This is a genomic window from Azonexus hydrophilus (genome assembly GCF_001956855.1).
Taxonomy (GTDB): Bacteria; Pseudomonadota; Gammaproteobacteria; order Burkholderiales; family Rhodocyclaceae; genus Azonexus; species Azonexus hydrophilus_A.
Genome location: NZ_MTHD01000006.1, coordinates 1 through 56,049, shown reverse-complemented (window position 1 = coordinate 56,049; position 56,049 = coordinate 1). Strand labels below are relative to the sequence as shown.

The following is a 56,049-nucleotide window of genomic DNA, read 5'->3' as shown; positions in this document are numbered from 1 at the left end:
TGGTTTCATTGCCATCATCATCGGCAAGCAGGTCTTCGGTGGCCTTGGTCAGAATGTCTTCAACCCGGCGATGGTCGCCCGCGTTGCGCTGCTGGTCTCGTTCCCGCTGCCGCTGACGCTGTGGGTCATGCCCTTGCCGATGAGTTCGCTGCCGACGCCGGATTTCGTTGCCAGCCTACGTATTTTCCTGACCAGCCTGCCGGTGCCCGATGCGATGACCAGCGCGACGCTGCTTGGTCATGCCAAGACCGAACTGGCGCGCGGCATCGATCTGGCGCAAGCCCTCGGCACGGCGCCGGCGCTGTCGTGGCTGGGCATGCGTGCCGGCAGCTTCGGCGAATCGGCGGCGTTGCTGATCCTCTGTGGCGGCCTCTACCTGCTGATCACCCGCGTCATCACCTGGCACGCGCCGCTGGCCGTGCTGGCCGGCGTGGTGATTCCGGCGGCGATCGCCCATGGCGTCGATCCCGGCCGTTTCCTGTCGGCCGAATCGCACCTGTTGTCGGGGGCGCTGATGCTCGGCGCCTTCTTCATTGCCACCGATTACGTCACGTCACCGAACACCGCCACCGGGCAGATCGTCTTCGGCCTGGGCATCGGCTTCCTCACCTGGGTCATCCGCAGTTTCGGCGGCTACCCGGAGGGCATGGCCTTTGCCGTGCTGCTGATGAACGCCATGACGCCGGTCATCGACCGTTTCGTCAAACCGCGCATCCTCGGGCGCGACCGTAAAGGCAAACCGCTCGATATTCCGGAGAACGCCTGATGAATCTCGATACCATTCGCGAAAAAATCGGCTACCAGCCGCTGCTGCTCGGGGTCGTCGCACTATTGGCCAGCGGGGCGCTGGCCGTGGTTTCCAGCGCCACCGGTCCGGCCATCGCTGCCGCCGAAGCCAAGGACCTGCGCGACTCTTTGTCGGAAGTGCTGCCCGCCGGCATGGCCGACAACGATTTCCTGAAAGATACGGTCGACCTGCAAAAAGACGGCAAAACCGTGACGATCTATCGCGCCCGCCACGGCAGCGAGATGAAGGCGGTGCTGTTCAAGGTCGCCGAACGCGGCTACGCCGGCGACATCCAGGTGCTGATGGCGGTGGATATGGATGGCCGCACGCTCGGCGTGCGCGTGCTCAAGCATTCGGAAACGCCGGGCCTGGGTGACAAGATCGAAGTGAAGAAGGACGACTGGGTGCTCGATTTCAACGGCAAGTCGCTGGCCGAGCCGGCGCCGGAGAAGTGGGGCGTCAAGAAGGATAACGGGGTCTTCGACCAGTTCGCCGGCGCCACCATCACGCCGCGCGCCGTGGTCAAGGCGGTCAAGGGCGGGCTGGAGTTCTTTGCCGCCCGCAAGCAGGAAATCACCGGTTAGGAGATGGCCATGAGCGAGAATTCAAAGATCTTCAAGGATGGCCTCTGGGAGCAGAACGTCGTTTTCGCCCAGATGCTGGCGCTGTGCCCGACCATGGCGGTGACCACGAGCGGCACCAATGGCCTCGGCATGGGCCTGGCGTCCACGGCGGTGCTGGTGGTGGCCAACATCCTGGTTTCGCTGATCCGCAAGACAGTCAGTTCGCAGGTGCGGATTCCGGTTTTCGTCGTGCTCATCGCGACGCTGGTGACCATCGTCGACATGGCGATCAACGCCTGGCTGCATGAACTGTACAAGGTGCTCGGCCTGTTCATCGCGCTGATCGTCGTCAATTGCGCCATTCTCGGCCGGGCTGAAGCCTTCGCCGTGAAGAACGGCGTCGTCGCCAGTGCCCTCGATGGCATTGCCATGGGCCTGGGTTTCACCGGTGCGCTGACCGTGATCGGCCTGATCCGCGAATTCCTCGGTGCCGGCACGCTGTTCGCCCAGGCTTCGCAACTGCTTGGTCCATCCTTCGCCTTCCTGGAAGTAAAAGTGGCCGGCTACGGCGGTGCTCTGCTGATGATCCTGCCGCCCGGCGCGTTCGCCGTGCTCGGCTTCCTGCTTGCCGGCAAGCGCATCATCGATCAGAAGCTGGCCGAGCGCAGTGTGCCGGCCGCCCAACCGGCCACCGCCTGAGGAGCATCCGCATGCAGATCGGTATCGCCTATTCCGAACCCGGCCAGCAGATCTGGCTGAACATCGAAGTGCCCGACACGGCGACGGTGCAGGAAGCCATCGACCGCTCCGGCATCCTCAAGCAGTTTCCGCACATCGACCTGAGCGCCCAGAAGGTAGGCGTCTTCGGCAAGCTGGCCAAACTCGACGCCGCACTGCGACCGGGCGACCGCGTCGAAATCTACCGCGGCATCATCTGCGATCCGGCCACCGTGCCGCGCAAGGACATGGACGAGGACGATTGATATTGTCGAATTCATGACATCAAAATCAGGATTTCATGCACCGTATTTGTGCGGAAAATATGTTGCAAGTAGCTGAATAAAAACAATAATTCACGGTCTATAATGCGCGGCCAATTACCCCCGGAGCTGCCTGTGCATATGACGAATTATTCCGCCTCGATCGAGACTACCGGTCTGGGTCTCAACCACGGTTACTGTCTCGATGGCGACTTCGTCCATCTCAACGCCGACGTCAGCCTGGCCGAAGCCGATCTGGCCGATGGCTGCCAGTGGGCCCTGCAGCTGTGGGCCAGTGCTACCGGTTTCGACGGCTGCGCACTGAACGGCGTCAAGGTTGCCGAACTGGCGCTGCAGCCGACGCCCGGTTCGTTCAACGTCGCCGCCTGCGTCACCGCCTTGCCGCCGGCTGGTTGTGCACCGCAGGTGATGGCCATGGCGCTGGTCGCGCAGGGGGCCGACGGTCAGGTCCGCGTCCGTGATCTGTCGGTCTACCCGACCGCACAAACCTTCTTCCACCCGTTGATGCACGGTGCCGTCGCCTGCCAGCTGAAGGACGGCGTGGCCGATATCGCCATCGAGAGCATCGCCAGCCCGCGCAGCCCGGAAAACCTCAGCGGTACGCTGGCGCTGGAAGTCTGGGCGCTGGCTGCACCTTACGCCGGTGGCAGTTGGGTCGGCACGCCGGTCGCCAGCCTGGTGCTCGGCAATCTGGCCGGCGGTTCGACCTGGAACGACTGCCATTACAGCGTGCCGGCGGTAACCGCCAACCCGGATGCGGCGCTGACCGTGATGCTGCGCGAGTGGACGCCGGCCGGTTATCTGACGCGCGATTACCGCAATCTGCCGGCTACGGTCCCTGTCGAGCCGGTCGTCCCGGTGGCCAAACCGGCCAAGGAAGCCAAGAAGGCCGCGCCGAAGGTGGAAAAAAAGGCGGCAAAGAAGGCGAGTGCCAAACCGGTTGCGGCAAAGTCCGAAGCGGTTTCGGTAAACAGCGCCAGCGCTGCCGAACTGGCTGCGGTCAAGGGGCTCTCCAAGGCCGTCGCCGAAGCTATCGTCGCCGCCCGGCCGTACGCCAAGCTCGACGAAGTGGTGCGGGCCAAGGGCATGGGCGCCAAGTTGCTGGAAAAAGTCGGCAAGCTGCTGAAAATCTGAGTTTTCCGGCAGGCTTGTTGCAAAGCCGACAAGCCTGCCGTCAGGAATTCTCAAGTAAAACAATGAGCTGGCGGATGGCACCCATTTTGCTGAGTAGTCTGCAGACTTCTGGAGAACGCGCATGAAAGCCAGCGAAATCCAGGCCCTGCTCGACGAGCCGGCCTGCAGCCACAACACCAAGGAAAAATCCGGGTGCGCCAAGCCGAAACCGGGCGCCACGGCCGGCGGTTGTTCGTTCGACGGTGCGCAGATCGCGCTGCTGCCGATTGCCGACGTCGCCCACATTGTCCACGGCCCGATTGCCTGCGCCGGTTCGTCGTGGGACAACCGCGGCACGCGCTCGAGCGGCGTCACGCTGTACAAGATCGGCATGACCACCGACCTGTCGGAAACCGACGTGGTCATGGGCCGCGGCGAAAAGCGCCTGTTCCATGCGATCAAGCAGGCCGTCGACAGCTATGCGCCGAAAGCCGTGTTCGTCTATAACACCTGCGTTACCGCACTCATCGGTGACGATGTCGATGCCGTCTGCAAGGCCGCCAGCGAGCGCGCCGGCATCCCGGTCGTCCCGGTCGATGCGGCCGGTTTCTACGGCACCAAGAATCTCGGCAACCGGCTGGCTGGCGAAGCCATGTTCAAGCATGTCATCGGCACCGCCGAACCGGAGCCCGCCAAGCCGCGCGCCGACGGCCTGCCGACCTACGACGTCAACCTGATCGGCGAATACAACATCGCCGGCGAGTTCTGGCATGTCGCGCCGCTGTTCGACGAACTTGGCCTGCGCATCCTGTGCACGCTGTCCGGCGACGCCCGTTTCCACGAGGTGCAGACGATGCACCGCGCCCGGGTGAACATGGTCGTCTGCGCCAAGGCGCTGCTCAACGTGGCGCGCAAGATGCAGGATTCTTACGGTCAACCCTTCTTTGAAGGCAGTTTCTACGGCGTTCAGGACGTTTCCAACGCGCTGCGCGATTTCGCCCGGCTGATCGGCGACCCCGACCTGAGCGCCCGCACCGAAGCCGTCATCGCCCGCGAGGAAGCCAAGGCCCACGCCGCGCTCGAACCCTGGCGCGCCCGCCTGAAGGACAAGCGCGTGTTGTTGTACACCGGCGGCGTCAAGTCGTGGTCCATCGTCTCGGCGCTGCAGGATCTGGGCATGAAGGTAGTTGCCACCGGCACCAAGAAGTCGACCGAGGAAGACAAGGCGCGCATCCGCGAACTGATGGGTGAAGACACCAAGATGATCGACGACGGCAGCCCGAAGGCATTGTTGTCGACCTACCACGAGTACAAGGCCGACATCCTGATTGCCGGCGGTCGCAATCTCTACACGGCACTGAAGGCACGCATTCCCTTCCTCGACATCAATCAGGAACGCGAATTCGGTTACGCCGGTTATGCCGGCATGAGCGAACTCGCCCGGCAACTGGCGCTGTCGATGGAAAGCCCGGTCTGGGCCGCGGTCAGGAAGCCGGCGCCGTGGGCCAAGGGCGCGCTGTCGGGGGCGGTGCTGGCGGCCTGACGACAGCTTACTGCGTCGGGTCTGGCGTGTCGTCCGTTGCTTGCCTGCTCTCGCCGCTTGTCTCTTCCAGTCCCCAGTCGCCCCACTGGTACCAGTCCTCGCCGAGCAGTTCGGCTGGATGCTGGGTGCGACCGGAACCGTTGCCGCAGCCCAGGTCGTCGGCGGGGCAGTAGCGGTCGCAGCCCCAGCAGATGCGCTCGGGGTGTTTCGGCTGCAGTGGAAATTTTTTGGCCATGCTCAGCCCACCGCCATCCGGGTCATTTCCGTGCCATCCCTTGCTGACCAGACTGCAGGATGCGTTCCATGCCCGCCATCACCGTCAGGTTGGCATCTTCCATGCGGGTCAGAGCGGCCAGGGCGCCGGCGATGTCACCGCTCCGGTAGCGCTCGACGGCCTGGCGGGCTTCGTCGTGCACCGCCTTGTGCGGCGCTTCCATCTCGCGGTAACCGGGCAGGCGCGAGAAGGCGGCACGGCCTTCGCCTTCGTAGTACCAGCGGCCGAGACGGCACTGGGTCTCGTCGGGCAGCTCGCCGGGCTTGAGGTCGGAAAGGCCGAGCAGCACCTTGTATACCTCCAGTTTCAGCGTCAGTTCTTCAATGTTGGCCAGTTCGGCATTGGCCAGCATCGACGAACTGGCGATGCCATCCTGCATCAGTTGCGACAGACCGAGCAGGCGCTCCATGCTGCGCATCGCTGCCTCGCTCTCGGCGCTCTGGCGGGCGGCGCTGCCGGCACCGAGATCCATCACCGCCTTGGCCTGGCCGGTCTCCTGCTGGATGCCGGTGACCAGCCCGCCGATTTCCTTGGTCGCCTTGGCGGTCCGCTCGGCCAGCTTGCGCACCTCGTCGGCGACCACGGCGAAACCGCGCCCGGCCTCACCGGCCCGCGCTGCCTCGATCGCCGCATTGAGCGCCAGCAGGTTGGTCTGCTCGGCAATCTCGCGGATCAACTGGACGATGCCGCCAATCTCTCCGGCCCGCCGCGACAGGTCCTCGACACTTTCGCCGGCGGCGCTGATGCGCTCGAACATGCCGCGCAGGTTGTCGGCGATCTGGGCGAAGGCCGCACGGTTGGCGTCCGACTCGCTGGCTGCCGCCCGCGCCGTCGTCGAATCGGTGCTCAACTGTCCGGACAAGCCGGAAAAGGACTGGCGGATGCCGGCCAGCGATTCGCCGAAACGGGGAATGTTGCCGATCACGCCATCAAGCAGCGCCTGGCGCTGCAGCAACTGCTGCTGCCGACTTTCCACCTCGGCCAGCTGCTGCCGGGTTTGCGCCAGTTCCGCCTGCAGCGCCGCAGCGCTCGCCTTCAACAAGGCATTCTCGGCCAGGGTGGCAGCCAGTTCCTGGCGAGTCTTCAATCCAAACATCACACATCCTTCACGGCAAACCATAATAGTTGAGTAATTTACTACGGTATTGCGCTGCGCTTCATGATGCGGATCAAAACCAATGGCGGGGTGTTGTCGAAACCGAACGGATGCTGAGGGGCCGTTCAGTCAAGTTTCTTCTGTTGTCCGTCAGGTATCAGACAAAGCACGGATGACTCTGTTTCGCCCTTCCTGTTTGGCGCGGTAGAGCGCACGGTCGGTGCGGGTGTAGAAGCTCTCCAGCGTATCGCCGGGCTGTGACAGGGCGACGCCGATCGAGGCCGTGAGGTGGCCTTGCGGTGTTCCGGGGTGTGGCCAGTTGGTGGTGTCAATGCGCAGGCGCAACTGTTCGGCCCAGCGCTCCACGTTTTCCTCGTCCGCCTCTGGCGACAATAGGGCAAACTCTTCGCCGCCGACGCGAAATGCTTGGTCCACGCTGCGGCGGGCAAAGCTGCTCAGCAACTGGCCGATGTGGGCCAGCGCTTCGTCGCCGGCCAGATGGCCTGACAGGTCGTTGAGTTTCTTGAAATGATCCAGGTCGAGCAGCAGCAGGGCTGCCGGTTTGCCGTGCCGGCGCGATCGAGCCAGTTCCTGCTGGACCACTTCGTTGAAGTGACGGCGGTTGTACAGCCCGGTCAGCGCATCGCGTACCGCCAGTTCGTGCAGGCTGCGGTTGGCTTGCTCAAGTTCGCTGGTGCGTTCGAAAACCTTCTCCTCGAGCGCTTCGGCGGAATGCTTCAGCGTGGCGTGGGCCAACAGTTCTGCTTCCAGTTTTTCGGTCTTCAGGCTGTTGATGCGGTGTGCCAGCGCCAGTGCCAGCAGCAGGAATTCCAGGGCCGAGCCGATGTTGATCGCGTGGATGGTCAGCATGTTTGCTGGCAGGAGGCCGAAGGCAGTGAAGTAATAAGGCAGGGTGCCGACGAACGTGCAGCCGATTGCTGCTACGTAGATGCGGGCAGTGGTGTTGCCGCGCTGCGCGATGCAAATGCCTGCGATGAGCAGTGTGGTGATCAGCACCAGACCTAACGGGTTGAGGCTGGCAAACAGGCCGGTTTCGGGCGCCAGCAGGGCCATTGGTATATGTATCAGTGCCGCCAGTGTCAGGATGAGGGCGATGCGGAAAAGCCAGGGAGTTTGTCGGCGGAGGTCAAGCAGGCTCCAGCTGAAAGCCGTCAGACCGGCCAGTGCCAGCGGGACCAGGATAGCCACGGCGCCAGCGTTCCAATCCGGTGATTCCGGCCACAGATACTGGAAGGCAAAGCCACGATAGACGAAGTTCCAGGCTAGAAAGCTGGTCAGGTACACGGCATACCAGAGGAATACCTGTTCGCGGGTGCTTGCGAAGACCAACAGGTTGTACAGCAGCAGGATCACAATGGCACCGTAATAGGCGCCGTAGATTAGCAGGTCGAGTTGCATGCCGGCCTGGAATCCTTCGCTGGTCCATAGTCGCAGCGGCAGGGGGTCGTGTTCCCCATCACGGGCATGAGCACGGATGAGCAGGTCCACGGTGGTTCGCGGCGGGATATCCAGACTCATGCTCGGGTGACGATAGGTGATTGCCCTGCTGGCAAAGGCGATGCGGTCGCCCATGCGTGCTTCCGCAAATACCTTGTTGTCGCGCAGTACCCAGAAATGCAGATCGTCATACAATGGTTCGGCGACTTCGATGATACGCGTCGCCACCGTTGCTTCCGGGTTGTGCAGTGACAGGTGGATCCAGTAGCGTGGGGGGCCGAAGCCGACATTCAACACCGCATCTGAGACCTTTTGCCAGCGTAGTGCCGCGCTGGACAAGACTTGCTGCGGATGTTCATGGGGTGTGGCTTCTTCGGCGAAACGCGCCTGTGGGGCCAGCCACTGCCAGCCATCGGTACTGCGCTCCAGCATACTGACATTCAGCGCCGGATGCCCGGCATGAAGTTCGCCATTGCCTGCCAGCAAGCAGAAAATGAGGAACAGCCATGGCAATGGATAGCGCTGATGCATCATCATCCGTCTGGCACGCTGAATCATGGCGGGTGTCATCGGTAAGCGGAGCGTGTATTCGTCATATGGGTTGGGGATTGTAGCGGTTCATGCCGATGGAGAGTCGGAGAACTGCCGTTGTCGGGTTTGTGACAGCATGATTTTTTGTTAAGCAATTGTTTTTAAATGAAACTATTCATTGGCGCGTTCCTTGCTGAGATGAAGGCAATCTCATACGGACGATGTCCAAATGGCCGAAATCATCCAATCCAAGAAGGCGCTGGCGGTTAATCCGCTGAAGGTGAGCCAGCCGATCGGCGCGTCGCTCGCCTTTCTCGGGCTCAACCGCAGCCTGCCGCTGATGCATGGCTCGCAGGGCTGCACGGCGTTCGGCAAGGTGTTCTTCGTGCGCCATTTCCGCGAGCCGATTCCGCTGCAGACGACGGCGATGGATCAGGTGTCGACGATCATGGGCGCCGACGAGAACATCATCGAGGCGTTGCGCACGCTGTCGGACAAGAGCAAACCGGACATCATCGGGCTGGTCACTACCGGGCTGTCGGAGACGCAAGGCACCGACATCCTGCGGGCGGTGAAGGATTTCCGCGCGGCGCATCCGGAATTTGCCCATGTCGCCGTGGTCCCGGTGAATACGCCGGATTACGTCGGTTGCCTGGAAAGCGGTTACGCGCTGGCGATCGAGTCGCTGATCCAGACGCTGGTGCCGGAAAGCCAGTGCGCCGGCAAGCGGCCGAAGCAGGTCAATGTGCTGGCGTCGGGGATGCTGACGCCGGGCGATATCGAGGCGATCAAGGACTGGGTCGAGGCTTTTGGCCTGCGCCCGGTGGTGGTGCCGGACATTGGCGATTCGCTGGATGGGCACCTGGTCGAGGCCGAAACCTCATCGCTGACCATCGGCGGTACGCCGCGTTCGGAAATCGAGATCATGGGCGAGTCGACCGCAACATTGGTTGTCGGCCCGTCGCTGGACAAGGCGGCCAATATCCTGAAAGCGCGCACCGGCGTACCCGATTACCGTTTCGAAGGGCTGATGGGCCTCGACGATTGCGATGCCTTCACCCAGGCGCTGGCGGAGATTTCCGGCAAGCCGGTGCCGGAGAAGATCGAGCGCCATCGCGCCCAGTTGCAGGATGCGATGGTCGATAGCCACTTCATGATCGGTTTCGCCCGCATTGCGCTGGCTGCCGATCCCGATCTGCTCGGCATGCAGGTGCGTTTCCTGACCGGCATGGGCGCCGAGGTGGTGGCCGCGGTCAGCCCGCACAAACACGAAAGTCTGGCCGGCTTGCCGATCGACAAGGTGATCGTCGGCGACCTGGAAGACATGGAAAAGGCGGCGCGCGCCGCCGGTGCACAACTTGTCATGTCCAATTCGCACGCCGCCGATACGGCGCATCGCCTCGGCTTGCCGCTGTTGCGCGCAGGTTTTCCGCAGTACGACCACGTGGGCGGTTATGCCCGCACCTGGGTGGGCTACCGCGGCACGCGGCAGGCCCTGTTCGATCTTGCCAACCTGATGCTGGGACAACACCATGAACTCGCACCCTATCGATCAATCTACTGGGCCGACGACCGAGACGGCACCGGTTTCCAACATGTCGTCGCGTCGTCTGCAGCTGGTCTGGTCCATTAAGCAGGAGCCGGACATGGTGCTGCGAGTTGCCTTCGCCTCGACCGACCGGACCCGCGTCAACCAGCACTTCGGTGCGGCCGAGGGCTTTGCCGTCTATGAAGTCACGCCGGACAAGGCAACGCTGGTCGGTGTCGCCGAGTTCGACGAAGAGGCGATGGATGGTAACGAGGACAAGCTGGCTGCCAAGGTCGATTTCCTCGCCGGCTGTGCTGCGGTCTATGTCATGGCGATCGGCGCGTCGGCAATCAAGAAGCTGATGGCTGTCGGCATTCAGCCGATCCGGGTGAATGAGGTCGATGCCATCGACGAATTGCTGGTGGAAATCTCGACGGCGATGCGCGAAGGCGGCGTCACCTGGATCGACCGCGCCATCGCCGTGCAGGAAAAAGCCAAGTCTGAGGACCGCTTTTCCACCATGGAAGAAGAGGGGTGGGAAGGATGAGCACGAACCTGATCGAACATCGCGGTGTCGTCCAGCGCGTCGATGACGGCCTGGCCATCGTCGCCATGGAGACCGCCGGTTGCGCATCCTGTGGCCAGGGCGGCAGTTGCGGCATCGGCAAGATGGCGGCCGGGCGACCGGCAACGCTGCTGACGCTGCCGGTCGGCAGCGATATCCATGCCGGCGACCTGGTCAGCATCGCGCTGCCGGAAAGCAAGCTGACGCTGTCGGCCGTGCTCGGCTATCTGTTTCCCGCCTTCGCCATGATCTTCGGCGCCTGGCTCGGAGCCGCGCTGGAAGGCAGCGACGGTGCCACCGCATTCGGCGCGATGGTCGGCTTCCTGCTGGCACTGGCCATCGCCCGCATCGTCATCGCCCTGGTGCCCGGCCTGCTGCCGGCCCCCAAACTGATTCCCATCGCCAGTCAAACCCAAGTTTCCCAACAGGAGTTCCACCATGAGCACTGATCCCATCTTCGAAACCGACTTCGTCAAGGAAATGGCCCGCCAGATGCGCGCGCTGGATACCTATGGCACCTACGCCGGCTGGACCGTCGAGAAGATCCTCGACCCCTACATCCTGACCAAGGAACGCAAGGCCAACATTCCGCTGATCGGCGATCCGGACGACGAGACGATTTCCCGCGTCAAGGCGTTCTACAACGCCATCGCCGTGTTGATCGAGAAAGAATGCAAGCTGCTCGCCGTGCCGCTGGTGCACCTGACGCACGAAGGTTTCGGCCGCGCCATCATCACCGTCGGCAAGCTGGTTGCCGTCGAGAAGACCCTGCGCGACGTGCATCGCTTCGGTTTTCCCAGCCTGTCCAAGATGAAGGATGACGCCGACAAGCTGCTCGGCATCGCCCTCGAACGCATCGGTCAATATCCGGCTGTCGCCGGACTGTAAGGGTGGAGGGCAGCATGACTGATGAAGAACTGGCCGCCCTCGACAAAGAGGTCAAGAAACTGAAGCGTATTGCCTCGGAATGGGCATCACAGATGCACGACCTCGTGGAAGACCGCCTGCCGGCGGGCTACCACGAAATTCCGGCGCTTTCCCAATCCACCTACGATGCCTGCCAGGCCTGGGCCGATGCCAGTGCCCGCCTGGCGGCTGCACAGAAAGGACAACCCGCATGATCACCGGTCTCACTCGTGGCGGCGCCGAATGGACGCCGCAATTCGCCACCAGCATCGACCAGGCCAAGTGCATTGGCTGTGGCCGCTGCTACAAGGTCTGCCCGCGCAGCGTACTCGATCTGGTCGAGCGTGAACTGGACGACGATGACGAAGATGAAGACAACATGATGGTCATGTCGCTGGCCAATCCGATGGACTGCATCGGTTGCGGCTCCTGCGGCCGGGTCTGTCCGAAGAACTGTTATACCTACGCGCCGGCCTGAACGATGCGCTCGCTGAGCGAAGTTTCCGCGCTGACGGCGCAGGGTGAGGCGGTCTGCGCCGCCTTGCGCCGTCAGGTGGAAAAGCTCGGCCTGTCGATCGGCGACGAACCGCTCTGGGCCGGACTGGGCTTCGTCGAGACGGTCGATCCGTTCTCGCAGGAGACCAGTCTGGTCGGTACCTGGCGTGGCGGTCAGCGCTACGGCACGGTCACCTTCTTTCCCGACGGGCGCATCTTCGCCGAGTATCAGGTCTTGCTGCCGCATCCGGCCAAACCCGAGTGCTACGTCGAAGCCGTGCAGGTCTGGGGCCCGCCGGAGCAACTACGCGGCGATGCGGTAATCGCCGAGTACGCCAGATAACTCGATGGTCCTGCCCAGACTGATCCTGCTGCACAAGCAGGCGACCAGCGGTCGGGTACGCTTTCTCTGCCTGAGTTCCGGTGTCGTCGCCTTCAAGCCGCTGCCGGTGCTGGCCGCCTTGCGCGACGAGGATTACTCGCCGACTGTCCAGTTTCATCCGACGGCTGTAGTGCGTGAGGCCGAAATCCAGCTGGGCCTGCCGGAAGGTGCAATCGTGCCCGAGGCCGATTTTCAGGCCTGGGTCGATACGCCCGAGGGCGACGTGCCGGTGTTGCTGGCAGCCTTCGCTGGCATCGATCCGCCGTTTTCAGCAGCCGAACGGACCGGTAGCCGTTTCATCGCAATCACCGAGGCGCGCGCCCTGAGCGAGGTCGAGCGCAACCTGCTGCGTCGGGCCTACGAACACGTCTTGGGCTGATTGTCGCAAAAACGACAAGGCGCCGCAGCGCAACAATCCATTGAATTCAGTTGGTTAGCGATTTATCCGGGCATGGCACAGGGCTTGCAATGAGTAGCCCATCTACTCTGGGAGAATCGCCATGATCAATCTGACCCCCGCTGCCATCAAAGCAGTTCAACGTTTTATCCGCGGTTCCGAAACGCCGGTTGCCGGCTTGCGCCTGGTCATTTCCGGCGGTGGCTGTTCCGGCCTGCAGTACGGCATGAAGCTCGAAGCCGAGAAGGCCGAGGACGACTGGGAACTGGAAATCGAAGGCGTCAAGCTGCTGGTCGACCCGATGACCATGCCGATGATCGACAACGTCACCGTCGATTTCGTCGACACGCTGACCCACACCGGTTTCAAATTCGACAACCCCAACGCCAGCGCCCAGTGTTCCTGCGGCTCTTCGTTCTCGGTCTGAGGGCATAAATCATGTGGGAATACTCTGACAAGGTTCGCGAACACTTCTTCAACCCGCGCAACTCCGGCCCGCTCGAAGAAGCCAACGGCATCGGCGACGTCGGTTCCATTCAATGTGGTGACGCGCTGCGCCTGATGCTCAAGGTCGAGCCGGAAACCGAGGTCATTCTCGACGCCCACTTCCAGACCTTCGGCTGCGGTTCGGCTATTGCCTCGTCGTCGGCGCTGACCGAGATGGTCAAGGGCCTGACGCTGGACGAGGCGCTGAAAGTCTCCAACCAGGACATCGCCGATTTCCTCGACGGCCTGCCGCCGGAAAAGATGCACTGCTCGGTCATGGGCCGCGAAGCCCTGCAGGCCGCCATCGCCAACTACCGCGGTGAAGAGTGGTCGGATGACCACGAAGAGGGCGCGCTGATCTGCAAGTGCTTTGCCATCGACGCGGTGATGATCGAGGATGTGGTCAACGCCAACAACCTCAACACGGTCGAGGAAGTCACCTTCTACACCAAGGCTGGCGGTGGTTGCGCGGCCTGTCACGAAGGCATCGAGGAAATTCTGGCCAAGGTCAAGGCTTCCCGTCCGGGTGCCGGCGAAACCTCGCCGCCGCCGGCTTGTCCGGCCACCCCGGAAGCGCCAAAGCCGCCAGCCAAGAAGCTGTCCATCGTCGAGAAGATCAAGGTCATCGAGGAAGTGCTGGCGTCGGTTCGCCCGATGCTCCAGCGCGACCACGGTGATGTCGAACTGGCCGATGTCCAGGGCAAGAAGATCTACGTGCATCTGAAGGGCGCCTGCTCCGGTTGCATGATGGAAGCAGCCACCCTCGGCGGCATCCAGCAGAAGATGATCGAATCGCTCGGCGAACTGGTGCAGGTACTGCCGTCGTCGCACATGCCGGTCGAAGCCTGATCTCCGCACCAACCCACAGAGAACCCAAAAGGACAGCGCCATGGAACCGATCTATCTGGACAACAACGCCACCACGCGCTGCGACCCTGCCGTGGTCGAAGCCATGCTTCCCTTCTTTACCGAACATTTCGGCAACGCCTCGTCGATCCACGCCTTTGGCAGTGAAGTCGGCAAGGCACTGAAGAAGGCCCGCAGTCAGGTGCAGGCGCTGCTGGGCGCCGAGCACGACTCGGAAATCATCTTTACCTCCTGCGGCACCGAGTCCGACTCGACCGCCATCCTGTCGGCGCTGAAGGCGCAGCCGGAACGCAACACGGTGATCACCACCAACGTCGAGCATCCGGCCATCCTGACGCTGTGCGAGTGGCTGGAAAAGGAAGGCTACATCGTCCACAAGCTGAAGGTGGACAAGAAGGGCCGCATCGACATGGACGAATACAAGTCGATGCTGCATGACCGCGTGGCGGTGGTTTCGGTGATGTGGGCCAACAACGAGACCGGCACCATCTTCCCGGTCGAGGAAATGGCCGAATTGGCTAACGCCAAGGGCATCATGTTCCACACCGATGCGGTACAGGCCGTCGGCAAGATTCCCATCGACCTGAAGAACACCAAGATCGACATGCTGTCGCTGTCCGGCCACAAGCTGCATGCGCCGAAGGGTATCGGTGTCCTCTACCTGCGTCGCGGTTGCCGTTTCCGGCCGCTGCTGCGCGGTGGTCATCAGGAGCGCGGCCGGCGCGCCGGCACCGAGAACTCGGCGTCCATCGTCGGCCTCGGCATGGCCTGCGAACTGGCACTGAACAAGATGGAAATCGAGAACACCGAAGTGAAGCGCCTGCGCGACAAGCTGGAACAGGGCATCCTGAGCCAGGTCACGCACTGCTTCCCGACCGGCGATGTCAGCAACCGTCTGCCCAACACCAGCAACATCGCTTTCGAATACATCGAAGGCGAGGCCATCCTGCTGCTGTTGAACAAGATGGGCATCGCTGCCAGTTCAGGTTCCGCCTGTACCTCGGGCTCGCTCGAACCTTCGCACGTGATGCGTGCGATGGGCATTCCCTACACCGCCGCCCACGGCACCATCCGCTTTTCGCTGTCGGTCTACAACACCGAAGCCGAAGTCGATCGTGTCATCGAGGCCGTTCCCCCGATCGTCGCGCAATTGCGCAAGCTCTCACCGTACTGGACCGACAAGGGCCCGGCCGCCAACCCGGAAGCCGCCTTCGCGCCAACCTACGCCTGAGTCGGCGAAAGTTTTTGCATCAGTCTCTCTCTGTAGTAACTTCACCGCCCCGGAAGCGATTCCGGGGCGTTTTTTTGGTTAAAAGCACAAATGTCCATTGAGTGCTGCGCGCTACAGGACCGGCATCACTGCCAGAGGGTGGCGCAGACAACAGATCAATGCGCAGGCGATTCAGAGTGTTTTTTTCATGTTGGTGAAGTGGCGAGTTGGGGCCAAACGTTCGACTTAGGTTTCACCGTACTACCCGGGTTGTGAAGATGGCCTGCAGCGGAGCTTGCGCTGACTCAGATGTGGATACGACTGCCACGTACAGTGATGCATCGAATTCGCTGACCAGCGAGAACGAGCGAGTGTTCATTTGCCCATGCGGCAGAGGTGTGCTTACCGAAGGCTCCTCCTTCAAAGTGCCCTTCTGCGAGAAGTTTCGCAGCGTGAACTCGAACTGCTCCACAGCCACTTGCTGAGTGATACGGCGCACGAACACGGAGCATTCGCGGTCTTCTGTGATGACCACAGCAAAGTTGCCAAACGGAACTTGTGCCGTCCACACTTTGCCAGGGCGCCCGCCAAGAAACTGCGCTTGTGCCTCAGGTAGCAATTCGCGCAAGCGGTACTCTTGGTAATGCGCGGGGCGCGTTGCATCACCTTTCCCCAGCAGGCAGATGCTGTGGAACACGTTCATTGCGAACGCTCCGCGCTGCACGTCTTCCTGCTGCGCGGCGAGCGGGAAGTGCGTAGCTACAAGTGCAAAGAGCAGCACTGGCCGAAGGTGTGTGGATAGTCGCATTGTGAAACCTAGCGTGAAGGTGAGCGGCGAAGCCGCGCTTCGACCGTAGGGTTAGAGCGCTTAGCCACGCCGGCAAAGCGTACCCATCCTGAAATAACTACAGGCCCGCACATACAATTTTTCCGAAATTAATGTTGGTGATGCCGCTGTTCTCACCAAGGGCCACGAATTCGACTCTTTCGATACAAGCGTAAGGGGGAAAGAGGTTGTCGCGTTGCCGGGAGCAGCCGACAGTGCCCTTTTTCGCTCCGAGGAAGACAGTTTGTCCGTCACACCTGAAGCCGGCCGAAGATAGAGATTCAATAGCCGCAACTTTGCTCATGCCTTTGGAAATGAGACTCCTCATACTGCTCTCAAACTCAAGCTGCCTCGGCGTGTAACAACCGCTGAGGATAATTGCCAAGAGGGTCGGTAGAGTTAGCCGATGCATAGCGCTTTAACGTCGCCCATGAGCGGCTGAATGAGCGGGCAAAGCCCGCTCGCGAAGGTCCGCCTCGATGGGTTTGTTAGCGGTCATATATCGCCGCCATGTCTTCGGGGCCGAACCGCCACTTTTCAGCAACCCGCATTGCGGATGGATTGGCGGAAAGCACCACGCTGGCAGTGTTGAACGCCGCCGAATAACTAAAGGCGAAGTGGGCCATGAGAACCACGCCGATCCCGAGAACGGACTGCGTGAGCATCTGCTGATCGGAGACCGACTGAGCTTGGCCGACCTGTATTGCACTGAGATAGCTCGAATGAGAGTAGCCGCAGAGGTACCCATAGATGTTCTCGAAGTACTTCTGGTGGAAGCCGGCGCTGACTCCAAGGTTGGCCCAACCATTTCCGATTCGCCATTCACCTTCCAGGAGTTTCTTGCGCTGTTTTTCCGTGTAAGTGCGAATCTCCTGCGAAGACTCGATTTTGGACTTCAGTTCTTCGATTTGTTTCTTCTCGCGGGCTAAGACCTCGCGCCCCTGTTCTGTCGATACGTGAAACTGCTGGCGATCAACTAAGCCACCAAGACACCACGTGTTGTGCCTGAACTCGCATAGCGACTGGTCCGAATTGCCGTAGAGATAGAAGAACACAAGGTAGGTTTCGAGGGCTGCGCGGGCAACCACTTTTACCGAGGCATGATCAACAAAGAACACGGCGGGAACTCCGTCATGCTCGACCGTTGCTCCCGCTGCCAAGGTTTGCATCGAAACAAGATGTCGAAAGAGCTTAGCCGCCAATACTTGAGCGTTGTTCAACCACTCGTCACCGGACTTGATCTTCTTTCCGGCTTGTGACTCAACAAGCCGAATGAAGAGATCAAGCAACGTAGAGTAATCGGCGCCGGAGGACATGGTGATCGCGAACGTTAAATGTTGCACCTAATTGACGGAAAGGAATCCGTCGCATGGGCTGTATAAAAAACTATTGTCATGTTGGTTCAACGACTTGGCAGATTTTAGAGGGGCTTGTATGCATGCCTTGCATCCTTCGTTGCAGCAGTCTCGTGGTACCACGGTCCCCGGCTTGATTGACCGTGTGCGCGAGAAAATTCGCTTGAAGCACTACAGCTTGCGTACCCAATAGGCTTATACCGAGTGGATTAAACGATTTATTCAGCATCATGGCAAGCGTCATTCTGAGGGGACGGGGGCGGTCGGGGCTGCGGTCGAGAAAATGCCGGGCAGAAATGACGAAGCCCCGATTTCTCGGGGCTTCGTGGTACTGCTTTGTCTTCATTTCGGCGCTTGTTCCTGCCCCCCGGATTCCAGGGGCTGGGAGCAAGGCCGTTCGTCAGACGCAGGCGCCGTCGTCCGTTGCGCCTTCGGCGACTGCCTTCTTCGGCTTGATGAACTGTTCGCGCGAGACGCCCAGCCACATCACCAGCGGGCTGGCGACCAGCACCGAAGAGTAGATGCCGAACAGGATGCCGATGGTCAGGGCCAGCGAGAAGTAGTACAGCGTCTCGCCGCCGAAGACCAGCATCGACAGCACCATCACCTGCGTCGATCCATGGGTGATGATGGTTCGCGAAATGGTGCTGGTGATGGCGTGGTCGAGGACCTGCGGCGTGGTCAGGCCGCGTACCTTCTTGAAGGTTTCGCGGACGCGGTCGAAGACGACCACCGATTCATTGACCGAGTAACCGAGCACGGCGAGTACCGCGGCCAGCACCGACAGCGAGAATTCCCACTGGAAGGCGGCGAAGAAACCGAGAATGATGATCACGTCGTGCAGGTTGGCGATGATGGCGGCGATGGAGAAGCGCCATTCGAAGCGCGAGGCGAGGTAGATCATGATGCCGACGATGACCACCAGCAGCGCCAGCGCACCGTTTTCGGCGAGTTCCTTGCCGACTTGCGGGCCGACGAACTCGACACGCTGCAGGCTGGCGCCCGGGGCTTCCGCGGCCAGTGCCTGCATCACGCGTTCGCCCTGCTGGGCACTGTCTTCGGTACCGCGCAGCGGCAGACGGATCATCACGTCCTGCGACGAGCCGAAATTCTGCACCGTGTAATCGGTGAAGCCGTTCTTGCTCATCGCGCCGCGGACTTTTTCCAGGTCGGCGCTCTGCTGGTACTTGACCTCGATCAGCGTACCACCGGTGAATTCCACCGACAGGTGCAGGCCTTTGGTCGCCAGGAAGAATACCGCCAGCACGAAGGTGATCAACGAAATGACGTTGAACACCAGCGCATGGCGCATGAAGGGGATGTCTTTCTTGATGCGGAAGAATTCCATGACCGTTTATCCTTGTTTTCTGCCGTTGACCGCGGAAATACCTTCTTTCCAGACAGTGCCGATGGCCACCTTGGTCAGTTTCTTCTGACGACCGTAGACCAGGTTGATCATGGCGCGCGAAACGACGACGGCGGAGAAGATCGAGGTCAGGATGCCCAGGCAATGGACGACGGCGAAGCCGCGCACCGGGCCGGAGCCGAAGATGAGCAGTGCCAGGCCGGCGATCAGCGTGGTGATGTTGGAGTCGAGAATGGTCCCGAAAGCCCGTTCGTAACCTTCCGAGATTGCCGCCTGCGGTGTCATGCCGGCGCGCAGTTCCTCGCGGATGCGTTCGTTGATCAGCACGTTGGCGTCGATGGCCATGCCCAGCGTCAGCGCGATGGCGGCGATACCCGGCAAGGTCAGCGTAGCTTGCAGCAGCGACAGCAGGGCGACCAGCAACAGCAGGTTGGAAGCCAGGGCGACCACCGAAATCAGGCCGACGACCTGGTAATAGGCGATCATGAACACGGCGATTGCCAGGAAGCCCCACATCGTCGACTTGAAGCCGCGTTCGATGTTTTCGGCGCCGAGCGACGGGCCGATGGTGCGTTCCTCGATGATGTCCATCGGCGCTGCCAGCGAGCCGGCGCGCAGCAGCAGGGCGACGTCATTGGCTTCGGCAGTGGTCATGCGGCCGGAAATCTGCACGCGGCCGCCGCCGATTTCGGTACGGATGACCGGCGCGGTGACGACCTCGCCTTTGCCCTTTTCGATCAGCAGGATGGCCATGCGCTTGCCGACATTGTCGCGGGTGACATCCTTGAAGATGCGGGCGCCGGCGGAGTCGAGCGTCAGATGCACGGCCGGTTCGTTGGTCTGGCCGTCGAAGCCCGGCTGGGCGTCGGTCAGGCGGTCGCCGGTCAGGACGACCTGCTTCTTGACCAGCAACGGCGAGCCGCCGCGTTCGGTGTAGACCTCGGTGCCGAACGGCGGATTGCCGGCCAGGCCGGCTTCGATGGCGCCCGGGCTGTCGTCGACCATGCGGATTTCCAGCGTCGCGGTACGGCCGAGGATGTCCTTGGCCTTGGCCGTGTCCTGGACGCCCGGCAACTGGACGACGATACGGTCGGCGCCCTGCTGCTGGATGATCGGTTCGGCAACGCCGAGTTCGTTGATCCGGTTGTGCAGCGTGTTGATGTTCTGCTTGATCGCGAATTCGGCGATCTTCTTGCCGGCTTCCGGCTTCAGCGTGGCGATCAGGCGCAGGTCGTCGCCCTGGCCGGCTTCGGCCAGCGCCAGGTCGGCGGCGTTGTCGCCGAGCACCTTGCTGGCGGCAGTGCGGGTTTCCGCATCGCGGAACTTGATGACGATGCGTTCGCCTTCGCGGTTGATGCCGCCGTGGCGCAGGTTCTTGTCGCGCAGCAGGCTGCGCAGGTCGGCGCTGGTCGAGTCGAGGCGCTTGGTCAGCGCGCCCGGCATGTCCACCTGCAGCAGGAAGTGCACGCCGCCGCGCAGGTCGAGGCCGAGGTACATCGGCAGCGCGTTGAGCGAGGTCAGCCATTGCGGCGAGGCGGTCAGCAGGTTCAGCGCGACCACGTACTGGGGATTGCTGCTGTCCGGATTGAAGGCGCGCTCGATGGCGTCCTTGGCCTTCAACTGGGTGTCGGTGTCCTTGAAGCGGGCCTTGACGCCGACCGGGTCGAGCTGGATGCCGTCATGGGTGATGCCGGCGCCAGCCAGCGCTTCTTCGACGCGGGCCTGGGTAGTGGCATCGACCTTGAGCGTGACCTTGGCACTGGATACCTGGACGGCCGGCGACTCACCGAAGAAATTGGGCAGGGTGTAGATGAAGCCGAAGACCAGCGCGATGGCGACGGTGACGTACTTCCAGAGAGGATAGCGATTCATGGCGGCTTTGAAGCGAAAAAGGCGGCCGCAGCCGCCCTTCGGGATTGGATTACAGCGACTTCAGCGTACCCTTGGGCAGGGCGATGGCCACGGCGGGCTTCTGGACAACGACTTCGGTACCTTCGGCAATTTCCAGGGTGATGTAGTTGTCGTCAACCTTGGTGATGCGACCGACCAGGCCGCCGCCGGTGACGACTTCGTCGCCCTTCTGCAGCGCGGCGATCAGCGCCTTGTGTTCCTTGGCCTTCTTCATTTGCGGGCGAATCATCAGGAACCACAGCACGACGAACATCAGGATCATCGGCAGGATCTGCATGAAGCCACCAGTCGGGTCGGCGGCGCCGGCAGTTTGGGCGTGGGCAAGGCTAATCATTGGACATGTCTCCGGATAACGAAAAATTCAGAACGAGCGATTCTAACACTGGCCGGCGCTTCGGTCGCGGGCGAAGGCAGTTGACCATTCTTCCAGTTTTCCCGATTCGATGGCGGCGCGCATCTCGGCCATGATCGTCTGGTAGAAATGCAGGTTGTGGATGGTGTTCAGCATGCCGCCGAGGATCTCGCCGTTGCGGAACAGGTGGTGCAGGTAGCTGCGCGTGAATTGCGTGCAGGTATAGCAGGTGCAGGATGGGTCGAGCGGGCCGGTGTCCAGCTTGTAGCGGGCGTTCTTGATCTTGACGTCGCCGAAGCGGGTGAACAGATGGCCGTTGCGCGCGTTGCGGGTCGGCATGACGCAGTCGAACATGTCGATGCCGTTCTTGACGCCGTTGACCAGGTCTTCCGGCGTGCCGACGCCCATCAGGTAGCGCGGCTTGTTGGTCGGCAGGCGCGGTGCGGTATGCGTCAGGATGCGCGCCATGTCGTCCTTGGGTTCGCCGACCGACAGGCCGCCGATCGCCATGCCGTCGAAGCCGATGTCGCACAGTCCGGCCACCGATTCGTCGCGCAGGTCTTCGTACATGCCGCCCTGGACGATGCCGAACAGGGCGTTGCCGTTTTCCAGCCGGTTGTGCTCGTCGCGCGAACGCTGTGCCCAGCGCATCGACATGCGCATCGATTTGGCGGCTTCGTCGTGGCTGGCCGGGTAAGGCGTGCATTCGTCGAAGATCATGACGATGTCGGAATTGAGCACCTTCTGGATCTGCATCGAGATTTCCGGCGTCAGGAAGAGCTTGGCACCGTCGTGCGGCGAGCTGAACTTGACGCCTTCCTCGGTGATCTTGCGCATGGCGCCGAGCGAGAAGACCTGGAAGCCGCCCGAGTCGGTGAGGATGGGCTTCTGCCAGTTCATGAAATCGTGCAGGCCGTTGTGCGCGGCGACAACATCGAGGCCCGGGCGCAGCCACAGGTGGAAGGTATTGCCCAGGCAGATCTGCGCGCCGATGTCGTTGAGACTTTGCGGTGTCATCGCCTTGACCGTGCCGTAGGTGCCGACCGGCATGAAGACTGGGGTCTGGACCTGGCCGTGGGCCAGGGTCACGGTGCCGCGGCGGGCGGCACCGTCGGTTTTGTGAAGCTCAAACTGCATCGGATTTCTCCAGGAGCATGGCGTCGCCATAGCTGAAAAAGCGGTAGCGCTCGGCGACCGCGTGGGCGTAGGCGGCGCGGATCGCGTCGTAGCCGGCGAAGGCCGAAACGAGCATCATCAGCGTCGATTTCGGCAGATGGAAATTGGTGATCAGCCGGTCGACGACCTTGAAGCGGTAGCCGGGCGTGATGAAGATGTCGGTTTCGCTGCTGCCGGCGCTTATGCTGCCATCGTCGTTGCCGGCCGATTCGAGCGTGCGCAGGCTGGTTGTGCCGACAGCGATGACACGGCCGCCAGCGGCCCGGGTGGCGGCGATGGCAGCGGCGGTTTCCGGCGGCACGACGTAGCGCTCGCTGTGCATGCGATGGTCGGCGATTTTTTCGACGCGGACCGGCCGGTAGGTGCCGGCGCCGACGTGCAGCGTCACGAAGGCGGTACCGACACCCTGGTTGCGCAGTGTCGCGAGCATGGCCTCGTCGAAATGCAGGCCGGCGGTCGGTGCCGCGACGGCGCCCGGTTCGCGCGCATAGACCGTCTGGTAGCGGGTTTCGTCGGCGCCTTCGGCTGGATGCTCGATATACGGGGGCAAGGGCAGCTTGCCGTACTGCTCCGAGACTTCCCAGAAATTATTGCGGTCGACCAGTTCCAGCGCGAAAAAATCACCATCGGCACCGGCGCGGCCGGTCATCCGGACCGTGAAAGCATCGGCCAGACGCAGCAGGCAGCCGGTTTTCGGTGCCTTGCTGGCACGGATCTGGCAGATCGCGTGCGTCGCATCGACGATGCGTTCGAGCATGATCTCGACCTGACCACCGGTTTCCTTGACGCCGAAGAAGCGCGCCTTGATCACCCTGGTGTCGTTGAACACCAGCAGGTCGCCAGCGCGCAGCAGCGTTGGCAGGTCGGCAAATTTGCGGTCGACGTGCTGTTGACCGCAAATATGCAGCAGCCGGCTGCCCCTGCGCTCGGGGGCCGGGTGCTGGGCAATCAGTTCGGGCGGGAGAGGGAAGTCGAAGTCATCGACGGTCAACGACATGGCAATTGTCCGCATGCAAACAAAAACGGCTTTCCGCGGGGAAAGCCGATTTGTCGTAACTGGTGCCCCGAGCCAGACTCGAACTGGCACACCTTTCGGCGGCGGATTTTGAATCCGCTGCGTCTACCGATTCCGCCATCGGGGCGAATGGAGCGCGGATTATCCCTGAATCACTTCTTTGGTTCAAGCGTATCGGTGCAGGGAAAGGATTTGGCCAGTGCGCCGGCGACCAGGGTTGCCGTGCTGCTGGTGGTTTCCGGCGGGGTGCGTTCGACGTGAATGACGACGGCGCGGACCATGCGCAGGGACAGGTCGCCGTCGTTCGGCAGGCAGAAGGCATTGAGACGGACGCCGACCTTTTCGGCCAGATAGTCGCTGACGGCATAGCCGTCGGCAAAGCCGGCGACGTAGGCGATGCAGCGTCCGCTGCGCATGGCGAAGAACGGGTCGCTGTTCTTTTCGCCGGCGTACATGCTTTCGGCGGCCTTGCAGTCCTCGAGCATTTCCTTGGCCGTGTAGGCGTGTGCCATGCCGCTCAGCAGCAGGGCGAAGGCAAGTGTCAGGATTTTTTTCATGGGTTCTCGAACCAGGAAAGTTTGGCGTGCAGGCCGACGACCGAGCCAACGACGATCAGCGCCGGGGGTTTGATGCCGGATTCGGCAATGCGTTGCGGCAGGCAGCCCAGCGTTGCCAGCAGCGTCTGCTGGTCGGGCAGCGTGCCGCGCCGGACGATGGCGGCCGGTGTGCCGGCAGGCAGGCCGTGGGCGATCATCTGGCGGCAGATTTCCGCGGCACCGCCAACGCCCATGTAGAAGACGACGGTCTGGCCAGGGCGGGCAAGCGCCGGCCAGTCGAGATCGATGCTGTGATCCTTGAGGTGCCCGGTGACGAAGGTGACCGATTGGGCGTGCTCGCGATGGGTCAGCGGAAAACCGGCGTAGGCCGCGCAACCGGCGGCGGCGGTGACGCCGGGGACGACCTCGAAGCCGATGCCGGCGGCGTGAAGGATTTCCAGCTCCTCGCCGCCGCGCCCGAAGATGAAGGGGTCGCCGCCCTTGAGGCGGACCACCGACAGGCCTTCGCGGGCGAGGTCGACGAGCAGCTGGTTGATTTCTTCCTGCTTCAGCGTGTGCTTCGCCGCCTTCTTGCCGACATAAACCTGCCGGGCTGTTGCCGGGAACAGGGCGCGGATGCCTTCACCAACCAGGTGGTCGTACACGATGGCGTCGGCCGCCGCGATCAGGCGGGCGGCCTTCACGGTCAGCAGGTCGGGGTCGCCGGGGCCGGCGCCGACCAGCCAGACCTTGCCTGGCCCGGATGGAGAGTTTGCGGTCATCAGGCCGTTATTCTGCAATGCGCCGGGCAATGTGCGCCAGCGCCTCTTCCACCTGGTCGATCAGGATCAGGCAAAGATCGCCCGGCTGCAGGCGCTTGAGTGCCGTATCGATGGCAATGAATTCACCATCGATGGCGTCGACGTGCTTGACCCGTTGCGCGTTGGCCAGGCCGGCGCGCAGCAGGGCGATCACTTCGCCGTCGGCGCGGCCGCGCTGGCAGGCATCCTGATAGAGGATCACGTCGTCGAAGGCCTGGCCGAGGATCTCGGTTTGCTGGCGGATGTCTTCGTCGCGCCGGTCGCCGGCGCCGCTGATGACGACCGAACGGCGGCTGGCCGGCATGTTTTCTACCGCCTTGACCAGGGCAAACATGGCATCCGGATTGTGGCCGTAGTCGGCGATCAGCGTTGCGCCCTTGTAATCGAAGACATTGAAGCGGCCGGGGGCGGTCGCCGAATCGCTGATGAAGCCGGCCAGCGCCTGCTCGATGCTCGACCATGCGTAGCCGAGCGACCAGGCGGTGGCGACGGCGGCCATGACGTTCTCGACCTGAAAGCCGATCGTGCCGTTGCGCGTCAGCGGCACCTGGGCGAGCGGAATGCGGTATTTCTTGCGGCCTTCGCCGCAGACGATGTCGCCCTTTTCGACGTAGAGCACGCGCTTGCCCTGAGCGCGGTGCGTGGCCAGCACCGGGTGCGCCGGATCAAGGGCAAAGAAGGTGACGCTGCCCGGGCAATGGCGGGCCATCGCCGCGACTACCGGGTCGGCGGCGTTGAGCACGGCGGTGCCGTTCGGCGCGACGTTCTCGACGATGACGCGCTTGATCACGGCCAGGTCATGCACCGTGGTGATGTAATTGAGGCCGAGATGGTCGCCCAGGCCGATGTTGGTGACGACGGCGACATCGCACATGTCGAAGCCGAGCCCTTCGCGCAGCAGGCCGCCGCGGGCAGTTTCGAGCACGGCCGCGTCGACGTCGGGATGACCGAGGACGTTGCGGGCGCTGCGTGGACCGGAGCAGTCGCCGCTGTCGATGCGCTTGTTCTCGACGTAGATGCCATCGGTGCTGGTCATGCCGACGCGCAGGCCGTTCTGTTCGAAGATGCGGCCGATCAGGCGACTGGTCGTGGTCTTGCCGTTGGTGCCGGTGACGGCGACGACCGGGATGCGGCCGTTGTCGGGTTTGCCGTCGGGACCATCGGGATACATCATGCCGACGATCGCTTCACCGACCGGGCGGCCCTTGCCGAACGACGGGTCGAGGTGCATGCGCAGGCCGGGTGCGGCATTGACTTCGACGATGCCGCCGCCCTGATCTTCGAGTGGCTTCAGGATGGTGTCGCAGACGACGTCGATGCCGGCGATGTCGAGGCCGACGGTCTGCGCCGCGGCCACGGCGGCGGCAGCGAGGTCCGGATGGACGTCGTCGGTGACGTCGGTGGCGGTGCCGCCGGTCGACAGGTTGGCGTTGTTGCGCAGGATGACGCGGACGCCGCGCTCGGGAATCGAATCGGCGCTGTAGCCCTGCTCGGCCAGGCGGGCGAGGGCAATTTCATCGAAGCGGATCTTGGTCAGCGATGTGGCATGACCGTCGGAACGGCGCGGGTCGCTATTCACGATCTCGACCAGTTCGCGCACCGTGTGCGTGCCGTCGCCGACGACCAGCGGCGGATCGCGGCGGGCGGCGGCGATCAGCTTGTCGCCGATGACCAGCAGGCGCCAGTCGTGGCCGGGCAGATATTTCTCGACCATGATGTCGTCGAAGAAGCTGACCGCAACCTGGTAGGCATGGCGAACCTGTTCCTCGCTGGTCAGGTTCACCGAAATGCCCTTGCCCTGGTTGCCGTCCTGCGGCTTGACGACGACCGGCAGGCCGATTTCCTGGGCAGCTTTCCAGGCGTCGTCCGCATCGGCGACCGGTCGGCCGGTCGGCACGGCGACGCCGGCGGCGTGCAGCAATTGTTTGGTCAGTTCCTTGTCCTGCGCGATCGATTCGGCGATGGCGCTGGTCAGGCTGGTTTCCGCTGCCTGAATGCGCTTCTGCTTGCTGCCCCAGCCGAACTGCACCAGGCTGCCCTGGGTCAGCCGGCGGAACGGGATGCCGCGCGCCTGGGCGGCAGCGACGATGGCGCCGGTCGAGGGGCCGAGGCGGATGTCTTCGTCGAGATCGCGCAGTTCCTTCAGCGTCGCGTCGAGGTCGAAGGGCGTGTCGTCGAGAGCGGCGCGGCACAGCTGCTCGGCACGTTCGAAGGCCAGCCGGCCGACGTCTTCCTCGGTGTATTCGACGACGACCTGGTACACGCCGGCTTCGACGGTCTGCGTCGTCCGGCTGAAGGTTACCGGGCAACCGGCTTGCGCCTGCAGGCCAAGTGCGGCGAATTCGAGGGCGTGGGCCATCGATACGGCGTCGAGGTGATCGGTCGGGATCAGCTCGCCGAGTTCCGGGAAGCGGGCGCGCAGCCGCGGTTCGAAACCGGGCAGGTCGGCGATGGCGCGTTCACCACCGTCGCAGGTGACGATGGCCTGGATGGCGGTGTGGCGGCTCCACAGGTTGGGGCCGCGCAGGGCACGGATGCGGGAAACGTCCATGATCGGTCTTTCTCAGCGTTAGATGCGGCTGGCGACACCGGCCGACTTGCGGGCACGGCGGGGCAGCAGGGCGAAGGGGTCGGCCAGTTCCAGGCCGTAAGTCTTGATGCCGGTGACGATGACGTCCTGGGTCAGGCCGAGTGCCCAGCCGGCGGCGACAGCAGCGAGCACATTGGCGACCGTTTCCGGTTTCCGGGCCTTGCCGATGGCCGGGACGTCGCCGAGCCGGCACAGCCGGATTTCGTCGCTGCCGCTGGCCAGACAAATGCGGCCTTCGCTGACGTAGACCGCACGTTTTCCAGCCGCACGGTGTTCGTTCAGGGTCGGGCAGCCGGGGTCGGCGGCAAAGAAGGTGACGTCGCCGTCACACAGCTCGGCGAGATCGGCAACCGCCGGATCGTCGGCGTTGAGCACGGCATGGCCGCCCTTGAGGACGACATCGACCTGGGTGCGGTAGGTGGCGCGCCAGGTGGTGAAGTATTCGCCGCCGCTCGGCTGGATGTTCCAGCGGCTGAGATCTTCGCCATCGGGCAGGATGTTGGTGACGATGCCGACCTGGCAGCGGTCGTAGGGCAGGCCTTCACCGAGGATGACGCGGCCGCCGTTCTCGATGACTGCCGCTTCGACAGTGCGGTTGAGCAGCAGCCGGCGACCGCCGGTCCAGTTGGCGGCGTCGGTCTTCTGCACCTGGCGCTGGCCGAGGAAGACGCCCTGGCTGCAGGCCAGGCCGACCTGCTTGCCGGACAGGTGCAGCAGGTGGGCGACGATGCGGGCGACCGGTGTCTTGCCGCGCGAGCCGGAAACGCCGACGACCGGGATGCGGCCGCTTTCCTGCGGGCCGAAGAGATTGCCGACGATCGCCTTGCCGACCGGCCGGGCCTTGCCGACGCCGGGTTTCAGATGCATCAGCAGGCTAGGGCCGGCGTTGACTTCGACGATGGCGCCGCCCTGTTCGGCCAGCGGTTTGGAAATGTCCTTGCAGACGAGGTCGACCCCGGCAATGTCGAGGCCGACGATGCGCGCCGCCAGCGCGCAGACGGCGGCGGTTTCCGGATGGACTTCGTCGGTGCAGTCGAAAGCGTGGTTGGCGGTGCGCTGGATCAGCACTTCACGGCCGGCAGCCGGGATCGCATCGGCGTCCAGACCCTGGCGGCCGAGTTCCATGCGGGCTGCCGAATCGATGCGGATGATCGACAGCGGGTGCAGTTCGGTCGGGCCGCGGCGCGGGTCGGTATTGACCTGGCTGTCGATCAGTTCGCGCACCGTAGACTGGCCGTCGCCGGTGACGGTGATCATTTCGCTGCGATTGGCCGCGACCATCTTGTCGCCGACGATCAGCAGGCGGTGTTCGACGCCCGGGATCGAGCGTTCGACGAGGACGCCGGAGCCTTCGTCGACAGCGATGTTCCAGGCTTTTTCGACTTCCTCGCGGGTATTCACGTCGATGAACACGCCGCGCCCGTGGTTGCCGTCCACCGGCTTGATGCAGACCGGCAGGCCGATGTCCTCGGCGGCTTCCCAGGCGTCGTCGACGCTCTTCACCTCGCGGCCTTCGGGAATCGGCACGCCGCAGGATTCGAGCAGCGACTTGGTCAGGTCCTTGTCGCGCGAGATGGTTTCGGCGATGGCGCTGGTGCGGTCGGTTTCGGCCGTCCAGATGCGGCGCATCGCGGCGCCGTAGCCGAGCTGCACCAGGTTGCCGTCGTCGAGCAGGCGGATCGCCGGGATGTCGCGGTCGTCGGCGGCATCGACGATGCTTGCGGTCGACGGGCCGAGACACTTGGAATCGACCATGTCGCGCAGTTCCTCGACCGCTTCATCGACATCGAACGGCCGGTCCTCGATCGCCGCCATGAGCAGGTCGCGCGCCTTGTGCAGCGCGGCGCGCGTGACTTCTTCGTGCCAGGCGCGGATGACCACCTTGTACACGCCGTATTCGGTGGTTTCGCGCGCCTTGCCGAAACCGCCGGGCAGGCCGGCGAGGTTCTGCAGTTCGAGCGACACGTGTTCGAGGATGTGACCGGGCCAGGTGCCTTCCTCGACCCGGCGCAGGAAACCGCCGCGTTCCTCGTAGCTGCAGCGGTGCTCGACCAGCGACGGCAGCCAGGCAGCCAGGCGCTCGGGGAAGCCGGGAATCTTGTTGGAGGGAAATTCCTCCAGTTCGCCGATGTCCACCCAGGCTTCGAGTACCGGCCGGTAGGTCCAGATGTTGGGGCCGCGCAGCGTGATGATGTCGCGGATGACGATGTTTTTCATGGTGTCGGGGCTCACAGGAAGCGGTCGAGCAGCCGCCGGCTGTGCCGGTCGAGCGCTGCGGGGTCGCGAATCAGGAACTGGATGCCGTGGCTGTCGGCGATCAGCAGACGGCCCTGCGGCAGGCGACGGATGTCTTCCTCGCCCTTGAGCAGGACCTCGGCCGGGCCACGGTCGGTACGCACCTGCCAGGTACTCGGGCAGGCAAAACTGGAGACGGCGAGGATGGCTTCGATCGCCGGCATGAATTCGCGGCTGGCGAGTTCTTCCTCGATCAGCGCCCGTTCGGCCGCCGGCAGGTCGCTCAGGCGGTCGGCCCAGCCGGCCTCGTGGCCTTCGCTGTTGACCAGGGCGATGCCGTCGTCGGGAGCGGCGATGGGAAAGGCGCGGACCGGCACGACGCCTTCGTGGCGTTCGCCGTTTTCATCGATCAGGACGAGTCGACCGTAAGAATCGCGTTGCAGCTGGAATGGGGTATGCGCCATGGTCCTGCCTCAGACGGTGACGGTTTTGGGAACGACGGGCGCTTCCGGGTCGGCGTCTTCGCTATCGACATTGCGCGCCTGGGCCTGGTAAAGCTTGTAGTAATGGCCTTCGGCAGCCATCAGCACGTCATGGTTCCCGGTTTCGACGATACGGCCGCGATCCATGACCACCAGCCGGTCGGCCTTGCGCAGCGTAGACAAGCGGTGGGCGATGGCAATCGTGGTGCGGCCGCGCACCAGGTTGTCCAGCGCCTTCTGGATTTCCTTCTCGGTTTCGGTGTCGACCGAAGAAGTGGCTTCGTCGAGGATCAGGATCTTCGGATCGATCAGCAGCGCGCGGGCGATCGAGATGCGCTGGCGCTCGCCGCCGGACAGGCCCTGGCCGCGTTCGCCGACCAGCGAGTCGTAGCCGTGCGGCAGGCGCAGAATGAATTCGTGGGCATGCGCTGCACGGGCGGCGGCGATGATTTCGGCGCGCGTCGCTTCCGGCTTGCCGTAGGCGATGTTTTCGGCGATGGTGCCGAAGAACAGGAAAGGCTCCTGCAGCACCAGGCCGATGTTGCGGCGGAATTCGGCGACCGGCACCGAGCGCACGTCGACATCGTCGATGAAGACGGCGCCTTCGGTGACGTCGTAGAAGCGGCAGATCAGGTTCACCAGCGTCGATTTGCCGGAGCCGCTGTGGCCGACCAGGCCGATCATCTCGCCCGGTTCGATGACCAGGTCGACGTCGCGGGTGACCGCCCGGGTGCCGTAGCGGAAACTGGCCTGCTTCAGCGTGATTCGGCCTTCGACCTGGCCGAGATGGACCGGCTTGGTCGGTTCCGGCACCGACGACACATGGTCGAGGATGTCGAAGATGCGCTTCGCGCCGGCGGCGGCTTTCTGCGTCACCGAAACGATGCGGCTCATCGAGTCCAGCCGCGTGTAGAAACGGCTGATGTAGGCGAGGAAGGCGGTGAGCACGCCGACGGTGATGTCGCCTTCGGAAATCTGCCAGATGCCGAAGCCCCAGACGACGAGCAGGCCGATTTCGGTCATCAGCGTCACCGTCGGGCCGAACAGCGACCAGGTGCGGTTGAGTTTGTCGTTGAGCGCCAGATTGTGTTTGTTGGCGTCGCGGAAGCGCTCGGCCTCGCGCTTTTCCTGGGCGAAGGCCTTGACCACGCGGATGCCGGGAATGGTGTCGGCGAGCACGTTGGTGACTTCGGCCCAGACCCGGTCCACCTTCTCGAAACCGGTGCGCAGGCGGTCGCGCACGGTGTGGATCAGCCAGGCGATGAAGGGCAGCGGCAGCAGGGTCACCAGCGCCAGCCACGGGTTGATCGAAAAGAGGATGGCCGACGTCATGGCGATCATCAGCACGTCGGTGGCGAAGTCGAGCAGGTGCAGCGACAGGAAGACGTTGATGCGGTCGGTTTCTGAACCGATGCGGGCCATCAGGTCGCCGGTGCGCTTGCCGCCGAAATATTCCAGTGACAGTCCCAGCAGGTGTTCGTAGGTGGTGGTGCGCAGGTCGCGGCCGATCCGTTCCGAAACCAGCGCCAGGATGTAGGTGCGCAGCCAGCCGAGCGCCCAGGCCAGCACTGCCGCGCCGAGCAGGCCGCCGAGATAGAGCATGACCCGGTCCTGGTCGATCGGCTGGCCGTTCTGGAACGGGATCAGGATCTCGTCCATCAGCGGCATCGTCAGGTAGGGCGGCACCAGCGTTGCTGCGGTCGACGCCAGCGTCAGCAAGAAACCGGCGAGCAGGCGGCCCTTGTAGGGTTTGGCGAAGCGCCACAGGCGGAACAGCGTCCACGTTGACGGCGGCGTGCTGGTCTCGACGATGCAGATCGGGCATTCATCCTCGCCCGGCGGCAGCGGCGCCTTGCATTTTGGGCACAAATCCTCGGTTGACCGCAGCACTGGCTGGCCGCTGGCCAGGCTCTCGCGCTGCAGGTCGAACTCGCCGATCAGGCGCAGCGCGATCAGGTTGCGGCCGAGCGTGTAGCGCCAGCAGGCGAGCCGGCCGGTGGTGTCGAACAGTTCCAGCGTGCCGACGCCGGCATGGTCGTGATGGTCGAGGCGTTGCGTCGTGCTCAGCGGCCAGACGCGGCATTCGCTGGCGCCGGGCGCCGCGGCGAGCAGCCGGCGGTCGGTCAGGACAATCAGGCCGACGGCGAAATGCAGGCGCTCGTCGAGGTCGGTTTCCAGCCAGGCGTGTATGGTTTCACCGGGTTCCAGTTGCCGTTCAAGCAGTCTGGACCACGCTGCAGGGATAGTCGGAATTTTGTCGCCATGCGGGGGGTGAAACGAGGGCATCGGAGGATAGGTTCAGCGCGGATGTTGCAATAACGTGGCAGGACGCGGACGGTTGACCGTAGCTGCCGTAAAATCACGACTTTATCGAGTTTTGCGGTCGACGTGTCGAGAATCGTTATTTTCAACAAGCCCTATGGCGTACTCAGCCAGTTCACGCCGGAAGGGCGCTGGCGGGCGCTGAACGAGTTCATCCCGCTGAAGGATGTCTATGTCGCCGGGCGGCTCGACGCCGACAGCGAGGGGCTGCTGCTGCTGACCGATGACGGCAAGCTGCAGGCGCGCATCGCCGACCCGAAACACAAGTTGGTCAAGACCTACTGGGCGCAGGTCGAGGGCGAGCCGGTGGAGGCCGATCTCGACCGCCTGCGCGCCGGCATCCGGCTGTCGGATTTCACCGCACAACCGGCACAGGTGCGCCGGATCGACCCGCCGCCGGACCTCTGGCCGCGCGATCCGCCGATCCGCTACCGGGCGGCGATCCCGACCTGCTGGCTGGAAATTCGCATTGCCGAGGGCAAGAACCGCCAGGTGCGGCGGATGGGCGCAGCAATCGGGTATCCTGTGCTGCGCCTGGTCCGGGCGGCGGTCGGCAGGATTTCGATCGCCGGGCTGGGCTTGGGCGAATGGCGTGTGCAGGAAGGAACGATTGATGATTTGCGAGACTAGACGAATGAAAGCAGCATGGTTTGCCGGCGTTTTCGGCGCCCTATTGGCGACTGCAGTGGTGGCCCAGGAAACGATGCCGATGGTGGAGTTGACCGCAGGATTCCATCGTATCGAAGCCGAGGTCGCAGCGCAGGACAAGGATCGTCAGATCGGCCTGATGAATCGCCGGTCAATGCCGGCGCAGCGCGGCATGCTGTTCGTCTTCACCCAGCCCAACACGCACTGCATGTGGATGCGCAATACCTACATCCCGCTGTCGGTGGCCTTTCTCGATGACGAAGGGAAAGTCATCAACATCGAGGACATGACGCCGCAGAGCGAAGACAACCACTGCGCCCGCCGGCCGGCGCGCTACGCGCTGGAAATGAATCGCGGCTGGTTTGCACAGCGCGGCATTGCCCCGGGCAGCAGGCTGCGCGGTCTGGAACGCGCGCCGCAGCCGCGCTGATGAAGCATCGGCCGCGCTGGCAAGCGCAACTGATCGCCAACCGCCCGGGTCGTCCGCTGAGCGACTGGCTGCGCGAACCGGATTCGCTGACGGCGCGCTGTCTGCGCCACTGCCGCAGTTTTCGCGTGCACGTGCTGCGTCAGGTAAAGGCCAGGCCGCTGGCCGATGAAGCCGGTCGTTGTCGTCTGCCAGTGCGCGAAGTGCTGCTCGAATGCGATGGCGTACCGGTGATTTTTGCCCACAGTGTGCTGTCGACCGCAAGAAGCGGCCGTCTGGGCCGCTGGTTTTCCCGTCTCGGCAGCCGTTCGCTGGGTTCGCTGCTGTTTACGCATCCCGGATTTCGCCGCGGGCCGATCGAGTTCATGCGCATTGACCGGCATCATCCGCTGCATCGGCGGGTATGCGCCGCGTGTGCCATGAGCGGCGAAGCGCCGACATTCTGGGCGCGGCGCTCGCGTCATCATCTCGGTGATGGCAGCGTGCTGGTCACCGAGGTATTCCTGCCGGCAATTGCCAACCTGGCCAGCCTGGGCTGACGTTTACTTCTCGTCGGTTTCCGGTGCCTGTTTTTCCGGACGAATGCTGATCCGGCGCTGCATGAAGCCTGGCAGGTTCATCGGATGTGCCTGGCGGCTCAGGGCAAAGCTGAGGAAGAACTTGCACCAGATGGTGCTGCCGGCAATCGCCATCCAGTCATCGTATTCCAGCTCGCCGGCAAGCACGCCGGCAATGACGGCCAGCGCAATGCTGCCGGCAACCAGGTTGATCACGGCCTCGTAGGGGGCGAATTTTTCCGGATTGGGTGGCGACTCGCCGTACTTGATGGCGACTTCGGAGAAATCCTTGTTGATGGCAATGCGCCAGGCCCGGCGCAGCCAGAAGAACGCCATGGGGAAGAGCGCCAGGAACAGAATCCAGGTGAGCGCGACATGGACATTGAAAACCATATGAACCTCGGTACGTCTGCGATCCGGGTCAGAACAACCCGCCGCTGAATGAAAAAAAACCCCGCCGACATCGCCAACGGGGTTTTTGAATTCCCCGTCCGATGTCCGGACGGGGAAGCTTACCTCAATACGACTTAGTGCGCGCCATCGACAGCCTTGGCACCGCGCGGGATACGCACGGCTTCAACCATGGCCTGGATGTGCGGCGGCGGTTCCTTGGTCATCTTGTCGACAATGAAGGCGACACCGAAGTTGACCAGGGCGCCGATGGCACCGAAGGCTTCCGGCGTGATGCCGAAGAAGCTGTTCGGGCCGCCGATCATGTCGACGAAGTCCGTACCCTTGATGAAGAAGATGCCCTTGTGTGCGAACACGTAGAACAGGACGACGAACAGCCCTGCCAGCATGCCGGCCATGGCGCCTTCCTTGTTCATCTTCTTGGAGAAGATACCCATCATGATGGCGGGGAACAGCGAGCCGGCGGCGATACCGAAGGCCAGGGCAACCGTACCGGCAGCGAAGCCCGGGGGGTTCAGGCCGAGGTAGCCGGAGATCACGATGGCAACGGCCATGGCGATCTTGCCAGCCAGCAGCTCGTTCTTTTCGCTGATGTCCGGCACGAAGACACCCTTGACGAGGTCATGCGACACGGCAGCGGAGATGGCCATCAGCAGACCGGCAGCGGTCGACAGAGCGGCAGCCAGACCACCAGCAGCGACCAGGGCGATAACCCAGTTCGGCAGCAGGGCGATTTCCGGATTGGCCAGCACGATGATGTCGGCGTTGACCGTCAGCTCGTTGCCCTTCCAGCCAGCAGCGTCCATCTTGGCTTGAGCATCGGCGTTCTTGGTCTTGTCGTTGTAGTACTGGATGCGGCCATCACCGTTCTTGTCTTCGAACTTCAGCAGGCCGGTCTTTTCCCAGCGCTTCATCCATTCCGGACGCTGTTCATAAACCAGGCTGGCTTCGGTCGCATAGACGTCGGCACGGGCCTTGACGATTTCCGGATTGACCTTCATGGTGCCATCGGCAGCGGTTTCCAGCCCGACCGCGGTGTTGACCGTGCCATGCAGGTTCAGCTTGGCCATGGCGCCGACAGCCGGGGCGGTCGTATACAGCAGCGCGATGAAGATCAGAGCCCAACCAGCGGAGGAACGGGCATCAGACACCTTGGCCACCGTGAAGAATCTCATGATCACGTGCGGCAGACCGGCGGTGCCGATCATCAGCGACATGGTATAGACGAACATGTTCAGCTTGGAGCCGGCCGTGGTCGTCGTGTATTGGCCGAAACCGAGGTCGGTCACCACCTGGTCGAGCTTGGTCAGCAGGGCCATATCCGTGCCGCTGATGTCGGAACCCAGACCCAGCTGCGGAATGGCGTTGCCAGTCAGCTGCAGCGAGATGAAGACAGCCGGCACCGTGTAGGCCAGGATCAGCACGATGTACTGAGCAACCTGGGTGTAGGTGATGCCCTTCATGCCACCGAACACGGCGTAGGCGAACACGATGGCCATACCCATGTAGATGCCGGTGTCGCTGGAAACGCCCAGGAAGCGGGAGAAGGCCACGCCAACGCCGGTCATCTGACCGATGATGTACGTGATCGATGCGGTGAGCAGACAGATCACGGCAACGGTGGAAGCACCTTGCGAGTAGAAGCGGTCACCGATGAACTGCGGCACGGTGAACTTGCCGAACTTGCGCAGGTACGGGGCCAGCAACATCGCCAGCAGAACGTAGCCACCGGTCCAGCCCATCAGGAACAGGCCGCCACCGTAACCCATGTTGGCGATGAGGCCGGCCATGGAGATGAAGGAAGCTGCGGACATCCAGTCGGCAGCCGTAGCCATGCCGTTGGTGATCGGGTGAACGCTGCCGCCGGCAGCATAGAACTCGGACGTGCTACCGGCACGTGCCCAGATCGCGATCCCGATGTACAGCGCAAAAGACGCGCCGACCACCAGGTAAGTCATAGTTTGCAGATCCATGCTGGCTCCTTATTCTTCGTGAACGTCGAACTTGCGGTCGAGGTCGCCCATTGCCTTGCCGTAATAAAAAATCAGCGCAATGAAGATGTAGATGGAACCCTGATGGGCGAACCAGAAGCCCAGCGGGTAGCCCCCGAGTGAAATGCTATTCATCGCTTCGACAAACAGGATGCCTGTGCCGAACGAGAACACGAACCAGACGGCCAGGATCTTACCTAGCAGTCCGAGCGTGGCTGACCAATAGGCTTTGCCTTGATCTTCCATTGTTATCTCCTCCAGAAAATTTAAAGGGACGGGCTGCGCTTCCACAGCACCGCCACGGTTCGCAGTTTGGTTACAGAAACTTACAGTGAACTGACAGTTTTTTTATAAAGCGTAATTGATTTCGACAGGTGAGAATTCAGCGGCAAGCATCAAGCAGCGCGGATCGCGGCCTGCGCCCCGCAAGCAACAACGCCCGGCATCTTGCGATGACGGGCGTTGTCTTGATTCAAGCGACCTGCAGCAGCTTTACGCAGCCTGTTCGGGGCGCTCTCCTGCGTTCCGGACGGTCAGTCTCAGTGGCCGCTGGCGACCGATGCGCCAATCCCGGTTTCCGAACGGATTTCCTGATCCGGGAACAGGGCACGTTCCTTTTTGGCCTGGGCGCTGTTGTCCAGAATCGAGACCAGCCAGATTGCGACGAAGGCGATGGTCATCGAAAACAGGGCGGGCGAGGCGTAGGGGAACAGGGCGCTTCCCTTCTCGTTGCCGAGCACGGCTTCCCAGATCGACGGAGACAGCACGGTCAGTGCAACCGACGAGAACAGGCCGAGGAAACCACCGATGACAGCGCCACGGGTCGTGCAGTCCTTCCAGAGAACGGCCATGAAGAGTACCGGGAAGTTCGCCGAGGCAGCGATGGCGAAGGCGAGCGAGACCATGAAGGCGATGTTCTGCTTTTCAAAGGCAATGCCGAGAACCACGGCGACGACACCGAGACACAGCGTGGTGATGCGGGAAACGCGCAATTCGGAGGCGGAATCGACATTGCCCTTCTTGAACACGGTGGCGTAAAGGTCGTGCGATACCGCCGAGGCGCCGGACAGCGTCAGACCGGCAACCACGGCCAGGATGGTGGCGAAGGCAACCGCGGAGATGAAGCCGAGGAAGACATTGCCGCCAACGGCGTTGGCCAGGTGGATGGCCGCCATGTTGCCGCCGCCGAGCAGGCCGCCCTTGGCATCGAGGAATTGCGGGTTGGTCAGCACGAAGGTGATGGCGCCGAAACCGATGATGAAGGTCAGGATGTAGAAGTAACCGATCCAGGTAGTTGCCCAGAACACCGACTTGCGCGCTTCCTTGGCGTCCGGCACGGTGAAGAAACGCATCAGGATGTGCGGCAGGCCGGCGGTACCGAACATCAGTGCCATGCCGAAGGAGATGGCGGAGATCGGGTCCTTGACGAAGTTGCCCGGGCCCATGATCGACAGACCCTTGGCGGCTGCCGCCGCGGCTACATCGACAGTCGCCGGATCGGCGCCGGCCTTGACGGCTTCTGCGGTGAGGGCGTCGGCTGCCAGCAGGGACTTGATCTCGACCGCCTTGGCAAACATCGCTTCCGGGCTGAAGCCGAAATTCCACAGCACCATGAAGGCCATGAAGGAGGCGCCGCACAGCAGGAGCACGGCCTTGATGATCTGCACCCAGGTCGTTGCAGTCATGCCGCCGAACAGCACGTAGACCATCATCAGCGAACCGACGATGACGACGGCCATCCAGTACTCGAGACCGAACAGCAGCTTGATCAGCTGGCCGGCACCGACCATTTGTGCGATCAGGTAGAAGGCGACGACGATCAGCGTCGAGGTGGCGGCGAAAGCGCGAATCGGCGTCTGGGCAAAACGGTAGCCGGCGACGTCGGCAAAGGTGAATTTGCCCAGATTGCGCAGGCGTTCGGCCATCAGGAAGGTGATGATCGGCCAGCCGACGAGGAAGCCGATCGAGAAGATCAGGCCGTCGTAGCCATTGGCCATCACTGCGGCAGAAATGCCGAGGAAGGATGCGGCAGACATGTAGTCACCCGCAATGGCCAGACCATTCTGGAAACCGGTGATGCCGCCACCGCCGGTGTAAAAGTCAGCTGCCGATTTGGTTTTGGCGGCAGCCCACTTGGTGATGTACAGCGTTCCGGCAACGAACATCCCGAACATCGCAATTGCCGTCCAGTTGGTCGGCTGCTTCTCGGCCTGGCCGAGATCCGCGCCTGCGGCCACTGCCGCACCGGCCAGTGCCAGCAACGCAAAGGCGCCGGCCCATTGTTTGATCCAATGCACCATTATTGGCACTCCTCGATGAGTTTCTGCTTGAGGGCATCGAATTCGCTGTTGGCACGGCGAACGTAAATGCCGGTAATGATGACGGTGAACAGGATGACGCCGACCCCGATGGGGATGCCGATGGTGGTCACGCCTTCCGGACCCAGGGGCTGGGCTAGAAAGCTCTTGTCGAAAGCGATCAGGGCGATGTAGCCGTAGTACACGACCAGTATCAGCAGGGTCATTACCCAGCCGTAAGCATTACGTGTTTTTCTTAGTTGCTGGTATTTGGGATTTGCCCGTATCCGGGCATAAATTTCTTGAGACATGGTCCACCTCCTCGCGTTGTTGTAACGGTTACATTCATGCAACGATTTGCATGATCGCGCGGTCGAGCTTACAAAAGACTTATGGTGGGCAGATTGTTCAGGACTGCTTGCGGGGCAGTGTGACGCGCACACTCAGGCCGCCGCCAGGGCTGTCATCAAGCGCGATCCTGCCCCGGTGCTGGCGGACGATTTCACGGGTGATGGCCAGACCAAGGCCGCTGCCCGGGGTGGCGCTGGTCAGGCGGCAGAAGGCTTCAAAGACACGCTCGCGCTCGTTGGCGGGGATGCCGGGGCCATTGTCGATGACGGCGAGTTCGATCGCGTCGGGGGCGCTGGAAATGCTGACGTCGATGCAACCGTTTTTCGGGGTGTAACGGATGGCGTTGTCGATCAGGTTGGAGAGCACGATGCGCAGGGCTTCCCGGTCGCCTTCGAGGCTGATGTCGCCGCTGACTGCCAGACCGAGGTCGATTTGCTTGTTGGCGGCGAAGATGTCGTGTTCAATGATTTCGGTTTTTGCCAGTTCGACGAGGTCGACCGTAGAAAGGCTGCGTTGGGTGGTGAACTGGGGATCGAAGCGGGCCAGGTGCAGCAACTGGTTGGCCAGGTGGGTGGCACGTTCGACGCCGCGCCGGAGATTTTTCATGGCCTCGTCGCGAGTGCGTCCCTCGGGTTCGCCGAGGGCGATGTCGGCGTTGAGCTGGACCGCCGTCAGCGGGGTCCGTAATTCGTGGGCAGCGTCGGCGATGAAGCGCTGGCGGGCGAGCAGGGCCTGGTCGAGCTGGACCAGCATGTCGTTGAGCGCATCAACGATGACCAGCATTTCGTCCGGATACTGGCCACGCGGCAGTGGCGAGAGGAAGTCCGGATTGCGCTGCTGGATTTCCTTGCGCAACTGGCGCAGCGGCTGGAATGCCTGGGTTGCGGCAATCGTGATGAAACTGCCCATGAGGATGACGAGCACCGAGAACGGGACGATCAGCGCGGAACCGAATTCGCGGAACCATAGCGAGCGCGCGTTCGCCTGATTGGCGATCTGGACGGTGATGCCGCGGTCGTTGACGACCATTGCGTGCCATTCCTCGTCCTGCCAGGTGAATGTGTTGAGTCCCGGCTTCTGCTGCGGCATCGGCAGGTCGGGGCGGGAGGCGAAAATCAGTTCACCCTGGTCGTTCCAGACCTGGCTGATGATGTTCTGGTGACTTTTCGACAGGTCGTAGATTTCCGGGTGCATGCCGTGGTGACCCATGACCGCCCAGGCGATCTGTTCCAGCGAACGGTCGCGGTCGCGACTGAATTGGCTCCAGGACAACTGGTAGGTCAGGGCGGTGATGAAAGCTGCAGTAACGATCAGGGTGCCGATCTGCCAGGCGAGCAGGCGGGTCAGGATCGAGTTCACGAGGGCTCGACGAGTTTGAAGCCGATACCGCGGATGTTGCGGATCCAGTCCTTGCCAAGCTTCTTGCGCAGCCGGTGCAGTTGTACCTCAATCGAATTGCTGGCGATTTCCTCACCCCAGCCGTACAGGCGTTCCTCCAGCTGGGTGATGCTGAACACCTGGCCCGGAACTTCGATCAGGGCCATCAGCAGCCGGAACTCCCTGTCCGACAGGTGGATTTCCTGATCCCCCAGGCGCACCTGGCGTTTTCTCGGATCGACGGCAAGCTTGCCGAGTTGCAACTCGCTGCTGCTCCAGCCCTGGGCGCGACGGCGCAGGGCGAATACCCGGGCGACCAGCTCGTCAAGGCTGAACGGCTTGACCAGATAGTCGTCAGCCCCGGCGTTCAGGCCGCTGACCCGTTCGTCGAGCATGCCACGGGCGGTCACCACCAGAACCGGAATGTGGTTGCCGGAGCCGCGCAACTTGCCCAGCAGCTCCAATCCGCTCATGCGGGGGAGGCCCAGATCAAGGATCAGCAGTCCGTATTCCTGCAGGATCAGGGCGTTTTCCGCATCCTGTCCATCCTGGGCCCAATCGACAACGAATGACGCATTGCGCAAGCCGGTCACGATGCCTGCGGCAATGAGGGGGTCGTCTTCCACCAGGAGTATTTTCATTGCCGTCGGTTTTCTGTGCTGGTGCTTTGTTTTCGCTTGCGTCCCTGTGCCGCGGTTGTGAGTTTCTACGGTACTACCAGCACGGACATCGGTGCAAGTTCGATCACCTTGCGCGTGATCGAGCCGGTGAGCAGGCTTTCGGTGGCACCCAGCCCGCGATTACCGACCACGATATGGCTGCAGCCCAGCTGATGGGCGAGGGCGACAATCGACTCGGCCGGTGCGCCCATGGTCAGGTGCAACTGCCATGGCAGACCTTTGGCTGCGACGAGTCCGACCGCTGCTTCAGTTGCTGGCCAGCCCCGCTCGATCAGTCCGGTTTCGGCCGCTTCCTTGCTCAGCCAGTGTTGGACATTGACGATGTGGAGGCGGCAACTTTTCAATTGCTCGGCCAGCTTGATGAACTCCGCGACAGCTCTCAGTGCATGTGCCGATCCATCGACTGCAATCAGCCAAGCCGTTTCATCTCCCGAGGCTGATGACGGTGTGCCGTCGAAGACCAGGCGAGTCAGTCGCCCGATGTCGTCGCGCTCCTGCAGGCACGGCGATGGTGGCGTGCTTCGGGTTTCGCTGTTCATGAACTTTCTCCCGTGGATTCATGCTTGTTTTTTGACAGTATCAGGCTGGCTGCCACCGAGCTTGCGATGATGATGCCAACGATGCTCAGCGACCACTGGATTGGCATGTGATACCAGGGCATGGCCAGCATTTTCCCACCAATGAAGACCAGTACGATGGCCAGACCGTATTTGAGCAAATGAAAACGGTCGGCCATGTCGGCGAGCAGGAAGTAGAGCGCACGCAAACCCATGATGGCAAAGATGTTCGACGTGAAGACAATGAACGGGTCGGTCGTCACCGCAAAAATCGCCGGAATGCTATCGACGGCGAAGATGACGTCGCTGGCTTCAATCAGGATCAAAACCAGGAACATCGGCGTTGCCCAGAGCAAACCATTCTGGCGCACGAAAAACGATTCACCGTGGAAGCCGCTGGTAATGCGCATGTGGCTGCGCAGCCAGCGGAGGAGCGGGTTTTGTTCGAGGTCGGGCTCGGACTCGGCAAAAATCAGCATCTTGACGCCGGTGATGACCAGGAAGGCACCAAAGACATAGAGAATCCAGGCGAACTGGTTCACCAGCCAGACGCCGGCCAGAATCATGCCGGCACGCATGATGATTGCCCCCAGGACGCCGTAGAGCAGGACGCGCCGCTGCAATTCCGGCGGAACTGCGAAATAGGTGAAGATCATCACGAAAACGAACATGTTGTCGACGGACAGCGATTGTTCGATCAGGTAGCCGGCAAGGAATTCGAGGGTCTTGCGCTGGGCAATTTCAGCGCCTTGGGTATCGTTCAGGTACCACCAGAGCAGTCCGGCAAAGGTCAGGGCCAGGCATATCCAGGCGATAACCCAGGCCAGCGCCTCCTTGACCGAGACCCGGTGGGCCTTGCGCCCGCCAAATACGAAAAGATCCAGCGCCAGCATGGCCAGCACGAAAACGATGAAGCCGGTCCACATGGCCGGTGTAGCGAAACTGTCGATGGCAGGAGTCATTGGTGCCTGATTTGAAGTGTGCGGTATCGGGAAAAACGCGTGCGCTATCGTATTCGATGACAGCGCCCGGCGGTAATCGGTAAAACCGTGGTGATAGTCCGGATTTCCTGATGCAGATGCGGGTCAGATCCTGGGCAAGCGCAAATAGCTGGGGGCAAGAAAAAGGGGAAGCACCTGGCTTCCCCAATCTGCTACTGGCAATCCATGGATGGATCAGCCGGCGAAGTTGGCCTCGGCGAACGACCAGTTGACCAGGTTGTTCAGGAAGGTTTCAACGAACTTCGGGCGCAGGTTGCGGTAGTCGATGTAGTAGGCGTGTTCCCAGACGTCGACGCACAGCAGTGCCTTGTCGCCAGTGGTCAGCGGGGTGCCGGCGGCGCCCATGTTGACGATGTCGACGGAACCGTCGGCCTTCTTCACCAGCCAGGTCCAGCCGGAACCGAAGTTGCCGACGGCGGAGGTCTGGAAGGCGGTCTTGAAGGCATCCAGCGAGCCCCACTTGGCATTGATTGCGTCAGCCAGGGCACCGCTCGGGGCGCCGCCGCCGTTCGGGGTCAGACAGTTCCAGAAGAAGGTGTGGTTCCAGACCTGGGCGGCGTTGTTGTAGATGCCGCCAGCCGGTGCCTTCTTGACGATGGCTTCGAGGTCGAGGGCTTCGTACTCGGTGCCCTTGATCAGGTTGTTCAGATTGACCACGTAGGCGTTGTGGTGCTTGCTGTAGTGGTAGTCGAAGGTCTCGGCCGACATGTGCGGGGCAAGCGCGTCCTTGGCGAAAGGCAGGGCGGGCAGTTGATGTTCCATTTATTTTCTCCGTTGGTTATTGAGGGTGAAGCAAAAATTCTAGTCAGCTTTGTCCGGTGCCACAACCGGCAGCACCGTGGCATCGAGTTTCCCATGGGCAAGACTGATTTTCAGCCGATCGCCGGGGTTGACCGCAAGATTATCACGCAGTGCCCGGCCGTCCGGCCCGATGACCAGCGCGTAGCCGCGCGACAGCACGGCTTGCGGGTCCAGTTGTTTCAGACCGGCAGCCAGCGCATTTAGTTTCATCTGCCGTTGCGCTGTCTGCCAGTGGGCGGCCTGGGCGAGGCGCCGGGACAGTTGGTCCAGTGTCTGGTGGCGGTCGGCCGTTTGCGGTGCCGCGGTCGCGGCCCGCTGGCTGAGTGCGGCCAGACGCAGGCGTTGCTGCTGGGTTGTGGTGATCAGTGCGCGGCGTAGACGGCCGGTGAGCTGGTCGATCGCACGGCGCTGGCTGGCGATGCGCTCGGCCGGGTGGACCAGGCGGCTGCGCAGCCAGTCAAGCGTCTGCTGGCGGTCGGCAAGCCGGCGCGTGCTCTGGCGTTGCAGGCGATCCTGCAGGCGGGCGAGTTGTTCGAGCAGACGGGATTGTTCCGGGGCGGCCAGTTCGGCGGCGGCGGTGGGGGTCGGTGCGCGCTGGTCGGCAGCGAAATCGGCGATGGTGAAGTCGGTTTCGTGGCCGACGCCGCTGATCACCGGCAACGGGCAGGCGACGATGGCGCGGGCGACACATTCTTCGTTGAAGGCCCAGAGATCCTCGATGCTGCCGCCACCGCGACAGAGGATGACCGTGTCGCAATCGCTGGCGCCGGCTTCGGCGATGGCTGCGGCAATGCGTTCGCCGGCACCGTCGCCCTGGACCGGGGTCGGAAACAGGCTGATCGCGACATGCGGCGCGCGCCGGTGCAGCGTGCTCAGTACGTCGCGCAGTGCGGCAGCCTGCGGGCTGGTGACGATGGCCAGGCGACGGGGAAAGGCCGGTAGCGGCCTTTTGCGGTCGACGGCAAAAATACCCTCATTTTCCAGTTGCGCCTTCAGGCGCAGGAAACGTTCGAACAGGTCGCCCTGGCCGGCGCGGCGGATCGCTTCGATGTTCAGCTGGAATTCGCCGCGCGGTTCGTAAAACGAGACCAGCGCACGGGCTTCGACCTTCTGGCCGTTTTCCAGCCGCCAGCCGAGCGTTTGTGCCCGGCTGCGCCACATCACGCAGCGCACCTGGGCGCCGGCATCCTTCAGGGAGAAATAGACATGGCCGGAGGCGGCGTAGGTCAGGTTCGATATCTCGCCGCCGACCCAGCTCAGCGGGAAGGCGGATTCCAGACAATCGCGCACCAGACGGTTCAAGGTACTGACGCTGAGGATGGAGTTATTGACAGGCGGAACGTTGGTGTGCATGGCCGGATTCTACCGGGTGATCGTTTTCGGTGATAGCGTCTTGACATCCTTGTTTAAATTCAAGTCATTGATTTTTATGGTGTTTAACTTGATGCCTCGTTTTTTGGCAGGGCAAGGAGAATCCTTGTTTTTTGCGGGTTTGCGGGGAGTCACTACAGGTCATCCACAGACTTATCCACAGGTTTTGGGGATAAGCGCCGGCGAGGGCCTGAAATCGTTGTGCTTGCCCCTGCGGCGAGGGGGAGGCAGAATTGCGGACTAAATTCTCCTCAAGGACAATGTCACGTGTTTGAAATCGTCAAAGCGGCCGGCTGGCCCATCTGGCCCTTGTTGCTGGCTTCAGTGATCTCGGTGGCGCTGATCATCGAACGTCTGGTGGCCTTGCGCAGGATCAAAATTGTCCCCCCGGGTTTGCTGCAGCGGGCTGTCGGCGAATTCCGCCGCGGTGCCGACAACAGCAAGCTGCTGGAAGATCTGGATCGTCATTCGCCGCTTGGTCGCGTGCTCGCGGCCGGCCTGCGCAATGTGAACAATTCGCGCGAGGTGATGAAGGAGTCGATCGAGGAGGCCGGTTCGGCGGTCTCGCACGACTTGAATCGCTATCTGACGACGCTCGGCACCATCGCTTCGATCAGCCCGCTGATGGGGCTGTTCGGCACCGTCGTCGGGATGATCGAGATCTTCGGTTCGCAGGCGCCGGGTACCGGCAACCCGCAGCAACTGGCGCACGGTATCTCGATTGCGCTGTACAACACCGGTTTCGGCATCTTCATCGCCATTCCCAGCATGATCTTCTGGCGCCACTTCCGTGCGCTGGTCGATGGTTTCGTCGTCGAGATGGAGCAGCAGGCGGTGCGTCTGGTCGAATACATGCACGGCGATCGGAAGTAAGCGATGAAATTCCAGCGCGGACGCGGCCGCGAAGAGCCGGAAATCAACCTGATTCCGATGATCGACGTGCTGCTGGTCATCATCATCTTCCTGATGCTGACGACGACTTACTCGAAATTCTCCGGTCTCGAGATCAATCTGCCGACGGCCGACGTCAGCAAGCAGAACGAGCAGCCGAACGAAATCGACGTGGCGGTGACCGCCGGCGGCCAGATCCTGATCAACAAGTCGCCGCTGGCAGCAACCGACGTCAATGCGATTTCGGCGGCGCTGCAGCAGGCGGCCGGCGGGCGCAATGATCCGGTGATCGTCATCAATGCCGACGCCAAGGCAACCCACCAGAGCGTCGTCGACGTCATGCAGGCTGCGCAGTCGGCCGGCTATCCGCACATTTCCTTCGCCACCCAGTCGGCCAACTGATGTTTGCCCGCTGGTTGCAGCGACAGTGGTTCCAACGCCGGCTGACGCCGGCGTTGTGGCTTCTGCTGCCGCTCAACCTGTTGTTCGTCGCGGTCACCGGCTGGCGGCGGCGTACGGTCCGGCCGGTGCGTTTGCCGGTGCCGGTAGTCGTGGTTGGCAACCTGATCGTTGGCGGTGCCGGCAAGACGCCGCTGACGCTGTGGCTGGTGGCCCAGTTGCAAACACGGGGCTGGCGTCCCGGGATCGTCAGCCGTGGCTACGGCGGTGCCGCCGAGTTGCCGCGGCCGGTGACGGCGGCGGCTGCTGCGCCGGATGTCGGCGACGAGCCGGTGCTGCTGGCCCGGCGCAGCGGCGTGCCGGTGTGGGTCGGGCGCGATCGGGTCGCTGCCGCACAGGCCTTGCTGGCGGCTGAGCCGGCGGTGGATGTCATTGTCTGCGACGATGGTCTGCAGCATCTTCGCCTCGGCCGCGATGTCGAACTGGCCGTCTTTGACCGGCGTGGCGCCGGCAACGGCTGGCGCTTGCCGCTGGGGCCGTTGCGCGAGCCGCTGTCCCGTTTGTCTACGGTCGACGCCGTTATTGGCAACGATTTCGCCAGTGCCGGCCTGGCCGGCAGTACGCCCCATTTCGCCATGCGCCTGCAGCCGGGATCTTTTTACCGGCTGGACGACGCCAGTCAGACCTGCAGCGTCGAAGCGCTGCACGGCAAGACACTGCACGCGCTGGCCGGGATCGGCGATCCAGCGCGGTTTTTCCGGACGCTGCAGGGGCTGGGGCTGGATTTTGTCGCCCATCCGTTTGCCGATCACCATGCCTATACGGCTGACGATCTGGCGTTCGGTCAGGATGCGGTTCTGCTGATGACCGAGAAGGATGCAGTAAAATGCGCCGGACTGACGACGGGGGAGGCCTGGGTTCTGCCCGTCGAGGCCGAGTTGTCGCCGGCATTGACCGATTTGATAGTGGAGAAACTCCGTGGACGCCCGATTGCTTGAAATTCTCGTTTGCCCGATTTGCAAGGCCCCCCTCGACCATCGCAAGGCTGAGCAGGAGCTGGTGTGCAAGCCGTGCAAGCTGGCTTACCCGATCCGCGACGACATCCCGGTGATGCTTGAAGACGAAGCGCGCCAGCTGGGCGCCGACGAAGCGTGATTACCCCGGCGTTCAAGGTCGTCATCCCGGCGCGCTTTGCGTCGAGCCGGCTGCCGGGCAAGCCGCTGCTTGATCTCGGCGGTAAGCCGATGGTCGTGCGTGTGGCCGAGCGGGCACACCTGTCCGGGGCCGAGGAAATCTGGGTGGCCACCGATCACCTGGAAGTCCGCGCCGCCTGCGAGGCCCACGAATTTGCCGCGCTGATGACGCGCAGCGACCATCCGACCGGTACCGACCGTTTGGCCGAAGTTGTCGAGCAGCGCGGCTGGAGTAACGACACCATTGTCGTCAATGTCCAGGGTGACGAGCCGCTGATCGATCCGGAAGTCATCATCCAGACAGCACGCCAGCTTGCTGTCAGTGGTGCCGACATTGCCACCGTCGCGCATCCGATCCACGATCCGGCCGATTTCTTCAATCCGAACGTGGTCAAGGTGGTCTGTCGCGCCGACGGTGATGCCGCCTATTTTTCACGCGCGCCGATTCCCTATGCGCGTGACCATTTCGCCCGCGAGGCTGGTGGCAGCAGCTTGCCGGAGAATTTTCCGGCCTACCGTCATGTCGGTCTTTACGCCTACCGCGCGAGCTTTTTGAAGGCCTACGCCGGGTTGACCGCAGCACCGACGGAGAACTTCGAGGCGCTCGAACAACTGCGTGCGCTGTGGCACGGTTACCGGATCAGCGTCACGCTGATCGACGCGGCGCCGGTGCCCGGTGTTGATACGCCCGAAGACGCCGAAAGGATGCGCAAACTGTTTGACCGAGCCTGAATAAGCAGGTAACTTCGACCGTCCAGAGAACGGCGCCACAACAGCCGACAACAAGAATTTTCATTCGTAACCAGAGGGACTTTCCATGAAACTGATTCTTTTGGGCGCACCCGGCGCCGGCAAGGGTACGCAAGCCACCTTCATCTCGAAGGAATTCGGCATCCCCCAGATTTCCACCGGCGACATGCTGCGCGCCCAGGTCAAGGCGGGTACCCCGCTGGGCCTGGAAGCCAAGAAACACATGGACGCGGGCGGCCTGGTGCCGGACGCCGTGATCATCGGCATGGTCAAGGAGCGCCTGACCCAGGACGACTGCCAGAAAGGCTATCTGTTCGACGGTTTTCCGCGCACCATTCCGCAGGCACAGGCGATGAAGGATGCCGGCGTGCCGATCGAGTTCGTGCTCGAAATCGACGTGCCGGACAGCGACATCGTCGAGCGCATGGCCGGTCGCCGCGCCCACCTGCCGTCGGGTCGCACCTACCACGTCAAGTTCAATCCGCCGAAGGTTGAAGGCAAGGATGACGTCACCGGTGAAGACCTGGTGCAGCGCGACGACGACAAGGAAGAAACGGTCAAGAAGCGCCTCGATGTCTATCACTCGCAGACCAAGCCGCTGGTTGATTTCTACGGCAAGTGGGCAGCAGAAGGCGATGCAGCGGCGCCGAAGGTGCGCAAGATCGCCGGTGTCGGTTCGGTTGACGACATCACCAAGGCAGTTTTCAACGCCCTGAAGTAAATCCGATTATGGCGAGGAATGCCTTCTACGCGCAGTCGGGAGGCGTTACCGCCGTGATCAACGCAACGGCGTGTGGCCTGATCCAGGCAGCACGCCGTTTGCATTTGCTGCATCCGGACCGGATCGGCAAGGTTTACGCCGGCCACGATGGCATCATCGGTGCGCTGACCGAAGACCTGATCGATACCAGCCTCGAGTCCGACGCCGACATCGCCCGCCTGCGCTACAGTCCCGGTGGTGCCTTCGGCTCCAGTCGCTACCATCTCGGCCCGCTGGCCACGCACCGGGCGCATTTCGAGCGCCTCGTCGAGGTCTTCCGCACGCACGACATCGGCTATTTCTTCTTCAACGGCGGCGACGGTTCGATGGGCGCTGCCTGGCACCTGTCGCAGACGCTCGCCGAACTCGGCCATCCGCTGACGGTGATCGGCATTCCCAAAACCGTCGACAACGACCTGGCGATGACCGATACCTGCCCGGGCTTCGGCTCGGTCGCCAAGTATGTGGCGACATCGATGCGCGAGGCCGGTTTCGATGTCGCGTCAATGGCGCGCACGTCGACCCGGGTTTTCATCCTCGAGGCGATGGGTCGGCACGCCGGCTGGATTGCTGCCGCCGCCGGCCTCGCCGCCGAACGTGACGGTGATCCACCGCACATCCTGCTGTTTCCCGAAGTGCGTTTCGATGCCGAGCGTTTCCTCGCCCGTGTCGAGGAATGTGTCCGGCGCCACGGTTACTGCGCCATCGCCGCCGCCGAAGGTCTGTGCGATGACGGCAGTTGCGAGATCGGCGGCCAGGCTTCCGGCGAACTGCCCAGTCATACCCGGGCCGGCGGTGTCGGCCGTTTCGTCGGTGAACTGATTCACGCCCGCTTCGGTTACAAATATCACCTGGCGCTTGCCGATTACCTGCAGCGGGCGGCGCGTCACCTGGCCTCCGGCACCGATGTCGCACAGGCACACGCGCTGGGCGTTGCTGCGGTCGACCGGGCTTTTCAGGGAAAAACCGACATCATGCTGACATTGCGTCGTTTGTCCGATCGTCCTTATCGCTGGGAGATCGGCGAAGTGCCGCTGCGCACGGTGGCCAACAAGGAGCACCGGATGCCGGCGGAGTTCATCTCGGCCGACGGTTTCCACATCACCGAGGCTTGCCGGACCTACCTGCAGCCCCTGATCGAGGGCGAGGACCCACCGCCCTACCGGCTTGGTCTGCCCGACTATGTGCGCCTGGCAAACCACCGCGTTCCACGCCGGTTGCCGGCGTTTGTGCCGTAATTCATCTTGCGGTCGAAGAATGCCTTTGCAATGTTTTGCAATTGTTACGAAAGTCAGAGGTTAGAATCAGGCAACAAGAAATCAGGGGGTAATGAGAGGTATGAGCATTTCTGGTGAAACAGCTGTCACTGGTGTCCGGGAGGATCTGTTGCATCACGATCCCTTGCTCGACTGCCTGGTCGAGCTGACCCGCATTCACGGCAGGCCGAATACGCGAGCGGCACTGGTGTCAGGGTTGCCCCTGGAAAACGGCTTGCTGACGCCGTCGTTGTTCTGGCGCGCGGCTGCCCGGGCCGGCCTGTCGGCCAAGCTGGTACGGCGCTCGCTCGACAGTATTGACGAGGTGTTGCTGCCAGCCGTCCTGATGCTCAAGGGAGACGAGTCCTGCGTGTTGCTCGGCTGGGACGAGTCAGGGCAGAACGCGCGCCTGCTTTTCCCGGATACGGGACAGGGTACGGTCTTGATGCCCCGGATCGAACTGGCTGCCCGTTACACTGGAGTCTCGATTTTTGCCCGGCCGCATTTCCGCTTTGACAAGCGGACCCCGCAGGTTGGCGAAGTCAAGCTTCGCCACTGGTTCTGGGGGGCGTTGGCAGATCAGTGGCCGGTATATCGCGATGTGCTTGCGGCCGCTTTCCTGATCAACCTGATGGCGCTCAGCCTGCCGTTGTTCACCATGAACGTATACGACCGGGTGGTGCCGAACCATGCGATGGAAACCCTGTGGGTGCTGGCGCTCGGTGTGGCCATCGTAATCGCGGTGGATATGGTCCTGCGCACCTTGCGCGGCTATTTCATCGATCTGGCAAGTGCGCGCATCGACATGCAGTTGTCGGCAAAAATCATGGAGCGCGTGCTCGGCGTGCGCATGGAATCCCGGCCGGCAGCTGTCGGCTCGTTTGCCTCGAACCTGCGGTCCTTCGAGTCCGTGCGTGACTTCATTACCTCGGCAACGGTCACGACCCTTATCGATCTACCCTTCGCCTTGCTGTTCCTGCTGGTCATTGCAATCATTGCCTGGCCGCTGATCCTGCCGGTGCTGGCGGCAATGGCCATTGTGCTGGTATATGCCTACATCCTCCAGCACAAGATGCACGAATTGTCGGAGACGACCTATCGGGCAGGGGCGTTGCGCAATGCCACGCTGGTCGAAAGCCTGACCGCCCTGGAAACCATCAAGACCCAGGGTGCCGAGAGCATTATGCAGGCCAAGTGGGAAAAGTCGGTGGCTTTCGTTGCCCGCATCAATAACCAGATGCGCTTTCTTTCCGCTGCCGCAACCAATGGCGCAATGGAAGTCCAGCAGCTGGTCAACGTTGCCGTGATCATTGTCGGTGTCTACCTGATTGGCGAAGGCATGCTCAGCATGGGGGGGCTGATTGCCTGCACCATGCTTTCCTCACGTGCAGTCGCGCCGCTCGGTCAGATGGTCGGCCTGCTGATGCAGTATCACAATGCCAAGGTGGCCCTGACTTCGCTGGAGCAGGTCATGGCCAACCCGGTGGAGCGCCCGGCGGATGCCAATTTCGTGCATCGGCCGGAGTTGCGCGGCAATATCGAATTTCGTGATGTCGAATTCGCTTATCCGAACACCCAGGTCTCCGCATTGAAAGGCATCAGTTTCAACATCAAGCAAGGTGAGAAGGTGGTGGTCATCGGCCGTATCGGTTCCGGGAAAACCACGCTGCAGAAATTGCTGATGGGTTTGTATCAGACGACCGGTGGTGCCGTAAGCATCGATGGTGTCGATGTGCGCCAGCTTGATCCGGCAGATCTGCGGCGAAATATCGGTTATGTGGCGCAGGACGTGACGCTGTTTTATGGAACGTTGCGCGACAATATTTCGATCGGTGCACCGTACGCCGACGATGCCACCATTCTCGCCGCTGCCGAGGCCGGTGGCCTGAGCGATTTTGTCAATCGGCATCCCGACGGTTTCGACATGATGATCGGCGAACGCGGTGAGTCCTTGTCCGGAGGTCAGCGTCAGGGGGTAGCCATCGCTCGGGCCTTCCTGATGGACCCGCCCATCCTGTTGCTCGACGAACCCACCAGTGCAATGGATTTTTCTTCGGAAACCCAGTTCAAGCAACGCCTCAAGACTATCGCAGCGCACAAGACAGTGATCATTGTCACGCATCGCAACAGTCTTCTTGATCTGGCAACCCGGGTCATTGTCGTGGATGACGGCAAGGTAGTGGCCGACGGGCCGCGTGATCAGGTGATACAGGCCCTGCAGGGCGGTCGCATCGGGAGGTCATCGTGAGTCGTTTGAAGTCTTTTTTTGCCGCTTTGCATGCTGCACTCGAACGCCTGGCCGTGCGCAACAAACCCAGGGTCGAACGCATCCTGGGTCGTTTGCCAAGCAGGGAAGATGTCGAAGTCGTGGATTTTGCCACCGACGCCGATCTGGCCATGCTGCGTCAGGAACCCTTGCGGGCGCGGGTGTTGTTGCGTTCGATCGGGATCGTCTTTGTGCTGTTCATTGTCTGGGCTGCGTTTGCCAATCTCGATGAAGTGACGCGCGGCGAAGGCCGGGTCATTCCTTCCCGGCAACTGCAGGTACTGCAATCCATCGACGGTGGCCTGGTCTCGGATATCCTGGTGCGGGAAGGTGACGTCGTTGAAATAGACCAGTTGCTGATCAAGATCGACGAAACGCGCTTCGTTTCATCGGTAAAGGAAAATCGTGCCCAGTACCTTGGCCTGCTGGCCAAGGCGGCAAGGTTGCGTGCCATTTCGGATGGTCAGGAATTCGTTCCGCCGGAGGAGGTGACGGCAGAAGCGCCGGAAATTGCCTTGCAGGAGAGCCAGCTTTTTGCTGCACGTCGCAATGAACTGGAAACTGCGTTGTCGATTGCGCGCCAGCAACTGGCCCAGCGCCAGCAGGAGCTGAACGAATCCACGGCTAGGCGGGCTCAGGCTTCGCAAGGTTACGAACTGACTTCCCAGGAACTGACGCAGACGAGGCCACTGATTAATTCTGGAGCAGTGTCCGAGGTCGAGTTGTTGCGCCTTGAGCGCGACGTTTCCCGTTATCGTGGGGAACGCGACATGGCCAGCGCACAGATTACCCGTGTTCAGGCATCAATCAATGAAGCACGGCGCAAGATCGAGGAAGTTGAGTTGACCTTCCGCAACGAAGCCGGGCGGGAACTTTCGGAAACCGTGACCAAGCTGAGCGGCCTGGCCGAAGGCAGTGTGGCGCTTTCGGATCGCGTCAAGCAGTCTTCAATTCGCTCTCCGGTGAAGGGGGTGGTCAAACGACTGCTGGTCAACACCGTCGGCGGGGTGGTGCAGCCCGGCAAGGACATGATCGAAATCGTTCCGCTGGAGGATGCGCTGTTGCTGGAAGCCAGGGTGTTGCCGCGCGATATTGCCTTCCTGCGTCCCGGGCAGACGGCCATGGTGAAGTTTTCAGCGTACGACTTTTCGATTTATGGTGGTCTGGAAGGAACGTTGGAGCATATTGGCGCGGATACGGTGATGGACGACAAGGGGAACGCCTTTTACCTTGTCCGGGTGCGTACCAACAAGCCGGGATTTGGTGCCAGCAATCTTCCCATCATTCCCGGGATGGTTGCCGAAGTCGATATCATGACCGGCAAGAAGAGCGTCCTGACCTATCTCCTCAAGCCTGTATTGCGGGCAAAGAGCGTTGCGATGACGGAGCGGTGATGAATCACGAGATTGTTGATATCGAAACCAAGATGTTGGACAACTGGCGTAAAGCCATGCCCTCCGCGAGCATTGTGTTGCGTTCGGCAATTTCCTCGGGGGGGCACGGGCCGGCGATTCGCTGGTGCCGTTTGCGTGCAGGGGAAAAGCAGGCCGAGGTTCTGCCTGGGTTACTGGCACTCGCTCCGGAAGGGCGGGTTGTCGTTCTGGCAGATGAGCCGGGTGATGCCTTGACGCTGGAGGTGCTTGCCGCAGGGGCTGTCGGATGTTGCAATACGCATGCCGCACCGGAGGTCCTGCAACAAGTGGCACTGGTCGTCGGGAACGGTGGCTTGTGGGTCGGTCAGTCGCTGTTGCAGCAGTTGGTCGGCAACGCGGCACGGGTTCTGGCTCAACGCCAGCCTGTGGGGGAAAGTGCCACCATGCTGAACGGCCTTTCCGAGCGCGAATGGCAGGTTGCGAAGCTGGTGGCCGGCGGTGCCAGCAACAAGGAAATTGCTGATCGACTTTCGATTGCCGAGCGCACGGTAAAAGCCCATTTGACCGCAATCTTTGAAAAAACTGGCGCCCGCGATCGTCTTCAGCTTTCGCTGAAGGTCAATGGAATGAATCGCTGATCGAAAAATTGTACTTTGGTGCAATAGTCAATTGCCATGGCACTCCCTACACTGAAGCATCATTTACCGTGTCTGGAGTACTACCATGGCCCAATCCCCCGTCATCGCCAAAGTCGCTTCCCTTACTGGTGAAGCCTATGCCCGCGACAGCGCCGGCAATCTCCGTCGCCTGAAAGCCGGCGATGTCATCCGCGAGGGTGAAACAGTCGTTTCCGGCAACGGCAGTCAGGTTGTCCTGACGCTGGCCGATGGTCGGGACATGGTCATCGGTGAGCGGGAAGCCGTGAAGGTGGACGCCGAAGTTGCTGCCCAGGAAAAGCCGGATGCATCCGATAGCGCAGTCGCCAAAACCGTCGGTGGTTTTGACCAGCTTGCCAGCGCCCTGACCGAAGGAGGGGATCTCGATGCGCTGCTTGAGGCTCCTGCGGCAGGTGAAGCAGGTGCAGCTGGCAATGAAGGCCATTCCTTTGTGGAGTTCCTGCGTGTGGTTGAAACGGTTGGCTCGCAGGGCTACCAGTTTGCGACCCAGCGCAGCGCGCCTGAGAATACTTTCCAGGCCGACTTGCTCCCAGAGGAAGCTGTTCCCGCAGTGTTGCCGCCGCCGACGATTGTCCATGTTGGCGATCCTGATCCGGCCATTGACGAGGTAACGGTGCCGGAAGGTACTGTGGCTGTATTTACGGTGAATCTCTCGAGCACCAGCGCTACGCCGATCAGTTTCTCCTTGAGCCTGACAGGCGGTACGGCGACGCTTGGGGCGGATTTCACCGACGGGATGACGTTCAGCAATGGCGTGACTTACGATGCTGCGACGGGTTTGATCACCGTGCCGGCAAACGTTGCTACTTTCACCGTATCCGTGCCGACCATCGACGATACGGTTGATGAATATACTGAAAACTTCACGCTTACAGTCGGCGGTGTTACCGGGACGGGTTACATCACTGATGATGACGTCCCGACGATCACGGTGGGCGACCCGGCAGCGAACGGCGTGGGCGACATCACGGTACCGGAAGGCACGGACGCGGTGTTTGGCGTGAATCTGACGGGTGTTGCCGCAGGCGGCACGCTGACGCTGACGCTGAACGCCTCGGGTGCGAACCCGGCGACGGAAGGTGTGGACTACAAGGCAGCGACGTTCCAGTACAGCCTGGACAATGGCGTGACCTGGCAGAACGCGGTTGAAGGCACGGCCTTCGCGGTGAATGCGGGTGACAGCCAGGTACTGGTGAAGACGGACACGTTCGACGACAAGATCGACGAAGCCAATGAAACCTTCACGCTGGGCGCGACGCTGTCGAGCAACGGCGCGAACTACGGTGACACGGCGATTGCGACGATCATCGACAACGACGTCCCGACGATCACGGTGGGTGACCCGGCAGCGAACGGCGTGGGCGACATCACGGTACCGGAAGGCACGGACGCGGTGTTCGGTGTGAATCTGACGGGTGTTGCCGTCGGCGGCACGCTGACGCTGACGCTGAACGCCTCGGGTGCGAACCCGGCGACGGAAGGTGTGGACTACAAGGCAGCGACGTTCCAGTACAGCCTGGACAATGGCGTGACCTGGCAGAACGCGGTTGAAGGCACGGCCTTCGCGGTGAATGCGGGTGACAGCCAGGTACTGGTGAAGACGGACACGTTCGACGACAAGATCGACGAAGCCAATGAAACCTTCACGCTGGGCGCGACGCTGTCGAGCAACGGCGCGAACTACGGTGACACGGCGATTGCGACGATCATCGACAACGACGTCCCGACGATCACGGTGGGTGACCCGGCAGCGAACGGCGTGGGCGACATCACGGTACCGGAAGGCACGGACGCGGTGTTCGGTGTGAATCTGACGGGTGTTGCCG

58 protein-coding genes, 1 tRNA gene and 1 pseudogene (1 of these 60 only partly in view) are annotated in these 56,049 nt (G+C 62.3%); 31 read left to right on the top strand and 29 right to left on the bottom strand.

Annotated features, from left to right (window positions below; translation table 11 throughout):
- From BJN45_RS15545 to nifE, 6 genes are all read left to right on the top strand, one after another.
- A protein-coding gene (locus BJN45_RS15545) for an RnfABCDGE type electron transport complex subunit D (RefSeq protein WP_076096907.1) crosses the window boundary here: on the top strand, positions 1-766 show its 3' portion. The gene continues 320 nt to the left of window position 1, outside the view; only the last 766 of its 1,086 coding nucleotides appear in the window; the start codon falls outside the window, past its left edge; its stop codon occupies positions 764-766.
- Complete coding sequence (gene rsxG / locus BJN45_RS15540) at positions 766-1,371, top strand: electron transport complex subunit RsxG (RefSeq protein ID WP_076096906.1); 606 nt, start codon at positions 766-768, stop codon at positions 1,369-1,371. Before BJN45_RS15545 ends, rsxG begins: the two co-directional genes overlap by 1 nt.
- Positions 1,372-1,380: 9 nt before the next feature.
- A complete protein-coding gene (locus tag BJN45_RS15535; protein ID WP_076097137.1) occupies positions 1,381-2,049 on the top strand; it encodes an electron transport complex subunit E in 669 nt (222 codons plus the stop codon).
- Between the two features lie 11 nt (positions 2,050-2,060).
- The gene (locus tag BJN45_RS15530) at positions 2,061-2,333 is read left to right on the top strand and encodes an RnfH family protein (protein WP_076096904.1); all 273 of its coding nucleotides are present in this window, start codon (positions 2,061-2,063) and stop codon (positions 2,331-2,333) included.
- 138 nt (positions 2,334-2,471) lie between these two features.
- Entirely contained in the window at positions 2,472-3,485 is a 1,014-nt protein-coding gene (locus tag BJN45_RS15525) for a ComEA family DNA-binding protein (protein ID WP_076096902.1), read from the top strand.
- 121 nt (positions 3,486-3,606) lie between these two features.
- A complete protein-coding gene (nifE, locus tag BJN45_RS15520; RefSeq protein WP_076096900.1) occupies positions 3,607-5,007 on the top strand; it encodes a nitrogenase iron-molybdenum cofactor biosynthesis protein NifE in 1,401 nt (466 codons plus the stop codon).
- A 7-nt stretch (positions 5,008-5,014) separates the two neighbouring features.
- Here the strand turns inward: nifE and BJN45_RS15515 are convergent, their stop codons facing one another.
- The 4 genes and pseudogenes from BJN45_RS15515 to BJN45_RS15505 all read right to left on the bottom strand — a co-directional run bounded on the left by BJN45_RS15515 (position 5,015) and on the right by BJN45_RS15505 (position 8,393).
- On the bottom strand, positions 5,015-5,242 hold the full coding sequence (locus tag BJN45_RS15515; RefSeq protein ID WP_076096898.1) for a DUF3079 domain-containing protein: 228 nt from the start codon (positions 5,240-5,242) through the stop codon (positions 5,015-5,017).
- A gap of 22 nt (positions 5,243-5,264) precedes the next feature.
- Positions 5,265-5,633 (bottom strand): CZB domain-containing protein, encoded by a 369-nt coding sequence (locus tag BJN45_RS18285; protein ID WP_430793457.1) that lies wholly within the window; start codon positions 5,631-5,633, stop codon positions 5,265-5,267.
- A gap of 99 nt (positions 5,634-5,732) precedes the next feature.
- Positions 5,733-6,038: pseudogene (locus BJN45_RS18280) on the bottom strand (methyl-accepting chemotaxis protein); the annotation flags it as partial.
- A 489-nt stretch (positions 6,039-6,527) separates the two neighbouring features.
- Positions 6,528-8,393, bottom strand: a complete 1,866-nt coding sequence (locus BJN45_RS15505; RefSeq protein WP_170873110.1) for a sensor domain-containing diguanylate cyclase — start codon at positions 8,391-8,393, stop codon at positions 6,528-6,530.
- 202 nt (positions 8,394-8,595) lie between these two features.
- On the opposite strand from BJN45_RS15505, the gene nifN reads away from it, so the two are divergent.
- The 11 genes from nifN (at position 8,596) to nifS (ending at position 15,223) form a co-directional block, all read left to right on the top strand.
- Complete coding sequence (nifN, locus tag BJN45_RS15500) at positions 8,596-9,999, top strand: nitrogenase iron-molybdenum cofactor biosynthesis protein NifN (protein ID WP_076096892.1); 1,404 nt, start codon at positions 8,596-8,598, stop codon at positions 9,997-9,999.
- A gap of 13 nt (positions 10,000-10,012) precedes the next feature.
- Positions 10,013-10,441 (top strand): NifB/NifX family molybdenum-iron cluster-binding protein, encoded by a 429-nt coding sequence (locus tag BJN45_RS15495; protein ID WP_240494598.1) that lies wholly within the window; start codon positions 10,013-10,015, stop codon positions 10,439-10,441.
- Positions 10,438-10,908 carry a SoxR reducing system RseC family protein gene (locus BJN45_RS15490; protein ID WP_076096888.1) on the top strand — a complete coding sequence of 157 codons (471 nt, stop codon included), beginning with the start codon at positions 10,438-10,440 and terminating at the stop codon, positions 10,906-10,908. Before BJN45_RS15495 ends, BJN45_RS15490 begins: the two co-directional genes overlap by 4 nt.
- Positions 10,898-11,347 carry a NifX-associated nitrogen fixation protein gene (locus BJN45_RS15485; protein WP_076096886.1) on the top strand — a complete coding sequence of 150 codons (450 nt, stop codon included), beginning with the start codon at positions 10,898-10,900 and terminating at the stop codon, positions 11,345-11,347. The genes BJN45_RS15490 and BJN45_RS15485 overlap by 11 nt, the downstream gene beginning before the upstream one ends.
- A gap of 14 nt (positions 11,348-11,361) precedes the next feature.
- Positions 11,362-11,580 (top strand): CCE_0567 family metalloprotein, encoded by a 219-nt coding sequence (locus BJN45_RS15480; RefSeq protein ID WP_076097136.1) that lies wholly within the window; start codon positions 11,362-11,364, stop codon positions 11,578-11,580.
- Complete coding sequence (fdxB, locus tag BJN45_RS15475; RefSeq protein WP_076096884.1) at positions 11,577-11,843, top strand: ferredoxin III, nif-specific; 267 nt, start codon at positions 11,577-11,579, stop codon at positions 11,841-11,843. The genes BJN45_RS15480 and fdxB overlap by 4 nt, the downstream gene beginning before the upstream one ends.
- A 3-nt stretch (positions 11,844-11,846) precedes the next feature.
- Entirely contained in the window at positions 11,847-12,203 is a 357-nt protein-coding gene (locus tag BJN45_RS15470; protein ID WP_076096882.1) for a hypothetical protein, read from the top strand.
- 4 nt (positions 12,204-12,207) lie between these two features.
- Positions 12,208-12,621 (top strand): hypothetical protein, encoded by a 414-nt coding sequence (locus tag BJN45_RS15465; protein WP_076096881.1) that lies wholly within the window; start codon positions 12,208-12,210, stop codon positions 12,619-12,621.
- Positions 12,622-12,742: 121 nt separating this feature from the next.
- Positions 12,743-13,066, top strand: coding sequence for a HesB/IscA family protein (locus BJN45_RS15460; RefSeq protein ID WP_076096879.1), 324 nt, complete (start codon positions 12,743-12,745; stop codon positions 13,064-13,066).
- An 11-nt stretch (positions 13,067-13,077) separates the two neighbouring features.
- Positions 13,078-13,974: a Fe-S cluster assembly protein NifU gene (gene nifU, locus BJN45_RS15455; RefSeq protein ID WP_076096877.1), complete on the top strand. Its 897-nt coding sequence runs from the start codon at positions 13,078-13,080 to the stop codon at positions 13,972-13,974.
- A 40-nt stretch (positions 13,975-14,014) separates the two neighbouring features.
- Positions 14,015-15,223: a cysteine desulfurase NifS gene (gene nifS, locus BJN45_RS15450; protein ID WP_076096875.1), complete on the top strand. Its 1,209-nt coding sequence runs from the start codon at positions 14,015-14,017 to the stop codon at positions 15,221-15,223.
- A gap of 232 nt (positions 15,224-15,455) precedes the next feature.
- Here the strand turns inward: nifS and BJN45_RS15445 are convergent, their stop codons facing one another.
- From BJN45_RS15445 to BJN45_RS15375, 14 genes are all read right to left on the bottom strand, one after another.
- On the bottom strand, positions 15,456-15,905 hold the full coding sequence (locus BJN45_RS15445; RefSeq protein ID WP_139326369.1) for an NMCC_0638 family (lipo)protein: 450 nt from the start codon (positions 15,903-15,905) through the stop codon (positions 15,456-15,458).
- 611 nt (positions 15,906-16,516) lie between these two features.
- Positions 16,517-17,344 carry a DUF5677 domain-containing protein gene (locus BJN45_RS15435; RefSeq protein ID WP_076096868.1) on the bottom strand — a complete coding sequence of 276 codons (828 nt, stop codon included), beginning with the start codon at positions 17,342-17,344 and terminating at the stop codon, positions 16,517-16,519.
- A 439-nt stretch (positions 17,345-17,783) separates the two neighbouring features.
- Positions 17,784-18,731 carry a protein translocase subunit SecF gene (secF, locus tag BJN45_RS15430; protein WP_076096866.1) on the bottom strand — a complete coding sequence of 316 codons (948 nt, stop codon included), beginning with the start codon at positions 18,729-18,731 and terminating at the stop codon, positions 17,784-17,786.
- Between the two features lie 6 nt (positions 18,732-18,737).
- Positions 18,738-20,621: a protein translocase subunit SecD gene (secD, locus tag BJN45_RS15425; RefSeq protein ID WP_076096864.1), complete on the bottom strand. Its 1,884-nt coding sequence runs from the start codon at positions 20,619-20,621 to the stop codon at positions 18,738-18,740.
- 49 nt (positions 20,622-20,670) lie between these two features.
- Positions 20,671-20,994 (bottom strand): preprotein translocase subunit YajC, encoded by a 324-nt coding sequence (yajC, locus tag BJN45_RS15420; protein WP_076096862.1) that lies wholly within the window; start codon positions 20,992-20,994, stop codon positions 20,671-20,673.
- Between the two features lie 42 nt (positions 20,995-21,036).
- Positions 21,037-22,149 (bottom strand): tRNA guanosine(34) transglycosylase Tgt, encoded by a 1,113-nt coding sequence (gene tgt, locus BJN45_RS15415; RefSeq protein WP_076096860.1) that lies wholly within the window; start codon positions 22,147-22,149, stop codon positions 21,037-21,039.
- Complete coding sequence (gene queA, locus BJN45_RS15410) at positions 22,139-23,185, bottom strand: tRNA preQ1(34) S-adenosylmethionine ribosyltransferase-isomerase QueA (RefSeq protein ID WP_076096858.1); 1,047 nt, start codon at positions 23,183-23,185, stop codon at positions 22,139-22,141. Before queA ends, tgt begins: the two co-directional genes overlap by 11 nt.
- Before the next feature lie 60 nt (positions 23,186-23,245).
- Positions 23,246-23,330 (bottom strand) — tRNA-Leu (locus tag BJN45_RS15405).
- Positions 23,331-23,355: 25 nt separating this feature from the next.
- Positions 23,356-23,760 (bottom strand): Rap1a/Tai family immunity protein, encoded by a 405-nt coding sequence (locus BJN45_RS15400; RefSeq protein WP_076096856.1) that lies wholly within the window; start codon positions 23,758-23,760, stop codon positions 23,356-23,358.
- Entirely contained in the window at positions 23,757-24,521 is a 765-nt protein-coding gene (cobA, locus tag BJN45_RS15395) for a uroporphyrinogen-III C-methyltransferase (RefSeq protein ID WP_076096854.1), read from the bottom strand. Before cobA ends, BJN45_RS15400 begins: the two co-directional genes overlap by 4 nt.
- A gap of 7 nt (positions 24,522-24,528) precedes the next feature.
- Positions 24,529-27,111 (bottom strand): cyanophycin synthetase, encoded by a 2,583-nt coding sequence (gene cphA, locus BJN45_RS15390; RefSeq protein WP_076096852.1) that lies wholly within the window; start codon positions 27,109-27,111, stop codon positions 24,529-24,531.
- An 18-nt stretch (positions 27,112-27,129) separates the two neighbouring features.
- Positions 27,130-29,367, bottom strand: coding sequence for a cyanophycin synthetase (gene cphA / locus BJN45_RS15385; protein WP_076096850.1), 2,238 nt, complete (start codon positions 29,365-29,367; stop codon positions 27,130-27,132).
- An 11-nt stretch (positions 29,368-29,378) separates the two neighbouring features.
- Positions 29,379-29,849: a DUF1854 domain-containing protein gene (locus BJN45_RS15380; protein WP_076096848.1), complete on the bottom strand. Its 471-nt coding sequence runs from the start codon at positions 29,847-29,849 to the stop codon at positions 29,379-29,381.
- A 9-nt stretch (positions 29,850-29,858) separates the two neighbouring features.
- Entirely contained in the window at positions 29,859-32,153 is a 2,295-nt protein-coding gene (locus tag BJN45_RS15375; protein ID WP_083651360.1) for an ABC transporter ATP-binding protein, read from the bottom strand.
- A gap of 102 nt (positions 32,154-32,255) precedes the next feature.
- Here BJN45_RS15375 and BJN45_RS15370 point away from each other — a divergent pair, with 102 nt between their 5' ends.
- The 3 genes from BJN45_RS15370 to BJN45_RS15360 are packed head-to-tail and all read left to right on the top strand — an operon-like array spanning position 32,256 to position 33,803.
- Complete coding sequence (locus tag BJN45_RS15370) at positions 32,256-32,819, top strand: pseudouridine synthase (protein ID WP_076096846.1); 564 nt, start codon at positions 32,256-32,258, stop codon at positions 32,817-32,819.
- A 4-nt stretch (positions 32,820-32,823) separates the two neighbouring features.
- Entirely contained in the window at positions 32,824-33,267 is a 444-nt protein-coding gene (locus tag BJN45_RS15365) for a DUF192 domain-containing protein (protein ID WP_076096844.1), read from the top strand.
- Positions 33,267-33,803, top strand: coding sequence for a chorismate--pyruvate lyase family protein (locus BJN45_RS15360; protein WP_076096842.1), 537 nt, complete (start codon positions 33,267-33,269; stop codon positions 33,801-33,803). Before BJN45_RS15365 ends, BJN45_RS15360 begins: the two co-directional genes overlap by 1 nt.
- A gap of 3 nt (positions 33,804-33,806) precedes the next feature.
- Here BJN45_RS15360 and BJN45_RS15355 read toward each other — a convergent pair whose 3' ends face one another.
- The 11 genes from BJN45_RS15355 to xseA form a co-directional block, all read right to left on the bottom strand.
- Positions 33,807-34,214, bottom strand: coding sequence for a hypothetical protein (locus BJN45_RS15355; protein WP_076096840.1), 408 nt, complete (start codon positions 34,212-34,214; stop codon positions 33,807-33,809).
- Positions 34,215-34,348: 134 nt separating this feature from the next.
- Positions 34,349-36,205: a sodium:solute symporter family protein gene (locus BJN45_RS15350; RefSeq protein WP_076096838.1), complete on the bottom strand. Its 1,857-nt coding sequence runs from the start codon at positions 36,203-36,205 to the stop codon at positions 34,349-34,351.
- A 9-nt stretch (positions 36,206-36,214) separates the two neighbouring features.
- Positions 36,215-36,469 carry a DUF4212 domain-containing protein gene (locus BJN45_RS15345; RefSeq protein ID WP_076096836.1) on the bottom strand — a complete coding sequence of 85 codons (255 nt, stop codon included), beginning with the start codon at positions 36,467-36,469 and terminating at the stop codon, positions 36,215-36,217.
- 293 nt (positions 36,470-36,762) lie between these two features.
- Positions 36,763-38,523, bottom strand: a complete 1,761-nt coding sequence (locus BJN45_RS15340; RefSeq protein WP_076096834.1) for a cation acetate symporter — start codon at positions 38,521-38,523, stop codon at positions 36,763-36,765.
- Complete coding sequence (locus BJN45_RS15335; protein WP_076096832.1) at positions 38,523-38,831, bottom strand: DUF485 domain-containing protein; 309 nt, start codon at positions 38,829-38,831, stop codon at positions 38,523-38,525. The genes BJN45_RS15340 and BJN45_RS15335 overlap by 1 nt, the downstream gene beginning before the upstream one ends.
- A gap of 97 nt (positions 38,832-38,928) precedes the next feature.
- Positions 38,929-40,230, bottom strand: coding sequence for a sensor histidine kinase (locus BJN45_RS15330; protein WP_076096830.1), 1,302 nt, complete (start codon positions 40,228-40,230; stop codon positions 38,929-38,931).
- Positions 40,227-40,889 (bottom strand): response regulator, encoded by a 663-nt coding sequence (locus BJN45_RS15325; protein ID WP_076096828.1) that lies wholly within the window; start codon positions 40,887-40,889, stop codon positions 40,227-40,229. The genes BJN45_RS15330 and BJN45_RS15325 overlap by 4 nt, the downstream gene beginning before the upstream one ends.
- A gap of 65 nt (positions 40,890-40,954) precedes the next feature.
- Complete coding sequence (locus BJN45_RS15320; RefSeq protein ID WP_076096826.1) at positions 40,955-41,467, bottom strand: universal stress protein; 513 nt, start codon at positions 41,465-41,467, stop codon at positions 40,955-40,957.
- On the bottom strand, positions 41,464-42,435 hold the full coding sequence (locus tag BJN45_RS15315; RefSeq protein ID WP_170873115.1) for a TerC family protein: 972 nt from the start codon (positions 42,433-42,435) through the stop codon (positions 41,464-41,466). Before BJN45_RS15315 ends, BJN45_RS15320 begins: the two co-directional genes overlap by 4 nt.
- A gap of 225 nt (positions 42,436-42,660) precedes the next feature.
- Entirely contained in the window at positions 42,661-43,248 is a 588-nt protein-coding gene (locus BJN45_RS15310; RefSeq protein ID WP_076096822.1) for a superoxide dismutase, read from the bottom strand.
- Positions 43,249-43,287: 39 nt separating this feature from the next.
- Positions 43,288-44,640, bottom strand: a complete 1,353-nt coding sequence (gene xseA, locus BJN45_RS15305) for an exodeoxyribonuclease VII large subunit (RefSeq protein ID WP_076096820.1) — start codon at positions 44,638-44,640, stop codon at positions 43,288-43,290.
- A gap of 285 nt (positions 44,641-44,925) precedes the next feature.
- On the opposite strand from xseA, the gene BJN45_RS15295 reads away from it, so the two are divergent.
- From BJN45_RS15295 to BJN45_RS15245, 11 genes are all read left to right on the top strand, one after another.
- Positions 44,926-45,531, top strand: coding sequence for a MotA/TolQ/ExbB proton channel family protein (locus BJN45_RS15295; RefSeq protein ID WP_076096816.1), 606 nt, complete (start codon positions 44,926-44,928; stop codon positions 45,529-45,531).
- Positions 45,532-45,534: 3 nt separating this feature from the next.
- Positions 45,535-45,951, top strand: a complete 417-nt coding sequence (locus BJN45_RS15290; RefSeq protein WP_076096815.1) for an ExbD/TolR family protein — start codon at positions 45,535-45,537, stop codon at positions 45,949-45,951.
- Complete coding sequence (gene lpxK / locus BJN45_RS15285) at positions 45,951-46,946, top strand: tetraacyldisaccharide 4'-kinase (RefSeq protein ID WP_076096813.1); 996 nt, start codon at positions 45,951-45,953, stop codon at positions 46,944-46,946. The genes BJN45_RS15290 and lpxK overlap by 1 nt, the downstream gene beginning before the upstream one ends.
- Positions 46,927-47,103: a Trm112 family protein gene (locus tag BJN45_RS15280; protein ID WP_076096811.1), complete on the top strand. Its 177-nt coding sequence runs from the start codon at positions 46,927-46,929 to the stop codon at positions 47,101-47,103. Before lpxK ends, BJN45_RS15280 begins: the two co-directional genes overlap by 20 nt.
- Positions 47,103-47,873, top strand: coding sequence for a 3-deoxy-manno-octulosonate cytidylyltransferase (gene kdsB / locus BJN45_RS15275; protein WP_076097133.1), 771 nt, complete (start codon positions 47,103-47,105; stop codon positions 47,871-47,873). The genes BJN45_RS15280 and kdsB overlap by 1 nt, the downstream gene beginning before the upstream one ends.
- An 85-nt stretch (positions 47,874-47,958) precedes the next feature.
- Positions 47,959-48,612, top strand: coding sequence for an adenylate kinase (gene adk, locus BJN45_RS15270; protein WP_076096809.1), 654 nt, complete (start codon positions 47,959-47,961; stop codon positions 48,610-48,612).
- A gap of 8 nt (positions 48,613-48,620) precedes the next feature.
- Positions 48,621-49,889 (top strand): 6-phosphofructokinase, encoded by a 1,269-nt coding sequence (locus BJN45_RS15265; RefSeq protein WP_076096807.1) that lies wholly within the window; start codon positions 48,621-48,623, stop codon positions 49,887-49,889.
- Positions 49,890-50,037: 148 nt separating this feature from the next.
- Complete coding sequence (locus tag BJN45_RS15260; RefSeq protein ID WP_346417544.1) at positions 50,038-52,155, top strand: type I secretion system permease/ATPase; 2,118 nt, start codon at positions 50,038-50,040, stop codon at positions 52,153-52,155.
- Complete coding sequence (locus tag BJN45_RS15255) at positions 52,152-53,567, top strand: HlyD family type I secretion periplasmic adaptor subunit (protein WP_076096803.1); 1,416 nt, start codon at positions 52,152-52,154, stop codon at positions 53,565-53,567. The genes BJN45_RS15260 and BJN45_RS15255 overlap by 4 nt, the downstream gene beginning before the upstream one ends.
- Positions 53,567-54,184, top strand: a complete 618-nt coding sequence (locus tag BJN45_RS15250) for a helix-turn-helix transcriptional regulator (protein ID WP_076096802.1) — start codon at positions 53,567-53,569, stop codon at positions 54,182-54,184. The genes BJN45_RS15255 and BJN45_RS15250 overlap by 1 nt, the downstream gene beginning before the upstream one ends.
- Positions 54,185-54,269: 85 nt before the next feature.
- Positions 54,270-56,049: retention module-containing protein (locus BJN45_RS15245; RefSeq protein WP_139326368.1), on the top strand; the 1,780-nt coding region annotated here is incomplete at its 3' end.

Bases quoted from the DNA above. Each gene is read 5' to 3' on its own strand.
- rsxG (WP_076096906.1), top strand. From the start codon at position 766: ATGAATCTCGATACCATTCGCGAAAAAATCGGCTACCAGCCGCTGCTG.
- BJN45_RS15535 (WP_076097137.1), top strand. From the start codon at position 1,381: ATGAGCGAGAATTCAAAGATCTTCAAGGATGGCCTCTGGGAGCAGAAC.
- BJN45_RS15530 (WP_076096904.1), top strand. From the start codon at position 2,061: ATGCAGATCGGTATCGCCTATTCCGAACCCGGCCAGCAGATCTGGCTG.
- BJN45_RS15525 (WP_076096902.1), top strand. From the start codon at position 2,472: ATGACGAATTATTCCGCCTCGATCGAGACTACCGGTCTGGGTCTCAAC.
- nifE (WP_076096900.1), top strand. From the start codon at position 3,607: ATGAAAGCCAGCGAAATCCAGGCCCTGCTCGACGAGCCGGCCTGCAGC.
- BJN45_RS15515 (WP_076096898.1), bottom strand. From the start codon at position 5,242: ATGGCCAAAAAATTTCCACTGCAGCCGAAACACCCCGAGCGCATCTGC.
- BJN45_RS18285 (WP_430793457.1), bottom strand. From the start codon at position 5,633: ATGCTGGCCAATGCCGAACTGGCCAACATTGAAGAACTGACGCTGAAA.
- BJN45_RS15505 (WP_170873110.1), bottom strand. From the start codon at position 8,393: ATGATTCAGCGTGCCAGACGGATGATGATGCATCAGCGCTATCCATTG.
- nifN (WP_076096892.1), top strand. From the start codon at position 8,596: ATGGCCGAAATCATCCAATCCAAGAAGGCGCTGGCGGTTAATCCGCTG.
- BJN45_RS15495 (WP_240494598.1), top strand. From the start codon at position 10,013: ATGGTGCTGCGAGTTGCCTTCGCCTCGACCGACCGGACCCGCGTCAAC.
- BJN45_RS15490 (WP_076096888.1), top strand. From the start codon at position 10,438: ATGAGCACGAACCTGATCGAACATCGCGGTGTCGTCCAGCGCGTCGAT.
- BJN45_RS15485 (WP_076096886.1), top strand. From the start codon at position 10,898: ATGAGCACTGATCCCATCTTCGAAACCGACTTCGTCAAGGAAATGGCC.
- BJN45_RS15480 (WP_076097136.1), top strand. From the start codon at position 11,362: ATGACTGATGAAGAACTGGCCGCCCTCGACAAAGAGGTCAAGAAACTG.
- fdxB (WP_076096884.1), top strand. From the start codon at position 11,577: ATGATCACCGGTCTCACTCGTGGCGGCGCCGAATGGACGCCGCAATTC.
- BJN45_RS15470 (WP_076096882.1), top strand. From the start codon at position 11,847: ATGCGCTCGCTGAGCGAAGTTTCCGCGCTGACGGCGCAGGGTGAGGCG.
- BJN45_RS15465 (WP_076096881.1), top strand. From the start codon at position 12,208: ATGGTCCTGCCCAGACTGATCCTGCTGCACAAGCAGGCGACCAGCGGT.
- BJN45_RS15460 (WP_076096879.1), top strand. From the start codon at position 12,743: ATGATCAATCTGACCCCCGCTGCCATCAAAGCAGTTCAACGTTTTATC.
- nifU (WP_076096877.1), top strand. From the start codon at position 13,078: ATGTGGGAATACTCTGACAAGGTTCGCGAACACTTCTTCAACCCGCGC.
- nifS (WP_076096875.1), top strand. From the start codon at position 14,015: ATGGAACCGATCTATCTGGACAACAACGCCACCACGCGCTGCGACCCT.
- BJN45_RS15445 (WP_139326369.1), bottom strand. From the start codon at position 15,905: ATGAACGTGTTCCACAGCATCTGCCTGCTGGGGAAAGGTGATGCAACG.
- BJN45_RS15435 (WP_076096868.1), bottom strand. From the start codon at position 17,344: ATGTCCTCCGGCGCCGATTACTCTACGTTGCTTGATCTCTTCATTCGG.
- secF (WP_076096866.1), bottom strand. From the start codon at position 18,731: ATGGAATTCTTCCGCATCAAGAAAGACATCCCCTTCATGCGCCATGCG.
- secD (WP_076096864.1), bottom strand. From the start codon at position 20,621: ATGAATCGCTATCCTCTCTGGAAGTACGTCACCGTCGCCATCGCGCTG.
- yajC (WP_076096862.1), bottom strand. From the start codon at position 20,994: ATGATTAGCCTTGCCCACGCCCAAACTGCCGGCGCCGCCGACCCGACT.
- tgt (WP_076096860.1), bottom strand. From the start codon at position 22,149: ATGCAGTTTGAGCTTCACAAAACCGACGGTGCCGCCCGCCGCGGCACC.
- queA (WP_076096858.1), bottom strand. From the start codon at position 23,185: ATGTCGTTGACCGTCGATGACTTCGACTTCCCTCTCCCGCCCGAACTG.
- BJN45_RS15400 (WP_076096856.1), bottom strand. From the start codon at position 23,760: ATGAAAAAAATCCTGACACTTGCCTTCGCCCTGCTGCTGAGCGGCATG.
- cobA (WP_076096854.1), bottom strand. From the start codon at position 24,521: ATGACCGCAAACTCTCCATCCGGGCCAGGCAAGGTCTGGCTGGTCGGC.
- cphA (WP_076096852.1), bottom strand. From the start codon at position 27,111: ATGGACGTTTCCCGCATCCGTGCCCTGCGCGGCCCCAACCTGTGGAGC.
- cphA (WP_076096850.1), bottom strand. From the start codon at position 29,367: ATGAAAAACATCGTCATCCGCGACATCATCACGCTGCGCGGCCCCAAC.
- BJN45_RS15380 (WP_076096848.1), bottom strand. From the start codon at position 29,849: ATGGCGCATACCCCATTCCAGCTGCAACGCGATTCTTACGGTCGACTC.
- BJN45_RS15375 (WP_083651360.1), bottom strand. From the start codon at position 32,153: ATGCCCTCGTTTCACCCCCCGCATGGCGACAAAATTCCGACTATCCCT.
- BJN45_RS15365 (WP_076096844.1), top strand. From the start codon at position 32,824: ATGAAAGCAGCATGGTTTGCCGGCGTTTTCGGCGCCCTATTGGCGACT.
- BJN45_RS15360 (WP_076096842.1), top strand. From the start codon at position 33,267: ATGAAGCATCGGCCGCGCTGGCAAGCGCAACTGATCGCCAACCGCCCG.
- BJN45_RS15355 (WP_076096840.1), bottom strand. From the start codon at position 34,214: ATGGTTTTCAATGTCCATGTCGCGCTCACCTGGATTCTGTTCCTGGCG.
- BJN45_RS15350 (WP_076096838.1), bottom strand. From the start codon at position 36,205: ATGGATCTGCAAACTATGACTTACCTGGTGGTCGGCGCGTCTTTTGCG.
- BJN45_RS15345 (WP_076096836.1), bottom strand. From the start codon at position 36,469: ATGGAAGATCAAGGCAAAGCCTATTGGTCAGCCACGCTCGGACTGCTA.
- BJN45_RS15340 (WP_076096834.1), bottom strand. From the start codon at position 38,523: ATGGTGCATTGGATCAAACAATGGGCCGGCGCCTTTGCGTTGCTGGCA.
- BJN45_RS15335 (WP_076096832.1), bottom strand. From the start codon at position 38,831: ATGTCTCAAGAAATTTATGCCCGGATACGGGCAAATCCCAAATACCAG.
- BJN45_RS15325 (WP_076096828.1), bottom strand. From the start codon at position 40,889: ATGAAAATACTCCTGGTGGAAGACGACCCCCTCATTGCCGCAGGCATC.
- BJN45_RS15320 (WP_076096826.1), bottom strand. From the start codon at position 41,467: ATGAACAGCGAAACCCGAAGCACGCCACCATCGCCGTGCCTGCAGGAG.
- BJN45_RS15310 (WP_076096822.1), bottom strand. From the start codon at position 43,248: ATGGAACATCAACTGCCCGCCCTGCCTTTCGCCAAGGACGCGCTTGCC.
- xseA (WP_076096820.1), bottom strand. From the start codon at position 44,640: ATGCACACCAACGTTCCGCCTGTCAATAACTCCATCCTCAGCGTCAGT.
- BJN45_RS15290 (WP_076096815.1), top strand. From the start codon at position 45,535: ATGAAATTCCAGCGCGGACGCGGCCGCGAAGAGCCGGAAATCAACCTG.
- lpxK (WP_076096813.1), top strand. From the start codon at position 45,951: ATGTTTGCCCGCTGGTTGCAGCGACAGTGGTTCCAACGCCGGCTGACG.
- adk (WP_076096809.1), top strand. From the start codon at position 47,959: ATGAAACTGATTCTTTTGGGCGCACCCGGCGCCGGCAAGGGTACGCAA.
- BJN45_RS15265 (WP_076096807.1), top strand. From the start codon at position 48,621: ATGGCGAGGAATGCCTTCTACGCGCAGTCGGGAGGCGTTACCGCCGTG.
- BJN45_RS15250 (WP_076096802.1), top strand. From the start codon at position 53,567: ATGAATCACGAGATTGTTGATATCGAAACCAAGATGTTGGACAACTGG.